We start from the raw sequence: 55841 nt of genomic DNA, 5'->3' as shown, positions 1-55841 counted from the left end.
TTGCGGTTGGTCAGCAGAGCTTGAAGCTCAGCGCGGTCGGCGGGGCCAAGGAAAAGGCAGATGTCGGAGCGTCTCATCCTCCGACTATGCCACAGCATGGCACCGGCGGGAATCCTGCGTCAGGTGTCGAACACTAGGTCTTGCGCTGCAACACGTTTCTATAGGCAAAGCGGCCCATCGGGTAATAGCTGAAGGCTATCTCGAATATCCGTCCGTTTTCCGAGGCGTATTTGCGCCGGATCAGCATCGCCGGAGTGCCCGGTTTCGTATGCAACCGCGCCGCAATTTCTTCGCTGAGCACATGGACCGAAATCTCCTGTTCAATTCGGGAAATGTGGACATCGTAAAGGCGCTCCAGTGTCTCCGCGATCGATATCTTCAGATCGTGCAACTGCGAACGAATCCGACCGAAGCTGGCATCAACATAAACCTCCACATATCCCACCGGGATCGAGCTGGTGTCGTCGTGGTCATAGCGCAAAGCGCGGATGCGAACGTAGGATTGGCCGACCCCGCCATCAATTTTTCGGGCCAGGGCGATATCGGCGAGCACATCATCAACGGCGATCGCGTGAAGTGGTGTGCCAACTGCAAATCGGGTGAGTTCCTCGATCGACGAATAGGACTGGGTATAGCCTGAAAGCCGGTGCACGCGAACAACGTAGCTGCCCTTGCCCTGACGACTTTCAATCAGCCCCAGGCTGCGCAATTCGCTCAGGGCATCGCGAACGGTATGGCGGCTGACACTGTAGCGGCGCGCCAGTTCCGCTTCGGTCGGCAGCATTGCGCCAACGGCAATCGATCCGGCCTCGATTGCATCGCCAAGTGCCAGCGCAATTTGCTTGAAAAGCGGACTTGCTCCCGCTGCCATGGTTCTGCCTTCGTCGGGCGGGCAATCGCCGCCAGTCAAATCACGATGCCGCGCCTGCGCATTGCTTCGATTTGGGGTGAACCATAGCCCGCCGCCAAAAGCAACGCCTCCGTGTCCTGACCAAGAACGGGGGCTGCGCGGCAGGGGTCGGCTTCGCCGGTGCGAAACGGCGAGCCGACGACCTTTACCCTTGCGCCATCGGCGGTTTCCACTTCGACGACCATGTTCCTTTCCTCGGTGAAGCGCGATTTCAGCGCCTCGCCCATTTTCATGACGGGTGCTGCCGGGACCACGCCGGCGAGTGTCTCAAGCCAATCCGCGGTAGTGCGCGTACCGAAGGCATCGTCGAGCAAATCGGAAAGTTCCGCGCGATGCGCAAGGCGCTCGGCAAAGCCGGTGAATCGCGCATCCGCTACCAACTCGGGCCGGTTCAGCGCCGCGCAAAGGGCTGGGAAGAATTTCTCCTTGTTCGCCATGATGTAGATCCAGCTATCCTTGGTGCGGAACAACTGGCAGGGAACCAGTGTTGGGTGGCCAGAGCGCGCAATGCGCGCAGGCTCGTAGCCTGCATTGGCGCTCCATGCCGCGAGGTAATTCAGATTGGCGAGGCCGACATCGTAAAGCGCCACATCGATATTGCGCCCGGTGCCGCTTTCACGCGCCGCCATGATGCCTGCAAGCAGCGACAGCGCCATGCAATACCCGGTCATGAAATCGACAATGGAAAGCCCGAACCGGGAAGGCGGCGAATCCGGCTCGCCATTCAGCGCAAAATACCCCGCCTCGGCCTGAATCATGTAATCATATCCGGGCCAACTGGCGCGGCTGCCCTCGCGCCCATAAGCCGTCAGGAAGGCGCAGACGATCTTCGGGTTCACCGCCGCGAGCGTCTCGTAAGTTATGCCGAGTTTCGCCGGAACGTCGCCGCGCAGGTTGCAGGCAACCGCATCGACCCCGCGCGCCAGCGCTAGGAATGCCGCATGCCCCTCGGGGGTGGCCAGATCCAGCGCGACACTGCGCTTGTTGCGGTTGATCGACTGGAAGAACAGGCTTTCGGCGGTCTCGCCCATGGCCGCGTCGAAATAAGGCCCGAGCGAGCGGGTAACATCGCCGCCCTCGCGCGGGTTTTCGATCTTGATGATCTCGGCACCCAGATCTGCCAAGGCCTGGGTCCCGAACGGACCGGCACCGTAAAGCTCGACTGCAAGCACCCTGATGCCGGTGAGCAAACCCATTTTGTCCTCCGCGTAAACTTGGGCTTGATTTTGTCCGGTTGTCCATACAAGATCAAGTGACATTCGACGACATGGCCAGAAAGGCGGCGTCGAAAGCAAAGGCGGGCTGCCGGGCAGCTGCAATCTGACACTTCTGGGAGGAAGAACGATGAAGGAATATATCTCTTACAGCCGCAGCCTCGCAGGGCTGGCGCTTACCGCCACACTCGCGCTGGCTTCGCTGACAGGCTACGCGGCGGCCGAGACGAAATACCGGATTTCGGTGGATACCGGGCCAAACCATGTGCGCAACATCACCCTGCGGGTGTTCATGGAGCGCCTGGCGGCGGCAACTTCGAACGAACTGGTTGGCGAGTTGTTCGAGGCCGGGCAACTTTATGCCGCCCGCGATGAGCCCAAGGCCGTGGCGCAGGGCGACATCGAAATGTCGGTGACCACGAATTCGTCAATCGCCGCCTTTGTCTCCAACATGAACCTACTTGATCTGCCGCTGTTTTCCGGGCGCTCGCCCGAGCAGGTGAACCAGTTGGTTGACGGCGAGCTTGGGGCGGCGCTGGCCGCCAATATCGGCGACAAGCTTGGCCTTGTGGTGCCGGGCAGATGGTTCCTGCTGGGTTTCACCAACACATTCGGCGCGGGACGCGACCTGACCAGCTTTGCCGATTTCAAGGGAGCCCGCATCCGGGTGCCGGGCGGCGCAGGCTTTATTGCGCGCTACAAGGCGCTTGGGGCTGAAGGGGTTTCGATCCCGTTTCCGGATGTGCCAATGGCGCTGTCGCAAGGGGCGATCGACGCGCTGCTTACGACCAATGAAACACTCCGCTCGGCCAAGCTGTTCGAGGCGGGGGTGAAATCGGTCTTCGTCGACCAGGTGTCGGTTCTCTACTACGTTCCGCTGGTCAACAAGAAGTTCTGGGACAGCCTGAGTGCCGAACACCAGAAGGCCTTCCGTGAGGCATGGGAAAGCGTGATTGATGAAGAGCGTGCCGAGGCGGTTCGTCGGCAAGCCGCCGCAGCCGAAGAAAACGCCGCGAATGGCGTTGTCATCCACGAGCCCGATCCGGCGGAACTGGCCGAGGTAAATGCGCGCCTTCTGGCGCTTGCGCCCGAAATCGCCGTGCAACTCGGCGTCGATCCGGCGATCGTCGCGCTTGCGCAGGCCGAGATCGCAAAGCTGAACTGAAGCCACGGGGCCCTGCCGGTGCCGAGGCAATTGGCGCGGGGCAGGGCCGCACTTGCGAGGATCGATCGATGAACCGTGCGCTTGCCGCAATCGACGCCGTTGAAAAAGCCCTGATCGCGGCGCTGGCGGCAACGGCGCTGCTGCTTGCCTGCGCGGCGATGACCGCCCGCTACCTCTTGCCAAGCGTCACGCTCGACTGGGCGTTTGATCTGACCATCTTCGTTACCATCTGGGCCACCTTTCTTGCCGGGGCGCGGACGGCAGGGCAAGGCGGCCACGTTCGCGTTGATACCGCGCTTGCCATTCTTCCGGCCCGGTTGCGGTTCTTGCTGATCGTGGCGGCGGGGGTGGCTGGAATTGCCCTGGCGCTATTTCTGCTCTGGTCCGGTGCGCTGGTTGTCGAACAGGCCCACCGCTGGGACGAGCGCACATCCTCAACGCTGCGGCTGCCGCTCTGGATTTACTATCTGTCGCTGCCGGTTGGCGCATTTCTGCTGGCTTTCCATCTTGCGGTGCGCACGACGAAGATCATTGCCGGCAAGGTCCGCGACGAATTGGGCAAGCACGAATTCTGAGGGATACGCGGCACCATGGGAATTGAGGCCATCTACGGAATTGTCGCGCTGCTGGGGCTTCTGGCACTGGGAATTCCCATCTACATCGTGCTCATGGGGCTCGGCATCGTGCTGTTGTTGCTCGATGGCGGGTCGGTTGCGGGAATTGCCCAGACCGTGCTTGACCACATGAATTCGGCAACGCTGATGGCGGTGCCGTTTTTCGTGATCGCCGCCGGGTTCATTCAGGGCGGCGGCATCGCTCGCGCCCTCATCCTGATGGCGGCAAGCTGGATCGGGCGTCTGCCCGGTGGCATTCCGTTGGCGGCGCTCGCCGCAACCGCAATGTTCTCGGCGATCAGCGGCTCGTCGGTCGCAACGGTTCTGGCGATGGGAACCATGGTCGTGCCCGAAATGCTCGAGCGCGGCTACAAGCGCCCCTTCGCGCTTGGCGTAACTGCGGCCGCGGGAACCCTTGGAATTCTCATCCCGCCCTCGATGCCGATGGTGATCTACGGATTGATGTCCGAAACCTCGATCCCGCGGCTTTTTCTTGCGGGCGTTGTTCCGGGCGCAATTCAGGTGGGGCTGTTTTCGCTTGTCATCATGGTCATGGCGCGCGGGCAGGGGGGCAAACCAATTCCGTTTCCCGGCTGGCCGGAACTGGCGCGCGCCAATCTCGCGGCACTCCCCGCGCTCGCGGTTCCGCTGATCGTTCTGGGTGGCATCTACGGCGGTTTCGTGACCGTGACCGAAGCTGCCGCGCTGTCGGCGGCGGTGGCCTTGCTGGTCAGCGTCTTTGTTTACCGGTCACTGAAACTCAGCGCGGTACCCGAGGTTTTGGTGCAGGGAATATCCCGGACCGCCGCGATCTTGCTGATCATTGCGGGGGCCAATCTGCTGTCGCTCTGGCTCACGCGGGATGGTTTGGCGGTGCGGCTTGCCGAGCTTGTGATGGGGCTCGAGCTGAGCGCGACGCAGTTTCTGTTCGTCATGGCCGGAATCCTGCTGGTGCTCGGTACCGTGCTCGAGGGTTATTCGATTATCCTGATCACGCTGCCGCTCACGGTGCCCATTCTGCACGCGTTGGGTATAGACACGGTGCAATACGCCATCGTGATGATTGTCGGCATCGAAATTGCCATGCTGACCCCGCCGGTCGGGTTGAACCTGTTCGTCATGGCCGAGGTGGCAAAGGCACCGGTCACCGAGGTGCAGCGCGGCATGCTGCCGTTTCTCGCTGCGATGATCATTCTCTGGATCACGGTCATACTGGTGCCGCAGCTGTCAACCGGGCTGCCCGACATGCTGCTAGGGGCGGCGCGATGAGCCAGCACAGCCTCGCCCACAAGTCCTGCCTGCTGTTCGTGCCCGGCAACCGCCCCGACCGCTTCGACAAGGCGGCCGCCGCCTCGCCCGATGGCATCGTCATTGATCTTGAGGATGCCGTTCCGCAATCCGAGAAACCAGCGGCCCTTCGCGCCGCTTGCGATTACCTCGCACGCGCGCGTGAAGGCGGCATGGGCCCTTCGGTCTATGTCCGGCTCAATCCCTTGGGAACGCGCGCCGCGCTCGATGATCTGGCGGCACTGGCCGACGGTCGGCTTGCAGCTTCGGGCCTGTGTCTCGCCAAGGTGGAAGCGCCGCGCGACATCGAACTGGTGCGCGCCCATGACCCCGCCGCGCGACCATTGCTGGCTGCCATCGAAACCGCGCGCGGCATCAACGCGGCGGCAGCGGTGGCGGCGGCGCTTGGCCGGGATGACGCTCTCGGTTTCGGCGGTGCCGATCTTGCGGCGGATCTGGGTGCCGCATTCGAATGGGAACCGCTTTTTGCAGCACGCGGCGCGCTGGTGATTGCAGCGGCTGCGGTTGGTATCGGCCTCTTCGATGTGCCGCAACTTGATCTGGCCGATGCCGCCGCGCTGCGGGCCGAGGCGCTTCGGGTGCGGGCCATGGGGTTCACCGGAAAGCTCGCCATTCACCCGGCGCAGGTTGCCCCCATTCTGGATGCATTCCAGCCCTCGGAAGCCGAAATCACCCGTGCAAGGCGCGTGCTGGCCGCGCTGGATGCAGCGCACGGGGGGGCCGCACAACTCGACGGAAAAATGATCGACCTGCCGGTGGCCAATGCTGCGCGACGCATCCTTGCACGCGCAGAACAGCGCCAATGAACCGCGCCCTAGCAACAGGAGGCCCGAACGTGTTCGCAGCTTTTGACCCGATTGCCGAAGGGCGCATCCGCGAGTCTGTCGGCCTGAGTTTCGAGGATTTCGCTTCCGGCCAGCTTTTCCATCACCGCCCCGGCGTGACCATCACCCAGCAGGACAATGTCAACGAAGCTCTTGCAACCTTGAATCAGGCCGCGCTGCATTATGATGAACATTACGCCGCTGCGACAGAATTCGGGCGGCCGCTTGTGGTCAGCACGCTCACCTTGCAGCGCGCCGTTGGGCTTGGCTGGAAGACCTTCGGGCGGCGCAGGCGAATTGAGGGATTCAGTTCCATTCGGCTCACCGCGCCGGTTTATGGCGGCGACACGCTTTATGCGCAAACCCTTGTGCTTGGCACCCGCGCCGACGCCGCCGACCCCGATTGCGGCATCGTCTCCTGCGAGGCGAGCCTGGTGCGCGCCGACAAGACCGTGGTCGCCATCGTGACCTATGATCAGCAGATCTATCGCCGCGACCGTGGCCCGTTTGCCGCCCTTGGCTATTGAGGAAGAAAACCAGATGCGCCTGCACCCTTCGCATATTGCCGTTGGCGACAACGAGTTTGTCGAGACCCTGGGACTGGAGTTTGATGACGTCGATCCGGGTCTGGTCATCGAGCATCGCCCCGGCTTCAGCTTTTCCTGGGCCGAAGCGCGGTACCGCGCCACGATCGCGGGTGACCATTCGCCGGTTCTGATGGACCCGACTTTTGCCGCCTGTGCGGGCGGCGGGGCCGCCGAGATTTCGCAGGCCTGGATCCTGGGCGCCTTTGCCGCCACCACGACGCGCGCCTTTGGCCGCGTCGTGGCAAACCTGGCGTGGGAAAATGTCAGCTTCGCGCATCCGATCCGCGACGGCGACATGGTTTTTGCCGAGTCAACGATATTGGGCAAACGCGAAACCAAGTCGCGGCCGGACCAGGGTATCCTGCATGTGCAGACCAGGGGCATTGTCCGCGGCGGCAGCGAAGTCTGCCGGTACGAGCGCAAGCTGCTGGTCTACCGCTCGTCGGCAGGGCCGCACCGGGCCGCCGGTTATGTCTGAAGCCACGCCCGCGCGGCGGCTCGCAGCACAGCCGCATGGGCGGCGCAAGATCCGATGCCGAATGCCCATCAGCCAAGCCGACCCTGTTTCGCAGTCGGCGCAGTGCCAAATATCTCACAATATCAATGGGTAAAGTCGTGGCGGAAGGGGTGGGATTCGAACCCACGGATGCTTGCGCATCGCTGGTTTTCAAGACCAGAGCAATCGACCACTCTGCCACCCTTCCGAAGTCGGCTTTCAAGACCAGTGCGCCAAACCGCTCCGCCAAGCCTCCGACGGATCAGGGCTTTACCGTGGTCGGGGCGATTCTGAAAGGGCTTGCTTGCCCGGCTGGTGAAGCCGCGCGGTAGGGGCGGGGAAAGCGGGCGGCGCGGGCAGCGCCGCCCTTTCGTAGGTTCAGTTGGTCCAGGTCGTGTAGCCCAACTTCATGGTGGTTCCGACATAGCCATTCAGCCGGAATTGCGAGGTGCGGCCCTCGCTGGTCTTGACACAGACATAGGTGCCAACCGGGATCGAGTTGAGCGAAATTTGTGCGCCGCTGAACGAGGCGACACGGCAACCAGCGTAGCCACGGTTCGAACCATCACCCAGCGCCAGTTGCGCGCCATTGCGCGGGGTTATGTATTTTTCGGCGGCGGTAACCGCCTGGTACCAGATGTCCGCCCCGGCGCTGCCGATCGAGCCGTTGTCGAGGTTGGCGGAAAAGGTCTGGTGCAGGTCTATCGCCCCGGTCGAATGCGTTACCGGCAGAAGCGGAAGCACCGGTGGCAGCGGCAGCGGCACCACATCAAGCCAGATGCCGGTATGCACCGCAAGCGACGAGGCCTTGTCGTTGATCGCGGCGGTGAGCAGCGCGGTATCGGAGGTGACGGCAAAGCACGGACCGCCGAGATTGGTATTGTCGCAGAGCCGCGCCCGGGCGGCACCGAAAAGCTTCACCGACGAGATCTTGTTGTTGAAGGTCGCGTTCAGCGAATTCAGGGTGCCGGTTCCGTAGCAGAATTCCTGCCCACCATAGTTCGGGTCCTGGTAGAAACAGGCCTGATCGCCAACCGGCGGTGGCGGCGGTGGCGGTGGCGGGGTGCCCGGCAAAGGCACAGTCACGCTGCCGTCACCGCAAACCAGCGAAAGCGTCGGGCCCGAGGGGCCGAGTGTCAGGCTCAGTTTGCAGTTGGGGTCGGCACTGGCACCGCCGCCGCCCGCGGCGGGTGCTGCCAGATATGTGGAACTGACCCAGCCGCTTGGCCCGGCGTGCTCGACATAGCACCAGCCGTTGTCCTGACATTCCGAGACATTGACGACCGTATTCGGTGCCAGCGTGGTGACCACGCCAAAGCCGCCGCCGGGACCAGAGCGCACGTTAAGCCAAGTCGTGGCAACCGCTTCGACTGCGGCCGCAGAAACAGCTGAAATTGCGAGCGCCGCAAGTGCGGTGCTGAAAGCCTTGAGCGCGCGAAGAATTTTCATGATGCTCCCCCCAAACGGGCCGCGCGCCCCGTGCAACGGCATGGCAGCAAACCCACGGCCCCGAACTGTGCCAAAATGCGGCGAATGCACTATACGACAAATTCTCGCTTGCAGCCATGACCAAGCTCGAAACCTTTGCCAAGCGAAGGCAAAGCACAAAACCGCCAGCCGCCGCATGCGCACTTTTCTTGAGGCGGCGAAGCGGGTAGAGTTCGGCGCAACGCAGCGCAGGGGCGGCGCGTTGCCGCCGACAGGCAGGTTCAGACAGACGCGGCAAACAGCCGCGCGAAGGGGGCACGAATGACGAGGGCGCGCATCGGCTGGATGGTCGCGGTGCTGGCAACCGGGCTGGGGCTTTCGGGCTGCGGCGAGGGCGGGCGGCCGTTCGGCGGCGGCGGGGAAGGAGCTGCGCCCGTCGCCGAAGTTTCCACCCGACTGGTGGAGCGCGATGTCGAGGCCCCCGATGTGTTTTCGCTGACCGATCAGGGTCTTTGGGATGGCAGGCCCTCGCTCGGAGGGGTTTGGGTTGCCGATGCGAGCGTAACCAGCCCCGAGCGGGTGATCATCCGCAATTCCGGCAACGGCAAATTCGTGATCGGCGCGTTGTTCCGGCGCGAGCGCGAGGCCCCCGGACCGCGGGTTCAAGTCTCTTCCGATGCCGCCGCAGCGCTTGGAATGCTCGCCGGGCAGCCCGCCGCGCTTTCGGTAATTGCGCTGCGCCGCGAGGAAGTCGCCCCCGAGGTGCCTGCCGCAGCGGCAGCGCCCGCGCCAGTTACCGGCGCGCCGGGCACCATCACCGCAACCCCGCTTGGCGATGTCACCAGCACCGCCGCAGCTGCCATTGCCGCCGCCGAAGCTGCGCCAGCCGCCGCAAGCACTGCGGCACCCGCGAGGGCGCTCACCCAAGCCTATGTGCAGATCGGCATTTTCAGCGTCGAGGCCAACGCCAACCGTGCCGCCGAGCAGATCCGCGCCGCCGGTCTCGGGGCCGTGGTCAAGAAGGAAAGCAGCCACGGCAAGACCTTCTGGCGGGTGATCGCCGGGCCCGCTGCCAGTGCCGCCGAGCGCGGGCCACTTCTGGCCAAGGTCAAGGCGCTCGGCTATGCCGACGCTTACGCCGTTTCCAACTGAGCTTGCCAATGCACCAGATGTACCTAGCCGCCCTCCGCCCTTTCCTCGCGCTGCTGATGGCGGTGCTGCTGCTGGCGTTGCCTGCGCGTGCCTATGAAACCACGGCGCGCGCAGCCTGGGTTTACGACCTCGCCACCGACACGGTTCTGCTGGAAAAAAACGCCGACCAGCCATTGCCGCCGGCTTCGATGTCGAAACTGATGACGCTCTACATGCTGTTCGAGGCGCTGCGCGATGGCCGGGTAACGCTCGACACCCGTTTTGCGGTTACCGCGCGCGCCAAGGCGATCGGCGGCTCGACGATGTTTCTCAACGAAACCGACCGCCCGACGGTGGAAGAACTGATCCACGGGATCATCATCAATTCGGGCAATGATGCCTGCATCGTGGTAGCCGAAGGGCTTGCGGGCAGCGAAGATGCCTTTGCCAAGGCAATGACCGATCGCGCCCGCGCGCTTGGCATGGAGACCGCGACATTCGCCAATGCTTCGGGCTGGCCAGACCCCAACCACCGCATGAGCATGCGCGACCTTGGCATCGTCGCGCGCCGGATCATCACCGAGTTTCCCGAGTATTATCCGGTCTTTGCGCAGACCGAATACAATTACAAGAACCGCTCCGAGGCGAACAAGAACAACCGCAACCCGCTGTTGGGAATGGGTATCGGTGCCGACGGCATGAAGACCGGGCACACCACCGAAGCGGGCTACGGTTTGGTCGGTTCGGTCGTGCAGGGGGAAAGGCGGCTGATCCTTGTCCTGTCAGGGTTTGAAAGCGAAGCCGCGCGGGCGCGCGAATCCGAACAGATCGTTGCCTGGGCATTTCGCCAGTTCCTTTTGAGAACCGTGGTGGCCAAGGGCTCGGCGCTGGTTTCGGTGCCGGTTTGGCTTGGTGCCGCGCCCGATGTGACGCTGGTCGCCGGGGCCGACCTGCGGCTTCTGGTGCCCGCCGTTGCAGGCGAGGGGCTGAAGGCCGAGGCAATCTATGCCGCCCCGGTCACCGCGCCAATTTCCGCCGGGCAGGTGCTTGGCGAGTTGGTGGTCGAGGTGCCAGGGATCGCAGGCAGCAAGCGGATACCGCTGGTCGCGGCTGCCGAGGTTGCGGCGGGCGGCATCACGGTGCGGCTCCGCGCTGCCTTCGCGCGGCTTGCGGGCAAGCTTGCTGAAGCTGCGGGCAACTGAGGCAGGCATGTTCATCAGCTTCGAGGGTATCGACGGGTCGGGCAAATCCACCCAGGCGCGACTGCTCGCCGAGGCATTGCGGGCCGAGGGCCGCGATGTGCTTGCCACCCGCGAGCCGGGGGGCAGCCCCGGAGCCGAGGAAATCCGCCGTCTGGTGCTGGAAGGTGACCCCGAGCGTTGGTCGGCGGAAACCGAGATCCTGCTGTTCACCGCCGCCCGCCGCGACCATCTGGAGCGCACCATTCGCCCTGCGCTTGCCGCCGGGCGGATTGTCATAAGTGACCGTTTCGCCGACAGCACGCGGATGTATCAGGGCCTGACGCGCGGCGATTTGCGCGCCACGGTAGATGCCCTGCACGCGATGATGATCGGCATCGAGCCTGACCTGACCTTTCTCATCGATATCGACCCCGTCGAAGGGCTTGGCCGGGCGCTGGCGCGCAAAGGGCACGAGGAGCGGTTCGAGGATTTCGGCATCGGCATGCAGCTGCGGATGCGCGTGGGCTTTCTGGCGCTTGCCGCCGAGTTTCCTGCCCGCTTCCGCGTCGTCAACGGGGCCCGGCCGCCCGAAGTGGTGGCGGCCGAGGTTGCAACACTCGCCCGCGCGGCGCTGGCATGAGCGCCGACGCCCCGGACCTGCCCGAGCCCGACTGCGCACCCGGTGCCGCCCACCCGCGCGAAACCCTGCGCCTTTACGGGCAAGGTCGCGCAGAGGGCGACTTTCTTGGTGCCTTCGCCACCGGGCGGCTGCACCACGGCTGGCTCATCACCGGCCCGCGCGGCGTCGGCAAGGCCACGCTGGCATGGCGCATTGCACGGTTCTTGCTCAGCCAGGCCGACCCCGGCGGGCTTTTTGCCGCCCCCCCGCCTGCGAGCCTCGACACCCCGCCTGACCACCCGGTGATCCGGCGCAGCATTGCGCTGGCCGAGCCACGGCTTTTCTTGCTGCGCCGTGGCCCGAACGAAAAAGGCACCGCGCTTTCCGCTGATATCCGGGTTGACGAGGCGCGCAGGCTCAAGGGGTTCTTGCAGCTTTCCGCCGTCGATGGCGGGCGGCGGGTGGTGATTGTCGATGCGGCGGACGAATTGAACGTGCAGGCCGCCAATGCGCTCTTGAAGCTGCTGGAGGAGCCGCCCGCGGCGGTCACCTTCCTTTTGATTGCGCACCAGCCGGCGCGGCTTTTGCCCACCATCCGCTCGCGTTGCCGCGAGTTGCGGGCGGCGACGCTGGAACCAGCGGACATGGCCGCGGCGCTGGCGCAGGCGGGGATCGAGGTGCAGGCACCCGAGGCGCTTGCCGCGCTTGCCTGCGGCTCGGTCGGGGCGGCCATGCGTATCACCAACCTTGACGGGCTCGACCTTTACGCGCGGCTTGTCGGGCTGATGGCCGCGCAGCCACGCTTCGACCGCGCGGCGGCGCTGGCCTTTTCCGACGCGGCGGCAGGGGCGGCCAATGCCGCGCGTTTCGATCTTGTCCTTGATCTTTTCGATCTGTTCCTGACCCGGCTTGCGCGCGCCGGTGTTGTGGGCGCGCCGTTTCCCGAGGCCGCGCCCGGCGAGGCCGCAGCCTTCGCGCGCCTCGCGCTCGACGCCTCCGATGCGCGCCGCTGGGCCGAGCTGCAACAAGAGCTTGGCGCGCGTGCCCGGCGCGGGCGGGCGGTGAACCTTGACCCTGCGGCGCTCGTCATGGATATGGTGCTGCATATCTCGGCGGCCGCCGCTGCCTGAGCACAAGGACCGGCCAATGCCTACCCCGCCCGCACTCGTTGACAGCCACTGCCATCTGGACTTCCCCGATTTTGCGGGCGAGTTGGGGCAGGTGGTCGAGCGGGCACATGCCGCGGGCGTCACCCGCATGGTGACGATCTGCACGAGGCTGCGCAATGTGGCGCAGGTGCGCGCCATTTCCGAGGCGCATCGCGGCGTGTTCTGGGCTGCGGGCACCCACCCGATGAGCGCCGCCGAGGAACCGCTTGCCACCGTTGCCGAACTGGTGGCGCTGGCGGCGCATCCAAAGTTCGTCGGCATCGGCGAAACCGGGCTGGATTACCATTACACCGCCGAAAGCGCCACGCTGCAACAGGTCAGCCTGCGGGTCCATATCGAGGCGGCGCGGGCTACCGGCTTGCCGCTCATCATCCATTCGCGTGCCGCCGATGCCGACATGGCGCGGATATTGACCGAGGAGCATCGCGCCGGTGCCTTTGGCTGCGTCATGCACTGCTATTCGTCCTCGCCAGCGCTGGCGCGGGTGGCGCTGGACCTTGGCTTTTACCTTTCGATGTCGGGCATCGCCACCTTTCCCAAGAGCCAGGAGATCCGCGATATCTTTGCCGCCGCGCCGCTTGACCGGGTGCTGGTTGAAACCGATGCGCCCTATCTCGCCCCTTCGCCGCACCGCGGCAGGCGCAACGAACCAGCCTTTACCGCCCATACCGCCGCTGTCGGTGCCTCGGTATTCGGCCTGAGCCTGGCCGAGTTCGCTGCTGCCACATCAGCCAATTTCGACCGCCTCTTTGCCAAGGCGAGGATCGCCGGATGAGCCTTCTGCGTTTCACCATTCTGGGCTGCGGGTCGTCGGGCGGGGTGCCGCGCATTGGCGGTCACTGGGGCGAATGCGACCCCTCGAACCCCCGCAACACCCGGCTGCGGTGCTCGATGCTGGTCGAGCGGGTTGGTGTTCATGGCACCACCCGGGCGCTGATCGACACCAGCCCCGACATGCGCGCGCAACTGCTTGCCACCGGTGTTTCAACGCTGGATGCGGTGGTCTATACCCACGCCCACGCCGACCATGTGAACGGGCTTGACGATATCCGCCAGCTTACCTTCAACGCCGGTGCCCGGATGCCGGTCTGGGCCGACGGCGAAACGCAGGAAGCGCTGCTTGGGCGTTTCGGCTATGCCTTCGTGCAGCCCGCCGACAGCTCCTACCCGGCGATCTGCGATCTGCACACGATCCGCGCAGCCTTCGAGGTGACAGGCGCGGGCGGGCCGATCGGGTTCACCCCGATCCCCGTTCGCCACGGCGATATCGACGCGCTCGGGTTTCGTGTTGGTCCGCTGGCCTATGTTCCCGACGTTTCGGCCATTCCCGAGGCTTCGTGGCTGCTGCTTGCGGGGCTGAAGCTCTGGGTGCTCGATGCGCTGCGCCGCAAGCCGCACCCGACGCATGTGCACCTTGAACGCGCGCTTGAATGGATCGACCGCGCAGCGCCGGAACGGGCGGTTTTGACCAACATGCACATTGACCTCGACCACGGCCAAGTTGCCGCGGAAACCCCGGCGCATGTGACCCCGGCCCATGACGGGATGGTGCTGGAGTTCGCTCTCTGATGGGGGCACTCATTGACGTCATCCTGCCGGTGTTTCTGGTGTTGGGTTTCGGCTATGTGGCGGCCTGGCAGGGGCTTTTTTCGGAAAGTGCGGTCGATGGGGTGATGCGCTTTGCGCAGAATTTCGCGGTGCCGGTGCTGCTGTTCCGCTCCATTGCCAAGCTCGATCTTGGAGCCTCCTATGACCCCGGCCTGATGCTTTCGTTCTATGCGGGGGCCTTCATTGCCTTTGGTCTTGGCCTGACCGGTGCGCGGCTGCTGTTCAAGAGGCCGGGGACCGATGCGGTTGCGATAGGGTTCTGCTGCCTCTTCTCCAACTCGTTGCTGCTGGGTATCCCGATTACCGAAAGGGCCTATGGCACCGCGGCGCTGGCGGGGAACTTTGCCATCATCTCGGTCCATTCGCCGCTGCTTTACACCTTCGGCATCACCCTGATGGAGGGGGTGCGCAGCCATGGTTCGGGTGCCACGCTGGGCCGGGTGGCGGTGAATGCGCTGAGCGGGATACTGAGAACGCCGCTGGTGCTTGGCATTCTGGCAGGGTTCGTGGTGAACCTGTCTGGCCTGGCACTGCACGGCTCGATCTGGGCGGCGGTGGACATGATGGCGTCGGCGGCGCTGCCGACCGCGCTCTTCGGCCTTGGCGGGGTGCTGTTCCGCTACCGCCCCGAGGGCGACATGAAGGCTATCGGGATGGTCACGGTGCTGTCGCTGATCGTGCACCCGGCGGTGACCTACGGGCTAGGGCGCTGGGGTTTCGGGCTCGAAACCTCGGCATTGCGATCGGCGGTAGTGACCGCTTCAATGGCACCGGGGGTAAACGCCTATCTTTTCGCCAGCATCTATGGCGTGGCCAAGCGCGTCGCGGCATCGAGCGTGCTCCTTGCCACTGCCGCGTCGATCCTTACCGTCTGGGCGTGGCTTGCAATATTGCCGTGAAGCCCGGCAGCCAGACCCGCGAGACAGCGACATTTGGCGCAAGGGCGCGCGCGGCGCTTGCCTCTGGACCTTCGCCTGTGCATGGTTCATATCGGGCGCAAGGCAGCACACGCGGAGGACTCAACGCATGAAATTCCTGCTCCGGCTTCTGACCTGGTGGAATGGCCAGACCCTCGGCACCCAGGTCTATACATGGCGCAAGGGTGTGCGGGTGGGTGAGGATGTTGAGGGCAACATCTATTACCGCACCCGCGACGACAAGCGCCGCTGGGTGATCTACAATGGCGTCTGCGAGCCGAGCCGCATTTCCGCAGACTGGAATGGCTGGCTGCACCACACCTATGCCGACGCGCCGAGCGATGTGCCAATGCCGCGCAAGGGCTGGGAGCTGCCGCATCAGGCAAACCTGTCCGGCACGCCGGGTGCCTATGCGCCTGCGGGGTCGCTGCGCCGTGCCGCGCCGGTCGAACGGCGCGACTACGAGGCCTGGCAGCCGGAATAGGGCATGGCCGAGAACCGCACCGAAGTTCTGGCAGGTGCTGCGGTCATGCTGATCGCGCTCGGGTTCTTTTTCTGGGCCGCCCAGGGGTCGAGTTTTGCGCCCAAGCGGGGTGGCTATGAGGTGCGCGCCTCGTTCCGGTCGGTTGAAGGCATCACCGTCGGCAGCGATGTGCGCCTTGCCGGGGTAAAGATCGGCACTGTCACCAACCTCGCGCTGAACCCGGTGACATTTTTTGCCGATGCGAGAATTGCGATCAACGAGGGCGTCGTGCTGCCCGCCGACAGCGGCATGCTGGTTGCCTCCGAGGGGCTCTTGGGCGGTGCCTTTGTCGAGGTGATGCCGGGCGGCGCCATCGAAAACCTCGCCCCCGGGGCCGAGATCGAAGATACGCAAGGCGCGGTCAGCCTGCTCAACCTGCTCTTGAAGTTCGTCGGCGGTGGCAGTGCGGCACCTGCCGCGGAGACCGCGCCATGATTCGCGCGGCGCTTGCCTTTTTGCTGCTGCTGCCCGCAGGAGCGTTCGCGCAAGAGGTTGCGGCGGCACCCGGCGCGGTGCTGCGCGCGCTCGACCGGATTTCCGGCATCACCACCGATCTTGAACTGGCGGCTGGCGAAACGGTGGTTTACCGGCGGCTTTCGGTGACACTTGCCGAATGTCGCTATCCGCCCGAGGACCCGGCATCAAAGGCCTTTGCGCGGCTGGTCATCATCGACACCACCACCGCGGCGGAAAAGTTCAACGGCTGGATGATTTCCGACAGCCCTGCGCTTTCGGCGATGGACGATTCCCGCTACGACGTCTGGCTGATCCGCTGCAAGATTTCCTGAGGCGAGGCGGCGGCTGGGCGCGCGAAATCTGCCTGCCTGGGCAACGCATCGGCCAGAGCTGCGTGGTATCGGGCGCGCGGGATCTCGATACCGCCAAGGCTTGCCAGATGCGGCGTCAGATATTGCGTGTCAAAGAGCGTAAAGCCGCCGCGCCGCAACCGGTCGACAAGCCAGACCATGGCGAGTTTTGACGCGTCGCGGCGGCGCGAAAACATGCTTTCGCCAAAGAACGCGCCGCCGAGGGTCACGCCAAAAATGCCGCCCACCAGTGCGTCTTCCTGCCATATTTCAAGCGAATGCGCGTGGCCGGAGGCATGCAGGCTTTGGTAAAGCCGCGCGAGTTCGGCGTTGATCCATGTCTCGGGGCGCGCGCCACAGGCAGAAACCACCTCGCAAAAGGCAGAATCGATACGCACGAGGTAATTCCAGCGCAGCACCCGGCGGCGAAGCGAGCGCGAAACGTGCAGCGCGTCAAGCGGCATCACCCCCCGCCGCGGCGGGTCGAACCAGTGCAGTTCGGCCTCGTCGCGCGTCATCGCCATTGGGAAAATACCCTGCGCATAGCCCGAAAGCAGCATTTCCGGCGAAAGCGGGGGGTCGGCTTGGCGCATCGGGTCTGCTTGTCCGGATCGCGGGGCTGGGCTGGATTTTGGCCATAGTGACGCAGATTTTGTGCGGGGGCAAACAGATGGGGCTCTTCGATTTTCCGGGCAATATCGAGCCTGTTCCGGAAAGCCCCGCCCGGTGCGGCAGCTCCGAACCTCTATTCGAAGCTCTCGGCAAGAAAGGTTTCGAGCCAATGGATCGAATAGTTTCCCGCCAGAATGTCAGGCTCGGCAAGAAGCGCGCGAAACAGCGGCACCGTGGTATCGACCCCGTCCACGATCAATTCGCCCAGGGCGCGGTTGAGCCGCGCCAGCGCTTCGGGCCGGTCGCGGCCGTGCACGATCAGCTTGCCGATCAGGCTGTCATAATACGGCGGGATCACATAGCCATCGTAAAGCGCGCTGTCCATGCGCACGCCAAGCCCGCCCGGCGCGTGGTATTGGGTGATCTTGCCGGGGCAGGGGGTAAAGTTCGGCAGTTTCTCGGCATTCAGCCGCACCTCAATGGCGTGGCCGCGAATGGTGAGGTCTTTTTGCGTGAAATCGAGCGGCAGCCCGGCCGCAACGCGGATCTGTTCGCGCACCAGATCGACGCCGAAAATTGCTTCGGTCACCGGGTGTTCGACCTGCAGGCGGGTGTTCATTTCGATGAAATAGAACTCGCCGTTTTCATAGAGGAACTCGATGGTTCCGGCACCGATGTAGTTGATGCGTGCCACCGCATCGGCGCAGATCTTGCCGATCCGGGCGCGCTGTTCGGCGGTAATGACCGGGCCTGGGGCTTCCTCCATCACCTTCTGGTGGCGGCGCTGCAACGAGCAGTCGCGTTCGCCCAGATGCACGGCACGGCCCTTGCCATCGCCAAACACCTGAATCTCGATGTGACGCGGTGTCTGGAGGTACTTTTCCATATAGACTTCGTCATTGCCGAACGCGGCCTTTGCCTCGCTGCGGGCGGTGCGGAAGGCGACCTCAAGCTCGCTCTCGTCTTTTGCCACCTTCATGCCACGACCACCGCCGCCAGCGGTGGCCTTGATGATGATCGGATAGCCGATGGCTTTGGCTTCGCGCTTGGCCGCCGCTACATCGGCCACCGCGCCGTCAGAGCCGGGCACGCAGGGCACGCCGAGCTTTTTCATCGTGTCCTTGGCGGTGATCTTGTCGCCCATGATGCGGATGTGTTCCGCAGTGGGGCCGATGAAGGTGATGCCGTGATCTTCCAGCACCTGCACGAAAGCTGCGTTTTCGCTGAGGAAGCCGTAACCGGGATGGATTGCCTGCGCGCCGGTAATTTCGCAGGCCGAAACGATCGCCGGCACGGAGAGATAGCTCAGCGTCGAGGGGTTTGGCCCGATGCAGACAGATTCGTCCGCCATCCGCACATGCATGGCGTCGGCATCGGCGGTGGAATGCACCGCAACCGAGGCGATGCCCATCTCGTGGCAGGCGCGGATCACCCGCAGCGCAATCTCGCCACGGTTCGCGATCAGGATCTTGTCGAACATTGCGGCCTCACTCGACGATCATCAGGGGCGTGCCGTATTCGGCGGGGGTGCCGTTATCGACGAGGATGCGCTTCACGGTGCCCGCACGGGGCGCACCGATGTGGTTCATGGTTTTCATGGCTTCGATGATGAGCAACGTCTGCCCTTCTTCTACCTGCGCGCCCAGGGTCACGAAGGGCTCGGCTCCCGGTTCGGCGGAAAGGTAAACCGTGCCGACCATCGGCGAGGGCACCGCGCCGGGATGGCGGGCGGGGTCATCGCTGACTGCGGCTACCGCTGCGGGTGCCGCAGCAACCGCGGCGGGGGCGGCGGCATAGGCCGCAGGCTGTGGCGCAGCGGCGACCATCTGGGCCTGTTTTACCACCCGCACTTCAAGGCTGTCATCCTCTCCGTATTCGCGCATTACCGAAAGCTCGGTCAACGCGTTCTTGTTCAGGAGTTCGGCAAGCGCCTGGATGAAAGCCACATCGTCTTCATGGGTGTGTTTGCTCATGGGGTCCTCAGAGGTCCGGTTGCGGGGCCGCTCTGCCCCTGCGGCGCGCCGCGCCGTCATCGGCTGGGTTATACGACAGCCGTCAGGGCAGGGAAAGCGATCAGTTTGCCCGGGTGTCGGGGATAGAGTGTCGCAATTTGCAGCACCTGCGCACGGCGCTGCCCATGTTGCAGGCAGCACTGGCGCTGCCGCACTGCGGCGTATTTTACCATTTGATAAAATAATGACCCTGTGGCAGCCTGAGGAAAATCGGACCAATCAGGGAGGTCGCTCGTGACCAACAGCCAACTTACCCCCGGCGTCGCGGCAGGCCGACTTGATGCGGCACATCTTGCCGCGAATTTCGCCGATGTTGCGCCGCCCTTGGGAATGTACGAGGCGCGGGTTGCCGCCGACCGATGCTATTTCTGTTTCGATGCACCCTGCGTGACTGCCTGCCCGACGAGCATCGACATTCCGCTGTTCATCCGTCAGATCGCGACTGATACCCCCGAGGCCGCCGCGCGCACCATTTTTGCGCAGAACATCCTCGGCGGCACCTGTGCCCGCGTCTGCCCGACAGAAAACCTCTGCGAAGGGGCTTGCGTGCGCGAGGCGGCCGAGGGCAAGCCGGTCGAGATCGGCGCATTGCAGCGCTTTGCCACCGACAGGTTGATGGCCGCTGGCGGCCACCCCTTCACGCGCGCCGCGCCGACCGGGCGCAAGGTGGCGGTGGTCGGTGCCGGGCCAGCGGGGCTTTCCTGCGCGCATCGTCTGGCGCTGCTGGGCCATGCGGTCACGCTTTACGATGCAAGGCCCAAGGCCGGGGGCCTGAACGAATACGGGCTTGCGGCCTACAAGGTGCCGGGCGGGTTTGCGCAGGCAGAGGTCGAATGGTTGCTGAAAATCGGTGGTATTGCCGTAGTGAGCGGCTGGGCGCTGGGGCGCGAGGGCAGCCTCGATGACCTGCGCGCAGGCCATGACGCGGTGTTTCTGGGCATTGGCCTCGGCGGGGTCAACGCGCTGGGGCTGGCGGGCGAGCAACTTGACCAGGTTCTGCCCGCGACCGACTTCATCCGCGAGTTGCGGCAGGCATCCGATCTGGCGCAACTGCCGGTCGGGCGCGACGTGGTGGTGGTTGGCGGCGGCATGACGGCGATTGATGCCGCCGTGCAGTCGAAGCTTCTCGGGGCAGAAAACGTCACCATCGTCTACCGCAGAAGTCAGGCGGAAATGCCTGCCAGCCGCCATGAACAGGACCACGCGACGGCAAGCGGTGTGAAGATCATCCCGAATGCAGCACCGGTGGCGATTTTCGGGGCGGGCGCAGTGCGCGAGGTCGAATTTGCCTACACTAGGCCCGGCCCGAAGGGGCTGGAACTGACCAGCCAGACATTTCGCCTGAAAGCCGATCAGCTGTTCACCGCGATCGGGCAGCGGCTTGCGGGAACGCCGGTGCCGCTGGCGCTCGACGGGAACAAGATCGCGGTGACCGGCGCGGGGCGCACCAGCTTGCCGAATGTCTGGGCTGGCGGAGATTGCGCGGTCGGCGGCGATGATCTGACCGTGACCGCAGTGGCCGAGGGCCGCGACGTGGCCATGGATATTCACGCAAGCCTGAAGGGGGCATGAAATGGCAGACCTGAACACCACCTTCATTGGCATCAAATCACCCAACCCGTTTTGGCTCGCCTCGGCTCCGCCCACAGATAAGGAATACAACGTTCGCCGCGCCTATCAGGCAGGCTGGGGCGGCGTTGTCTGGAAAACTCTGGGCGAGGATGGCCCGCCGGTGGTCAACGTCAATGGCCCGCGCTATGGCGCGATCTGGGGGGCCGACCGCCGCCTTCTGGGTCTCAACAACATCGAGCTTATCACCGACCGCCCGCTGGAGGTGAACCTGCGCGAGATCAAGCAGGTCAAGCGCGACTGGCGCGACCGCGCGCTGGTGGTCAGCCTGATGGTGCCCTGCACCGAGGATAGCTGGAAGGCGATCCTGAAGCGGGTCGAGGAAACCGATGCCGACGGGGTGGAGCTCAACTTCGGCTGCCCGCATGGCATGGCCGAACGCGGCATGGGCAGTGCGGTGGGGCAGGTGCCCGAATACATTGAAATGGTCACCCGCTGGTGCAAGGAAAACACCCGCATGCCGGTGATCGTGAAGCTGACCCCCAATATCGCCGACATCCGCAAGCCCGCCGAGGCGGCGTTGCGCGGCGGTGCCGATGCGGTGAGCCTGATCAACACCATCAACTCGATCACCTCGGTCGATCTCGACCTTTTCGCGCCGCAACCGACGCTTGACGGCAAGGGCACCCATGGCGGCTATTGCGGCCCGGCGGTAAAGCCGATCGCGCTCAACATGGTGGCCGAGATTGCCCGCAATCCCGCCACCCGCGGGCTGCCGATTTCGGGCATCGGCGGGGTCACGACCTGGCGCGACGCGGCGGAATTCATGGCGCTTGGCGCGGGCAATGTGCAGGTTTGCACCGCGGTGATGACCTATGGCTTCAAGATCGTGCAGGAAATGATTTCGGGGCTTTCCGACTATATGGACGCCAAGGGTTTCACCAGCACCTCCGACCTCGTGGGCCGCGCGGTGCCGAACGTGACCGACTGGCAGTATCTCAACCTCAACTATGTCACCAAGGCGGTGATCAGCCAAGCCGACTGCATCAAGTGCGGGCGTTGCTATGCCGCCTGCGAGGATACCAGCCACCAGGCCATCGCGATGAGCGCGGATCGCGTGTTCACCGTGAAGGAAGAGGAATGCGTGGCCTGCAACCTTTGCGTCGATGTTTGCCCGGTGGCGGGCTGCATTACCATGCGCGAACTTGCCCCGGGCGAGGTCGACAAGCGCACCGGGCGCGCGACGGCAGCCTATGCAAACTGGACGACGCACCCCAACAACCCGAGCGCAAGGGCGGCTGAGTAGCGGGGGCAGGCCCCCGCGCCCCCGGGGTATTTCAGGCAATGAAGAAACCGGGACGGGGTGCGGGCGATTCCGCCCTCGGTTTTGTGCTGATTGCAGGTGGAGCCAGATTTTCCTGGCTTCCTGCCATTGAACATCGTCTGTGTGCCCTTCCTTCTGTTGGTGTCTTGGGTCATGACTTCGGGCAAAGCGGGGGTGGGTGATGGGCGAGGCAGCAAAAGGGTTTTGGGCGCTCGTTGCCGCTTGCACGGTCTGGGGGCTGTCACCGCTTTACTACAAATTGCTCGCCGAAGTGCCGCCTTTGCAGGTATTGGCGCACCGCACCCTCTGGTCGCTTGCCTTCTTTGGTCTGGTGGTGGTTTCCAGCGGCAAGTTGCGCGAGGTGCGCGCGGCTTTTCTTGGGCGGGGCGCGGCAATAACCGCGCTGTCCTCGGTGCTGATCTCGGCAAACTGGCTGGTGTTCATCTGGGCGGTGCAGGTGGGGCGCACGTTCGACGCCTCGATGGGTTACTTTCTGTTTCCGCTGGTAGCGGTGGTGCTGGGGGTGGCGGTGCTGGGCGAACGGCTTGGGCCTCTGCAGTGGCTGGCGGTGGCATTGGCGGCAGCGGCGGTGGCGCTCCTGGCATTCGGGCTTGGTGCCCTGCCCTGGGTGGCGCTGACGCTCGCGGTCACTTTCGGGCTTTATGGACTGGTGAAAAAACGTCTCGCCGTCTCGCCCCTGGTCTCGGTCACCGCCGAGGTGCTTCTGCTCGCGCCTCTGGCTTTCGGCTGGCTCGGCTGGATCGCGACGAAAGGTGGCGCTGCGATGGGCGGCGACGCGCGCACCTTGGCGCTGCTGGCGTTTTCGGGGGTGTTGACCGGCGGCCCGCTGATGCTTTTCGCCTATGCCGCGCGGCGGGTGCGGATGGCGACACTGGGACTTGTTCAATACCTCAATCCGCTGTTGCAGTTTCTCTGCGCGGTCGCGGTTTTTGCCGAGCCGTTCACGCCCTGGCACCGCGCCGCATTCGCGCTGATCTGGGTTGCGCTGGCGCTTTATTCCGGTGCCGGGCTGTTTCAGCCGAAAGCGGTTGCCAGCCGCGATTCCAGTGCCGCGACATCGGGAAGCAGTTCGACATAGTCGAGCAAGCTTGCATCGGCGAAGCCCTCGGCCACCAGATGCCGCAGCAACGCCATCAGCGGTTGCCAGTAACCCTCGGTATCCAGAAGCAGAATCGGCTTCGCGTGCAGCCCGAGCTGGCGCCAGGTCAGCACCTCGAAAAGCTCATCAAGCGAGCCCGCGCCGCCCGGCAGCACCACGATCGCGCCCGAGTTCATGTACATGACCTTTTTGCGCTCGTGCATGTCTTCGGTGATGATGAAGGTGGACAGGTCGCGCTTGCCGACTTCGCGGTTGTAAAGATGCGCCGGAATGACACCAAAGCACTGGCCACCCGCTGCCATCGCGGCGCGCGCCACCTCGCCCATCAGGCCGACATCGCCTGCGCCGTAGACCAGCCGCCAGCCGCGCGCCGCAAGCATGGCACCGGTCGCCTGCGCGGTGGCGGTATAGCTGGGGCGGGTGCCCGCGCGCGCGCCGCAATAGACGCAGACCGAGGGACGGGGCAGGGGCACGGTGTTTCCTTTCAGTTGCAGCAATGCCGCGCAGCGCGAGGGTCGGGCGCGACCGCTCCGGCATTTCTTGAGCCTTGGTAACGGTCTTGCTACAGAGGCTCAAGCGGTTGCGGCGGAGTGCCGGAGCCGGGACTGGGGGAGTGCATGAGCGACGACAACACGGGCGGCGGCGAAACGCCAGTTTCAGCGGCGGCATCAGGGGCTGCGGCCAGCGGGCGCGGCGTGCTGATCGGTGCGGCGGCGGCAGTGGCGGTGGTGGTGCTCGGCCTTGGCGGCTGGATGCTCAGTAGGCCCGTCGTCGTTCCGGACGCGCCGCAACCGTCTGGGGTAGCGAGCCTGCCCGATGTGCCCACCTCTGCGCCACCGACGGCATCCACCGCGCCGGCGACCACGGAAAGCCCGGCGGCGGTTGCCGATGCGCCTGCGGCAACGCCCGAGGCTCCGGCGGCGGTCGCGGATGCGCCTGTGGCAACGCCCGAGGCTCCGGCTGTGGTTGCGGATGCGCCTGCCGTTGCCCCCGAGGCTCCGGCTGTGGTTGCCGATGCCCCGACCGCAACCCCCGAGGCTCCGACTGCAGTTGCCGATGCACCTGCCGTATCCCCCGAGGCTCCGGCGGCGGTTGCCGTATCCCCCGAGGCTCCGGCGGCGGTTGCCGATGCACCTGCCGTAGCCCCCGAGGCTCCGGCGGCGGTTGCCGTTGCCACCGAGGCTCCGGCGGTTCCCGATGCGCCGACCGCAACCCTCGAGGTTCCAGCCACCGTTGAAAGCGCCACCAGCGCCGCCCCTGCACCCGCCGCCGCACCCGCGGTGCCGCAGATGCTGGCCGAAGTTGCGCCACCGCGATTCGATACCGTGCGCGCGGCACCTGACGGCTCGGTTGTCATCGCCGGGCAGGCGCTTGCCGGGCTTGGCGTCACGGTTTTGGTTGACGGCGTCGAGGCGGCGCAGGCATTGGCCAGCGCGCGCGGCCAGTTCGTGGCGATGTTCAGCCTACCCCATTCGGAGGCTCCGCGCGCATTGACGCTGCGCATCGCGCTTGCCGACGGGCGGGTGATCGGCTCTGAGCAGACGGTCATCCTGACGCCGAGTCTCGTGGCCCCGGCCGAGGTGCCAGCGACGGTTGCAAGTGCTGCACCGGGTGCCCCCGTATCAGAAGTGGAGGCCGACACTCCGGTTCAACTGGCCACCGCCGAACCGCCCGCAGCGGTCCAGACGGCGCAAGCCGCAACCGAAGCGCCTGCTCCCGCCGCCACAACCGAGCCACCCACAACCGCCGAAGTGGCTCCCGCAGTGGTCGCGACCGGCACCGCCGAGGCCCCGGCTGCGGATAGCCCGGTTGTGGTATCCCCCGCAGCCGATACCCCTGCGCAGGTGGCGCTGGAGCCGGTCGCGCCGCGTGCGCTTCTGGCGGATGCAAGCGGCATTACCGTGCTCGAACCCGCACCCGCCGCGCCAGGTCTTCCCGAAGCACTGGTGATCGATTCGATCAGCTATGACGCGCGCGGCGCGGTCGTGGTTGCGGGTCGCGGCGCTGGGGCGGGCCATGTGCGTGCCTACCTCGACAACACCGAACGCGCCACGGCGCAGGTTGGCGCGATCGGCCACTGGCGCATCGTGCTGGATGACGTTGCTCCGGGCATCTACACGCTGCGCATCGATGCGCTCGATCCGGCGGGCAAGGTCACCTCGCGCGCCGAATCCCCGCTCAAGCGCGAAGCACCCGAAGTGCTCGCCGCCGCCAGTGCTGCCGAAGCGGCTGCCAGCGCCGATCCGAGCCTGCCTGTGGTGCGGGTGGTAACGGTGCAAAAGGGCAATACCCTCTGGGGCATTGCGACCCAGAACTACGGCGAAGGCATCCTCTATGTGAAACTGTTCGAGGCCAACCGCGACCAGATCCGCAACCCCGACCTGATCTATCCCGGTCAGGTGTTCACCATCCCGGACTGAGCGACTGCGCACGAAAAAGGGGCGCGGAGTTGCCTCCGCGCCCCTTTCATTTGCCCTATGCAGACCGGATCACATCTGCTCGGGCAGCGGACTGGCAAGCAGATCACCCTCGAACTACCATGCCCGGCCAGCTGGTCTCCGCAAAGACTGGAATTAGTCTAACCACAGTTGATTCCCGAAAATTGATCCATATCAAGTCGGCCGCCGCCAATCTGCGACAACTTGTCGCACGACAGGGGGGAAGCGTACGAGTCATTAGGGAACAAACACGGCTGGCACCGCAAAAATCGCCCTGTTGCACCAAAGAGTGACCCGCCCAGACGAGATCGAGGCCATTTTTTGGTTCCAAAATTGAGCTTTTGCCCTTAACAGTTGCTGCACCGGCGGGCCCCTGGCCTCTGCGCACCACCACAGCCAAGGATACCCTTGATGGATTATACCCAAGCACTCGAAACGGCTGTAAAACGCCTTCATGATGAAGGCCGCTACCGGACTTTCATTGATATCGAGCGCCAGAGTGGGGCGTTTCCGCATGCGGTCTGGACCCGACCCGATGGCACCACCAAGGATATCACGGTTTGGTGCGGCAACGATTATCTGGGCATGGGCCAGAACCCGACAGTGGTTGCGGCGATGCAGGCAGCAATTGCCGCGACCGGCGCAGGGTCGGGTGGCACGCGCAACATCTCGGGCACCACGGTCTATCACAAACGGCTTGAGGCAGAGCTTGCCGACCTGCACGGCAAGCAAGCGGCGCTGTTGTTTTCCTCGGCCTATATTGCCAACGACGCGACGCTGAGCACATTGGCGGTGCTGTTCCCCGGCCTCATCATCTACTCGGACGCGCTCAACCACGCGTCGATGATCGAGGGCATCCGGCGCAATGGCGGTGCGAAACGCATCTTCCGCCACAACGATGTGGCGCATCTGCGCGAACTGCTGGCCAAGGATGACCCGGCGGTGCCAAAGCTCGTGGCCTTCGAGTCTGTCTATTCGATGGATGGCGATTTCGGCCCGATCAGGGAAATCGTCGAGGCCGCCGAAGAGTTTGGCGCGCTGACCTATATCGACGAGGTGCATGCGGTGGGCATGTATGGCCCGCGCGGTGGTGGCGTTTCGGAAAAGCTGGGGCTTGCCGGGCGCATCGACATCATCAACGGCACGCTCGGCAAGGCTTTCGGCGTATTCGGCGGCTATATCGCGGCCAGTGCGCTGATCGTTGACGCTGTGCGCTCCTATGCGCCGGGATTCATCTTCACCACCTCGCTGCCGCCTGCAATTGCCGCAGGCGCTGCCGCCTCGATTGCCTATCTCAAGGGTGCCGAAGGGCAGAAGCTGCGCGACGCGCAGCAATTGCACGCGCGCATTCTGAAAACCCGGCTGAAGGCGCTTGGCATGCCGATCATCGACCACGGCACGCATATCGTGCCGGTGCATGTCGGCAACCCGGTGCACTGCAAACTGCTCTCGGACATGCTGCTTGAGGAATACGGCGTTTACGTTCAGCCGATCAACTTCCCCACAGTGCCGCGCGGTACCGAACGGCTGCGCCTGACCCCTTCGCCGGTGCACGATCCGGCGCAAATTGATGCACTCGTGCGCGCGATGGATTCGCTTTGGGCGCGCTGTGCGCTGAATCGCGCCGAAGCCAGCGCCTGAGCGCATTTCTGCGAGTGCACTTAGCGCTTGCCTGTGGTAATAAAATCGCAACAAATCGCCGCGCGTAAACGCGATTCGACAACATCTGGCTCGGGGACAGTTGCGGGGATGATCGGGCGGAAGGCCAAACCTTCAGCATTGGAAGCGGACAAGCCCAAGGGGTTTGACGACTTTGAGCTGCGGTTGGGCGATTTGATGCGCGGCGAACGTGCGACGCTCGCCAAATCCCTGCTCGATGTGCAGCGCGAATTGCGCATCAAGGCAAGTTACATCGCCGCCATCGAAAACGCCGATATTTCCGCCTTTGAAACGCCCGGATTTGTGGCGGGTTATGTGCGCTCCTATGCGCGCTATCTGGGCATGAACCAGGATTGGGCCTTTGCCAAGTTTTGCAGCGAGGCCGGATTCGCCCCCACGCATGGCATGGCCGCAGCCGCTTCCGGCCCGCGCCCGCGCCGCAGCGACCCGGTTGAACCGCTTGCCAACCCGAACGCAAGCTTCGTGCCCCGTGCCGAGGCGTTCTGGCGCAAGATCGAACCGCGTGCGGTTGGCTCGGTGCTGGTGCTGGTGGCGCTCGTCGGTGGCCTTGGCTACGGCGGTTTCTCGATTCTGCAGGAAGTGCAGCGGGTACAGGTGGCCCCGGTCGAACAGGCACCCGGAATGTTGGCACTGATCGACCCGCTCGCCGCCGCCGGGGTTGCGCTGGCTGCTGCCGATACCGCACCTGCGCTGCCTGCCGCCGAAGCGCTTGATCGCCTCTACCGCCCGCGGCCGCTGGAAACCCCGATTCTGGTGGCGCGCGACAGCCCGATTGCTGCAATCGATCCGCGGGTGGCGGGTGTGCTGGCCGAAGCGCCCTCCGTTGCGCCGCCCGCAAGCGTTGCCGAAGAGGTTGCCGAGGTTGTCGTGCATACCGTCGCGCCGGATGCACCTGCGGTCGCGCTGCTTGCTGTGCGCCCGGCCTGGGTGCGGGTGCAGGCGTCTGACGGCACCATAATTCTTGAAAAGATCCTCAACGCGGGCGAACGCTTCGTGTTGCCCAAACTGGAAGAGCCGCCGATCCTTCGCACCGGCGAATCTGGCGCGGTCTATTTCGCGGTGAACGGCACAACCTATGGGCCTGCGGGGGCTCCGGGGGCGGTAACCAAGAACATCGTGCTCTCGCCTGAATCGCTCGCTACCGCCTATGCGGTGGCCGACATGGCGCGCGACGGCGATTTGGCGCGCATGGTCGCGCTGGCCGCGGCGTCGAACTGAACCCCCGTTGCCCAAAGCCTGCGGCTGGCCTATCTCTCACAGGCGATCCTGCTTGCCCGAGGCTCCGATGACGCATAACCCGATCCGCCCATGGCGCAATATCGCGCGCCGCAAATCGCGCCAGATCATGGTCGGGCGGGTGGCGGTAGGGGGCGATGCGCCGATCTCGGTGCAGACCATGACCAATACCGACAGCTCGGATGTCAGCGCGACGCTGGCGCAGGTGATCGCCGCCGCCAATGCGGGTGCCGATATCGTGCGGATTTCGACCCCGGACGAGGCCGCGACCCGCGCGCTGCGCGAGATCGTGCGCGAAAGCCCGGTGCCGATTGTCGCCGATATCCACTTCCATTACCGCCGCGCCATCGAAGCGGCCGAGGCGGGCGCGGCCTGCCTGCGGATCAACCCCGGCAATATCGGCGATGCCCGAAGGGTGAAGGAGGTGGTCCAGGCCGCCAAGGACCACGGCTGCTCGATCCGCATCGGCGTCAACGCCGGCAGCCTGGAAAAGCACCTGCTCGAAAAATACGCCGAGCCATGCCCCGAAGCCATGGTCGAATCTGGCCTCGACCATATCAAGCTCTTGCAAGACAACGACTTTCACGAATTCAAGATCTCGGTGAAAGCCTCTGACGTCTTTCTTGCCGCTGCTGCCTACCAGCAACTCGCCGAAGCCACCGATGCGCCGATCCACCTCGGTATCACCGAGGCCGGGGGGCTCGTATCCGGCACTGTCAAATCGGCCATCGGGCTCGGCAACCTGCTCTGGTCCGGCATCGGCGACACCATCCGTGTCTCGCTTTCCGCCGACCCGGTGGAAGAGGTGCGCGTCGGCTTTGAAATTCTCAAGTCGCTCGGCCTGCGCCACCGTGGCGTCACCATCATCTCCTGCCCTTCCTGCGCGCGGCAGGGGTTCGACGTGATCAAGACCGTGGCGGCGCTGGAAGAGCGTCTCGCGCATGTCACCACGCCGATGAGCCTTTCAATCATCGGCTGCGTCGTGAATGGCCCCGGCGAGGCGCTGATGACCGACATCGGGTTCACCGGCGGCGGTGCAGGTTCGGGCATGGTCTATCTCGCGGGAAAACAGGTGCACAAACTCGGCAATGACCGGATGATCGATCACATTGTCGAACTCGTCGAAGCCCGCGCCACCGCGATTGAAGCCGAAACCAGCTGATCCGCTTCTCCTTCGTCCAAATACCCCGGGGGTCCGGGGGCAGCGCCCCCGGCCTTCAGCCGCGCGTGCCGGCCACGATCCGCCGCATGCCATCAAGCGCCAGATAGCCGCGCAACATTTCGTTGCCGATCACGAACGAGGGGGTGCCGGAAATCTGCATCTGCTGCGCCAGCGCGTGGTTCGCCTCGATGATCGCGGTCACCGAGGGGTCGCTCATCCGCGCCAGCACCGCAGCGGGGTCTTGCCCGAGGTCTTGCGCAATCCGCGTCAGCGCCTCGACGTTGACCGACCCGCGCAAGGTGATCAGCAGGTCATGGGCCTGCTTGTAAACAGCATCGCCGCCGATCTGCCGGATCGCGATCGCAAAGCGCGATGCCTGATCCGACTCCGGCCCGAGGATCGGAAATTCCTTGACGATGAAGCGGATATTGCCATCGGATTTCACCAGTTCCTCGACCTCCGGGTGGGCCTGTCGGCAGTAGCCGCAGCGATAATCCATGAACTCGACCACCGTCACATCGCCTTCCAGGTTCCCGCCCGCCCAGGAATTGCCATCATTGAAGAGCGCCTCGGCGTAGGCGGCCACCAGTTGCGCGTCGGTGGCGGCGGCAAGCGCGGCCTGGCGCGCGTCAAGTACGTTGATCGCCTCGACCAGCACTTCGGGGTGCTCCAGCAGATACCGGCGGATTTCGGCACCAAATGCCGTGCGTTCTGCCTCGGTCATGGCGGCGGGGTCAAAGGCCAGGGCTGAGCCTGCGGCAAGGGTTGCCGCAAGGGCGAGGGTGGCAAGGCGAAAAAATGGCATCGGCGGACATCCTTTTCTGGTGCCCGCTTTGGGCCGGGCGGGGCGCAGCATCGTGGCAAAGCGGCAGCTTGGCAAGGGCGGCCAAAGCACGACTGCTTGAGCAGATGCCGCGTCTGGTGCTGCCAGAAAGGTTTCGCAGCGGCGCGCCAGCGGCTATACTGCGGGCGCGAACCGGGGCCAGTGACCCCGGAGCGGGGCAGCATGGCGGGCAGATTGCGGCGGTTTGTTGGGGTTGTCGCGCTGGCGCTGCTGGCGTGGGGCGGCGCTGCGGCGGCGCAAGAGTTTCGTGCGCTGGCGCGGCTCGATGCGGCGCGCAGCGGTATTGTCGAGGCGGGCGGCGCGGTGGAAATCAGCCTTGGCATCAGCCAGCCGATCCCGTTCCGCGCCTTTTTGCTCGATGCGCCGCCGCGCCTGGTGGTGGAATTTTCGGAACTGGAATTCACCGGGCAGCCGGAGACGGTGCTTGGCCATTCGCCGCATTTCACCGGGCTTGAATGGGGCCATGCCTCGCCCGGCTGGACGCGCCTGACCGCCGAGCTTGCGGGACCGATGGCGGTGACCGAGGCTTGGGAAAGCACCGGTACCGGGCCGCAGATCCGGGTCCGGCTGGAACCTGTCGCGCTGGCCGATTTTGCCGCCCGCGCCGGGGCACCCGTGGCAACGCGCTGGCAGTTGCCTGAACCCACTTCAGTTGCCGCGCCGCGCCGCCGCCAGACCGGCGAAGTGCCGCTGCTGGTGGCGCTTGACCCCGGCCATGGTGGCCTCGACCCAGGTGCCGAGGCCGACGGCTTGGCCGAGGCCCCGTTGGTGCTGGGCTTTGCCCGCGAGTTGAAAGAAGCGCTGGCAAGGGCCGGAATGCGCGTCGTGCTGACCCGCGAAGAAGATGTGTTCGTGCCGCTTGAGGAGCGCATGTCGGTGGCGCGGGCGGCAGGTGCCGATGTGCTCTTGTCGCTGCACGCCGATGCTCTGGCCGAAGGCGAGGCAGCCGGGGCGACGGTCTATCTTCTGGCCGCCGAGGCTTCCGATACCGCCTCGGCGCGGCTTGCCGAAAGGCACGACCGCGCCGACCTGCTCGCGGGGGTGGATCTGGCCGGGCACGACGATGAGGTGGCGCAGGTGCTGATGGAAATGGCGCGCGCCGAAACCCAGCCGCGCGCCGATGGTCTGGCGGTGGCACTGCAGGCAGCAATTCTGGGTGCCGGGCTGAAGATGCACAAGAAGCCGGTGCAGGCAGCGGCATTTTCGGTGCTGAAGGCCCCCGACATCCCCTCGGTTCTGCTTGAACTCGGGTTCATGTCCTCGGCAGCCGACCGCCGCCGCCTGGCCGATCCTGCCTGGCGTGCCAACATGGTCTCGGCAATCGTGGCGGCTTTGCAGGTCTGGGCGGTTGTCGATGCCGCTGAAGCGCGTTACCTGCGGCAATAGACCGCCGCAGGACGGCAGCAGCGTCGGCAAACCCCTGCCGGGGCGCGGCGAGTTGTTTTGACGCCCCCGGGCCGACGGGGTATAGCGAGGCCACCGGCACCGGGCCGGGGGATGGAGCCGCCGTTGATCCGATTTGTGCTGTCATTCTTCGGGGCGATCTTTTCCTGGGTCGTCACCGCCGCCTTTTTTGGCGCGCTGACGCTGGGGGCGGTGTTCTGGATCTACAGCTCGAACCTTCCAAGCCATGAGCAACTGGCGCAATACACGCCGAAGACGATCAGCCGCATCTACTCCGGCGAGGGCCGTCTGATTGATGAATTCGCCGACGAGCGGCGGCTGTTTCAGCCGATCGAGGAAATTCCTGCCGTGGTGAAACACGCCTTCGTCGCGGCAGAGGACCAGAACTTCTACGTTCACCGTGGCTATGACGTGCGCGGCATGCTGGGTGCGGCGCGCGACGCGCTGACCGGCGGGCGGCTGCGCGGGGCCTCGACCATCACCCAGCAGGTGATGAAGAACTTCCTGCTTTCGTCCGACCGCTCGGTCGAGCGCAAGATCAAGGAACTGATCCTTGCTTCACGGCTGGAGCAAACGCTGAGCAAGGACAAGATCCTGGAGCTTTACCTCAACGAGATTTTCCTCGGGCAGAACAGTTTCGGGGTGGCGGCGGCGGCGCAGACCTATTTCAACAAGACGCTGAGCGAGTTGGCCCCGCACGAGGCGGCAATGCTGGCGGCGATGCCGCAGGCACCGGGCGAATACCACCCGGTGCGCGCCATGGCGCGGGTGACCGAGCGGCGCAACTATGTGCTCGGGCGGATGCTGGAAGATGGCTATATCGACAAGGCCACCCATGATGCGGAAGTGCAGCAGCCGCTGCGATCGGTACAGAACGGTGATTTTCCACCGTTCCGTGCCAGCCTGCCGCCGCGCGACTATTTCACCGACGAGATTCGCCGACAACTGTCGCGCAGCTTCGGGCAGGAAGAGTTTTTCGGCGGCGGCCTGACCATTCGCGCCACCGTTGATCCCGAGATGCAACAAGAGGCGGCGGCGGCGTTGCGCGAAGCGCTGGAGAAATTCGACCGCGAGCACGGAGTTTGGCGCGGCACGGGTCAGGTGATTGCGCCCGAAGCGCTGGCCGACTGGCGCACAGCACTGTCAGCGCTCAGCGCAGTGCCGCGCGATATCGCGGGCTGGCATGCGGCGGTGGTGCTTGAACTGGGGGCAAAAGACGCGCGGATCGGCATTGAAGGTGTCGAGGATGATGCCGATGGCCACTGGATTCCTGCCGCCGACGTAACCTGGGCGCGCAAGCTCGGGCCTGATGGCAAGGTCGCGGCGAACAAGGCCAAGGTCGCCTCGGACCTGCTCGCGGTCGGCGACGTGGTGCTGGTGCGCGCCATGACCAAGGACAGCGACGGCAGTTTCATTCGCTGGACGCTGCGCCAGGTGCCCGAAATTCAGGGCGCATTCATGGCAATGGACGTGAACACCGGCCGTGTCATCGCCATGCAGGGCGGTTTCAGCTACCAGTCGTCAGTGTTCAACCGCGCCACGCAGGCACAGCGCCAGCCCGGCTCGGCATTCAAGCCCTTTGTCTATGCGGCGGCGCTCGATTCGGGCTTCACGCCCGCCACGATCGTCGTTGATGCGCCGATCGAGGTAGAAACCGGGGCGGGCATCTGGCGGCCGAGAAATGCCTCGAACAAGTTTTACGGCCCAACCCCGGTGCGCACCGGCATCGAGCAGAGCCGAAACCTGATGACGGTGCGTATTGCGCAGGAAATCGGCATGGAAACGGTGGCGGGCTATGCCGAGCGTTTCGGTGTCTATGAGCCGATGATGCCATTTCTTGCCAATGCACTTGGCGCGCAGGAAACCACGCTTTTCCAGATGGTTGCGGCCTATGCCATGTTCGCAAACGGCGGCGAGCGGGTGGAACCGACACTGGTTGACCGGGTGCAGGACCGCTGGGGCCGCACCGTCTATCGGCACGACCAGCGCAGCTGCGTCAACTGCGGCCCCGATACTATCCCCGAAGGGCGTGCGCCGCGCATTACCACCAACCGCGAACGGGTGATTGATGCGATCACCTCCTACCAACTTACCTCGATGCTGCGAGGCGTCATCACCCATGGCACCGGGCGCGGCATCAACCTGCCGGTGCCGGTGGCGGGCAAGACCGGCACTACCAACGACGCCAAGGATGTGTGGTTCGTCGGCTTCACCTCGAACATCGTCGCGGGCTGCTACATTGGCTATGACCAGCCGGAATCACTTGGCGGCGCGTCGGGCGGCGGCATGTGCGGGCCGGTGTTTCAGGCTTTCATGCAGGAAGCGGTGAAGAAATACGGCGGCAGCGCCTTCAAGGTTCCGCCGGGCGGGTATTTCGTGAATATCAACCGCTTCACCGGCGACCGCGTCGATGAATTCTCCGAGGGGGCCGATATCGTGGCCGAATATTTCCGCGAAGGCACGGATGTGCTTTTCGGCTTTGCCTCGATGATCGACGGCGGCTTTGCGATGGGGCAGAATCTGCCGCTGTTTGCGCTGGGCGAAACCGACTATGGCGGCACGACGGTTATCAATTCTACCGGTCAGGTGCGGGTGATCCCGCCGAAGGCCGATTTTGGCACCGTCTCCTCGGGTGGGCTATATTAGCGGCCGCCTTGCCCGCGCCGCGCCAAGCCGCTATCACCGCCCGCAGTCAGATCACGAGGAACCACCCGCATGCGCGCCGAGACGCAGAATTTCATCGACGCTATCCGCACCTCGCTCAAACTGCTGGGGCAGCGGCTCGATTGGGAGACCGCGCCGCACCGGCTGGAGGAGATGAATGCGCTGATCGAGGCGGGCGACATCTGGTCCGACCCGGCGCGCGCCCAAAAGCTGATGCGCGAGCGGCAGGAACTGATCGACGCGCTTGGTGCCTATCGCGGCATCGAGCGGGAACTGGCAGACAATATCGAGTTGATCGAACTTGGCGAGGCCGAGGGTGACACCGAGATCGTGGCCGAGGCGGAAAAATCGCTTCGGGCTCTGGTTGAACACGCCGCCGCCAAGGAGCTTGAAGCGCTGCTCGATGGCGAAGCCGATGGCAACGACACCTTTCTTGAAATCAACGCGGGCGCTGGCGGCACCGAAAGCTGCGACTGGGCCAGCATGCTGGTGCGCATGTATGTGCGCTGGGCCGAGAAAAAGGGCTACAAGGTCGAGCTTCTGGCAGAAACAGCGGGCGACGAGGCGGGCATTCGCTCTGCCGCCTACAAGATTTCCGGGCATAACGCCTATGGTTGGCTGAAATCGGAATCCGGCGTGCACCGGTTGGTGCGCATTTCGCCCTATGACTCGGCAGCACGGCGGCACACCTCGTTTTCGTCGGTCTGGGTCTATCCGGTGGTCGATGACAACATCGAGATTGTCATTCCCGACAACGAGATCAGGATCGACACCTACCGCAGCTCGGGTGCCGGTGGCCAGCATGTGAACACCACTGACTCAGCGGTGCGCATTACCCACCTGCCAACCGGCATCGTGGTGACCAGTTCGGAAAAGAGCCAGCACCAGAACCGCGCGAACTGCATGGCAGCGCTGAAATCGCGGCTTTACCAGATGGAACTCGACAAGCGCAGCGCGGTCGTGAACGCGCAGCATGCCGCGAAGGGCGAAGCGGGCTGGGGCAACCAGATACGGTCCTATGTGCTGCAGCCCTACCAGATGGTGAAAGACCTGCGTACCGGGCATGAAACCTCGGATACCGGCGGCGTGCTTGATGGCGACCTTGACGCTTTCATGGCGGCGACGCTGGCAATGGAAGTCACCGGCAAAACCCGTGCCGAGGCGCAGGCCGAGGACTGAGCGCCGAAAACTGTTGCCCGCTCGCGTCCGCCAAGGTTATCTCGGCGAAGGTCCCGAGGAGAGACAGAATGTCGCAGGATATGCAGACCGAACCATCGCCGCTGCCGGGCATCGCGCGGCTCACGCTGGCTGATCTTGGCGCAAGCTTGCGCGCCGGGCTGACCGACTTTCTGCGGGCACCGGCTTTTGGCGTGCTTTTCTCGGTCTTTTATGTGGTGGGCGGCGTGGTGCTTTTCCTTGTCGCCACCGCCTCTGGGCAGGAATGGTGGCTCATTCCCTTCGTCGTCGGGTTTCCGCTTCTGGCACCCTTTGCGGCGGTCGGGCTTTACGAGGTGAGCCGCCGTATCGAGTTGGGTGAGCCGCTGATCTGGCGGCAGGTTCTGGGTGTTGTGTTCGCGCAAAAAGACCGCCAGATCCCGTCGATGGCGATGGTGATCTTGCTGATCTTCATGTTCTGGGTGTTCGTTGCGCACACGATTTTCGCGCTGTTCATGGGTTTGCAGGCGCTGACCAACATCACCTCGGCACCCACGGCGCTTCTGCAAGGCAACGGGCCGATGATGCTGGCGTTCGGCACGGCGATCGGTGCCGGGTTTTCGCTGGCGGTCTTTTCCTTCACCGTCGCCGGTTTGCCGCTGCTTTTGGAGCGGGAAGTCGATTTCATCACGGCGATCATCTATAGCGTGCGCGCGGTGCTGGCCAATTTCGCGGTCCTTGGGCTTTGGGGCCTCTGCATCGCCGCGATGTTGATGCTTGCCATGGCACCGGTTTTTCTGGGGCTGTTTGTGGCTCTGCCCGTGCTGGGCCATGCAAGCTGGCACATCTACAGGCGCATTTCCCGGGCCTGAATGAAATCGGGCGGCACCCGATGGTGCCGCCCGTGCGTTTACTCATCCGGGTTTCAGGCGCTCAGTCTTCGGGTTTTGCCGCGGGTGCCGCGGGTGCCGGGGGTGCCAGCTTCGGCGGCGCACCATTGGAAAGCGGGTCTTCCTGACGTTGCACCGAGCCTTCGAAATGCGCGCCCGACTCGATGGCGATGGTCTTGTGCACGATGTCGCCTTCAACCCGCGCGCTGGAGGTCAGGCGCACCTTGAGCCCGCGCACCCGGCCCACGACGCGGCCATTGACGACGATATCATCGGCCACGATCTCGCCCTTGATGGTGGCGCTTTCGCCAACCGTCAGCAGATGCGCACGAATGTCGCCCTCGACAATACCCTCAACCTGCACATCACCGGTGGTGCGCAGATTGCCGACAATGGTAAGGTCGGACGAAAGCACCGAAGGCGGTGCCTTTGGCCGTGGCGCGGTCGGGGGGGTATCGCCCATAGGCCGCGGCATTGGCACCTCGGGCGTCTTCGGCTTGTCGCCGTCAGCGCCGGTTTTCGGGCCAGGTTCGTTGATTCTGCTTTTAGAAAACATTGCTCGCTGCCTTGATGAAGGTCATCGGATTGACCGGTTTGCCACTTACATGCACCTCGTAGTGCAGGTGCGGACCAGATGATCTACCAGTGCTGCCCATATCACCGATCCGGTCCCCGCGCGAGACCTTTTGCCCGACCGTGATGCGGATCTTGCTCAGATGGCCGTAGCGGGTAGAGGTGCCGAACTGGTGACGGATCTCGATCATGTTGCCATAGCCGGCCTGCCATCCCGCGAACACGACCACGCCATCGCCGCTGGTGTAGATAGGTGTGCCGGTTGGCCCGGCCATGTCGATGCCTTCGTGCATGGTTCCCCAGCGCCGCCCGAAAGGCGAGGTCAGGCGGTAGGCCGCACGCACCGGCGTATCAAGCGGCAGCGATGCCGCCGCAATCCGGTAGAGATTGAGCCGGTCGAGCGTGTCGAGAATGCCGTTGGCGCGGTCGAGATCGGCGCTATATTCGGTTGCGCCGCTTGCCGACATTGCAACTGGCAACAGCGGGCCGCCAGTGCCGGAATAGCCCAGCCGCACGGTTTCAAGGATTGCGTCGGCATCCATGCCGACCGCGCGAAACATCTTGTCGAGAGGCCCGACCGATACTGAAACCGCGTTTTCGAGCGTGGCGAATATCTCGTCGTTGCGCTGGTCGAGCAGGCGTTGTTCCAACTGCATCTCGGCCAGCTTCTGCAACGCCGCCTCGGCCTCGGCGGCGGCACGGTCCCGTTCAGCGGCGGCAGATGACAGTGCGGCGGCAACGATGTCGAGCGTGGCCGCGACATCTTCGGGGGCCACCTCGGCCTTTGCTGTGGTGCCGTTCTGGCCGTTCAACTCTGCGGTGCGCAATGCAACCTCGGCAGACGCGGCATCGCGTTCCTGCATGGTGCGCCTGAGCGTGGACTGGATCACGTCGATGCCGGTTTCCAGCTCGCGCCGCCGCTCTTCCGAAGTGAGCAGGGCCGATTGCATCAGCGAGACCTGTTGCAGTGCCAGTGAAAAACGCGATTGCGCCGCAGCGGCTTCATCGGCGCGGGCGTCACGTTCATGTGAAAGCTCATCAAGCCGCCCCTCGAAGGCCGCCTGCGCCCGCGCAACCTGTTCTTCCGAGCTGCCGGCGCTGATCACATCGCTGAGCAGGATAGAGCTGACGACCACGGACCAGCCGAAAATCAGTGCCGTGCCGGTCAGCATCACCGCCTGCGTCAACGGCCGCAGGCGCACAAAGCGGGTGGCGCTGTCGGATTTCAGGAACAAGCGCTGCTCGGGCAGCCAGCGCCCGACCACGGTGTTGAGATGTTGCGCGACGCGTCTGTGCACCAGAGGGGTTCCAACCTGCCATTGCGCGGAGCGTCACCTGGGCGCGCCTTTGCAAGGGGCTTAGCAAGAGGTCATGCAAACATGCAACCAATTTCGCCATTGACCCTCGGCCGGGGCCATCGCCCGGCGGGCGGTTGGCGGATTTTGGCCTAGTTTTCAGTGCTCTGAATTGCGGCGAGAACAGCTTCGGCATGGCCCGCGACCTTGACCCCGCGCCAGATCGCGGTAATCCGCCCGGCGCGGTCGATCAGGAAGGTCGTGCGCAGAATGCCGGTATAGGTTCTTCCGTAGAGCATTTTTTGCCCCCATGCGCCGTATCGCTCGCAAGTGTCGCTGCCCGCATCGCTGGCCAGGGTCAGGCGCAGCGATTGCCTTTGCTGGAACCGCGTGTGCGCCGCGATGCTATCCTTGGAGATACCGACAAGATGCGCCCCTCTTGCTGCAAATTCGGCGGCAAGGCGGCTGAAATCCTGCGCTTCGCGGGTGCAGGTGCTGGTGGCATCGCGCGGATAAAAAAAGATCACCACGGCCTGCCCACGGAGCGACGCCAGCGCGAGTGTTGCGGGCATCGCGGCGCTGTCGATGCAGGGCAGGGTGAAGTCGGGCGCGATGTCGCCTATCTGAAGCATGGCGGGTTCCTTTGGACTGGGCGACGCGTTTGTGTTTTAAGCCCCGGTCAGCAAAGATCAACACCGCCCGGCAAGTCCAGGCGGCAGGGCGGCAGATGGAAGAGACGCAGATAGAGCGGGAGTTCGGCAGCGCCGCAGTGGCGCTGAGGCCGCGCGTGCCCCGCCGCCGTGCAGGCCGGTTTGGCCTGTGGATGCTCGTGGCGCTTCCAATTCTGGCGCTGCTGGTGACGCTCGCGGCGCTTTACGTCACCCACCAGCCTTTGCCCGCGCCGCAATGGGTGGTCGCACGGCTGGAAGCGCGCGCGAATACGGCGCTGGCGGGCGTGTTGACGCTGCACCTGCGGGGTGGCGCGGAACTGGTGGTGACCGACGGGCTGGTGCCGCGCCTGCGCTTTCTCGGGGTCGAGGTCGCGGGAAACGGCGGGCAGGTTGTGGCGCAGTTGCCTGAGGCGCGCTTCACCCTTTCGCGCGAAGCGCTGGCCGACTGGCGCATCGTGGTGGAAACGGTGCGGCTTGACGGCGCGAGCCTCGCGTTGCGCCGCCTTGCCGACGGCTCGCTTGACGTGAGCCTGGGCAGCGACAGTGCAGCGCTGCGCGCGGCGACACCGGAAACCCTCGCCCAGGCGCTGGGCGCGTTCAAGCAGGTGTTTGCCGCCCCGGCGCTGGCCGGATTGCAGAGGATCGAGGCGCAGGGCCTGCAGATCCGGCTTGATGATGCGCGGCTCGACAAGGTCTGGCAGGTGCAGGCAGGGCGGCTGACGCTGACCCAGGATGCGACGCGGCTGGCGGTGACGCTTGGCTTCGACATCGGCGAGGCGGATCGGAGGCCTTCGTCGGTGGCGCTGTCGCTCAACACCCGCAAGGGCAGCAACGAGGCCTCGTTCGGGGCGGCGATCACCGCGGTACCTGCGCGCGATCTGGCGCTGCAATCGCCTGCGCTCGCCTGGCTCGGGGTTCTGGATGTGCCGATTTCCGGCTCTTTGCGCAGCGGCATAGATGCGGCGGGTGCTGTCGGGCATCTGGATGCGCGGCTTGAAATTGGTGCCGGTGCGCTAAGCCCGGTGGCCGGGATTGCCCCGGTGGCGATCCGTGGCGGCACCGTGCATCTCACCTACGACCCCGCAGCCGAGCGGGTGGATTTTTCGGAACTGTCGATCGACAGCCGCGCACTGCGCCTGCGCGCTTCGGGGTCGGCGCAGCTCCGGGGTTTCAGTGGCGGCCTGCCCGAAGAGGTGTTGGGTCAGGTGGCGATTGCCAATCTGCGGGTCGACCCCGAGGGTCTTTTTGAAACGCCGGTGCAGTTCGTCGCAGGTGCGCTTGACCTGCGGCTCCGGCTTGACCCGTTCACGCTCGACATCGGCCAATTGCAGTTGCAGGACGGCACCGAGCGTATTGGTGCTTCGGGCCGGGTCGCGGCGCGCGCCGAGGGCTGGCAGGTGGCGCTTGATTTCAGCGCCGCGCGGATTTCGCAAGACCGCCTGCTGGCGCTCTGGCCGGTGAACGTGGTCGCCAAGACCCGGTCCTGGCTGGTGGAAAACGTGGCGACGGGGGAATTGCGCGATGTGCGCGCCGCGCTGCGGCTTGAACCGGGGGCCGAGCCGCAACTGGCGCTGGGCTACGGGTTCGAAGGTGCCGAAGTGCGGGTTATCGACAGCCTGCCGCCGCTGCTGGATGCTTCGGGCTTTGCCTCCATCGAGGGCAACCGCCATTCGCTTACGGTCGAGCGCGGCCATGTTGTGGCCCCGACCGGCGGCCGTATCGACGTGGCCGACACGGTGCTGGTGGTGCCTGACATCCGGCTTCGTCCGGCCCCTGCCGAAATCCGGCTGCGCACCTTCAGCACCTTGCCTGCGGCGATGTCGTTGCTTGATCAGGAACCCTTCGGCTTCATGGCCAAGGCGGGCATGGGCACCGATTTTGCCCAAGGCATGGCGCGTGCCGAAACCGTGATGCAGATGTTCCTGAAAAGGGGCCTGACGCCGGACGAACTGCGGTTCCGCGTTTCGGCCGATCTGACCGATGTTCGCTCCGAGGTGCTGGTTCCCGGCCGTCTGCTCAGCGCGCCGCTCCTGACACTTACCGCCGATGCGTCGGGCATGGAGATTGCAGGGCGTGGCACGCTTTCCGGCGTCGGGTTTGATGCGCGTTGGCGGCAGGAGTTCGCGACGACGCAGCGGGGCGTTTCGGCGCTTGAAGCCGATGTGCAACTCACCCCCGCGTCGCTCGCGGCTTTTGGCGTTACGCTGCCACGCGGCACGATGAGCGGCGAAGGCTGGGGCAAGCTCGTGCTCGATATCCGGCGCGGGCAGCCGATCAGCTTTGGTCTGACCAGCGATCTGGCGGGCATCGGCCTTGCCATCGCCTCGGTCGGCTGGCGCAAGCCTGCATCGGGTACTGGCACGTTTGCGGTTTCGGGCAGCCTTGGCAGCCCCCCGGAAATCGACCGGTTGAGCCTTGAGGCGGCGGGGTTGAAAGCCAGCGGCACCCTGACCCTCGCCCGCGACGGAACGCTTGATCGGGCGCAATTTGGTGACGTGACTCTCGGCGGATGGTTCGACGGGGCGGTGACCCTGCGGGCGCAGCGTGCGGGCAATCCGATGGTGATCGAGGTGACAGGTGAGCGCGCCGACCTGCGCCGCGCCACTATCGGCGCGGGCGGTGGCGGCGGCGACGCGGGCGGTCCGATCAGCATTTCGCTCGACCGCCTGCAGATCAGCGACAGTATCGCGCTGACCCGGTTTCGCGGTGATTTTTCGCAGACAACGGGCTTTTCGGGGGGCTTTTCGGCGAATGTGAATGGCGGTGCCCGCGTCGAAGGCACGGTGATGCCGGGGCAGGGCGGGCGCAGCGCTTTCCGCATCACCTCGAACGAGGCAGGCGCGGTGTTGAACTCGGCAGAGATCTTTTCGCGCGCCCGCGGCGGCACGCTTGATCTGATCTTGCAACCGGGTAGCGGCGGTCCCGGTCATTTCGAGGGTACTGCGGAAATCAAGAATCTGCGGGTGGTCGATGCGCCGATCCTCGCGGCGCTCCTCAGCGCCGCCTCGGGCATCGGGCTATTGGAGCAGTTGAACGGCGAGGGGCTGCTGTTCACCGATGTGGACGGCACCTTCACGATATCACCCGAAACCATCACCCTGACAAAGGGGGCGGCGGTGGGTGCTTCGCTTGGTGTTTCTGGCGATGGGGTTTATGCGCCGGGCAGCGGTGCGCTTGATTTTCAGGGGGTGCTTACGCCGCTTTATCTGATCAACGGCATCGGCCAGATCATCAGCCGCCGCGGCGAGGGGTTCTTTGGCATCAGCTACAGGCTGCGCGGCACCTCGGCCGATCCGCAGATTACCGTCAACCCGCTGTCGCTGCTGACGCCGGGATTTCTGCGCGACATCTTCCGCAAGCCAAGCCCCGGGGCCGGGCAATGAAGCTCAGCGATTTCGACTTTGATCTGCCGGCGCGGCTGATCGCCACGCGACCGGCGCGCCCGCGCAGCGCCGCCCGGCTGTTGCTGGCCGAGCACGGGTGCATCACCGACCGTATAGTGACCGACCTGCCCGCCATTCTGCGCCCCGGCGATCGGTTGGTGCTGAACAACACCAAGGTGATTCCAGCCCGTCTGACCGGAACCCGCACCCGGATGAGCGGGCAGGGCGAGGTAAGCGCGCGGATTGAAGTGACGCTGCTTGAGCCGGTGCCGGGGGGCGAGTGGCTGGCGCTGGCCAAGCCGCTGCGCAAGCTCCGGCTTGGCGAAACCATAGTTTTTTCACCGGGATTCGCCGCCGCAGTGCGCGGTATCGGCGCGGGCCAGCTGCGGCTGGCCTTTTCGGTTTCCGGCACCGATTTCGATGCGGCGCTTGCCGAGGCGGGGGCAATGCCGCTGCCGCCCTATATCGCCGCACTGCGCCCCCCCGACGAGGCCGACAAGACCGATTACCAGACCATTTTTGCCCGCCGTTCCGGTGCCGTCGCGGCACCGACCGCCAGCCTGCATTTCGACGCGCCGCTGCTCGCAGCCCTCTCCGCGCGTGGCGTGAGCTTTTCCGAAGTCACCCTGCATGTCGGCGCGGGAACCTTTCTGCCGGTCAAGGTCGAGGATGTGACGACCCACCGGATGCACGCCGAATGGGGCGAGGTCAGCGCCGAGGCCGCCGCCGAGATCAATGCAACCCGCGCGGCGGGCGGGCGGATCATTCCGGTCGGCACCACCGCGCTGCGCCTGATCGAGAGCGCGGCGGTCGGTGGCCGGGTCGAGCCGTTTTCGGGCAACACCGATATCTTCATCTATCCCGGCTACGGTTTCCGGGTTACCGATGCGCTGATGACCAACTTTCATCTGCCGCGCTCGACGCTTCTGATGCTGGTTTCGGCGCTGATGGGGCAGGCGCAGATTCGGGAAATCTATGGCCATGCGGTCGCGCAGGAGTATCGCTTTTTCTCTTACGGCGATGCGTCGCTTTTGATCCCCGAGTGTCGCTAATCTTCCTGAGCGACGCTGACGATCGCTGTAGAACAAGCAACTCCGACACCCGAGGCCCGCCATGCTGACAGTTCTGCGCACCACCTGGCCGCTCTTGCTGGGCGTCATGCTGCTGATGGTCGGCAACGGCATGCAGGGCACGCTTCTGGGGGTGCGCGGAGCCATCGAGGGCATCGGCACCTATCAGATGTCGGTAGTGATGTCGGCCTATTTTGCGGGCTTTCTGCTGGGCAGTCGGCTGACGCCCGAGATGATCCGCCGGGTCGGCCATGTGCGGGTGTTCGCCGCGCTTGGCAGCCTGATTTCGGCGGTGCTGGTGCTTTATGCCACCGCACCCGACTGGATGATCTGGACCGCGCTTCGGGTGCTGATCGGATTTTCCTTTTCCGGGGTCTATATCACCGCCGAAAGCTGGCTGAACGCGGCATCGACAAACGACACGCGGGGGCAGGCGCTTTCGGCCTATATGATCGTGCAGATGATCGGCATCATCGCCGGGCAGGCGCTGATGACGGTTGGCGACCCTGCCGGGTATCTGTTGTTCGTGATCCCTTCGGTGCTGGTCTCGCTCTCCTTCACGCCGATTCTGCTTTCGGTGGCACCCGCCCCGGCCTTCGATTCAGCCCGGCCGATGCGCCTTGCGCAGCTCATGCGCGCCTCGCCGCTGGGCTGTGTCGGAATGTTCCTGATGGGCGGCGTGTTTTCGGCACTGTTCGGCATGGCCTCGGTCTGGGGCATGGGGGTGGGGCTGAGCGTGCGCCAGATATCCGCCTTCATTGCGGCGGTCTATGTGGGTGGTCTGGTGTTTCAGTATCCGATCGGCTGGGTCTCCGACCGCTACGACCGGCGCGTGCTGATCCTTGGGCTGGCGGTAACGGGGGCGCTGGCGATGGGCTTGGCCGCGGCGCTGCAACCGGGGTTCACGGTGCTTTTGCTGCTGGCTTGCATTGCGGGCGGTATTGCCAACCCACTTTATTCGCTTCTTGTCGCCTATACCAATGATTTTCTTGATAAAACAGAAATGGCAGGGGCATCGGCGGGGCTTTTGGCAATCAACGGCGTCGGGGCGATCATCGGCCCGATTCTGACCGGTTGGCTGATTGAAACCGTGGGCGGCGGCGGCTTTTTCCTCTACATCGCGGTGCAGATGGCGCTACTTGCTGTCTATGCCGCTTGGCGGATGACGCGGCGGCGGCGGGCCGAGCATATCGGCAGTTTTGCCATGCTTTCGCCTTCCGCGAGCACGCTTGCAGTTGAAGCCGCGATGGAGGCAGCGCAGCCGCCCGGCGATGGATCGCGCGACTGAGGCTTGCCAGCGCGCCGCCGTGCTGCCAGCCTGCGGTAAAGTGAAGGGGCCTCGATGACACCGGCAATTGTAAATGACTTCTGGCTGCGCAAAGTCGGCCCAAAGGGCTGGTATTCGGCCACGCCCGCGCTTGATGCCGAAATTCGCGCAGGCTTTGAACCCGCATGGCTCGCGGTGCAGGCAGGTGCCTTTGCCGACTGGGGTGCCACGCCCGAAGGCGCGTTGGCGTTGCTGATCTTGACCGACCAGTTTCCGCGCAACATGTTCCGCGACGATCCGCGCAGTTTCGCCGCCGATGCGCTGGCGGTGCGGATTGCCGATGCGGCGATAGCGGCGGGGCATGATCTGGCCACGCCGCCGCCCGCGCGGCAGTTCTTCTACCTGCCCTGCATGCATGCCGAGGACAGCGCGCTGCAAGAGCGCGGCATTGCGCTTTTTGCCGAGCGGATGCCCGGCGACAATCTGCGCCACGCCCGCGCCCATGCGGCGGTGATTGCCCGTTTCGGCCGCTTTCCATGGCGCAACGCGGCGCTGGGCCGGGTGTCGAGCCATGAGGAGGAAGCTTTTCTGGCCGAGGGCGGTTACGCTGCGGCGCTGAAAGCCATCCCTGCCATTGCTGCGCCTGACAATATGGTTTAATGGCAAACTAGTTTGCAGCTGGAGGGAAACATGGTCGCCAGAGCCTTTGACATGGTGGTGATTGGTGCCGGGCCGGGCGGCTATGTGGCAGCCATCCGCGGCGCGCAACTGGGGCTTTCGGTCGCCATTGTCGAGCGCGAGCACCTTGGCGGCATCTGCCTCAACTGGGGCTGCATTCCGACCAAGGCGCTGCTGCGCAGTGCCGAGGTGTTCCACCTGATGCACCGCGCCAAAGAGTTCGGCCTGAAGGCCGATGGCATCGGTTTCGACCTTGCCGCTGTGGTCGCGCGCTCGCGCGGCGTTGCCAAGCAGCTTTCCGGCGGCATTGGCCATTTGATGAAGAAGAACAAGATCACGGTTGTCATGGGCACCGCCACGCTGGCCGGGCAGGGGCGGGTTGCGGTGAAAACCGACAAGGGCAGCGAGGAGCTTGTCGGCAAGTCCATCGTGCTTGCCACCGGCGCGCGGGCGCGCGAGTTGCCGGGGCTTGAGGCGGATGGCGAGCTTGTCTGGACCTACAAGCATGCGTTGCAGGCCAAGCGGATGCCAAAGCGGCTGCTGGTCATCGGGTCAGGTGCCATCGGCATAGAGTTTGCAAGTTTCTTCAACACCTTGGGGGCAGATACCACGGTTGTTGAAGTGCTTGACCGGGTGCTGCCGGTCGAGGACGCCGAGATCAGCGCCTTCGCCAGAAAGGCCTTCTTGAAACAGGGCATGAAGATCCTTGAGAAAACCACGGTGAAAAAGCTCGACCGCAGCCCCGGCAAGGTTGTGGCGCATCTGGAAAGCGCCAAGGGCACCGAGACGCAGGAATTCGACACGGTGATTTCAGCGGTCGGCATTGTCGGCAATGTCGAAAACCTCGGGCTGGAGGCCTTGGGGGTGAAGATCGACCGCACCCATGTGGTGACCGACGAATTCTGCCGCACCAGCGTTTCAGGGCTTTTTGCCATTGGCGATATCGCCGGGGCACCTTGGCTTGCGCACAAGGCCAGCCACGAGGGGGTGATGGTTGCGGAACTGATCGCGGGGGGGCACCCGCACGCGGTCAAGCCGGGGTCGATCGCGGGCTGCACCTACTGCCAGCCGCAGGTGGCCTCGGTCGGCTTGACCGAAGCAAAAGCCCGCGAGCAGGGCCATGAGGTCAAGGTCGGTCGTTTCCCCTTTATCGGCAACGGCAAGGCAATTGCGCTTGGCGAGGCAGAGGGACTGGTCAAGACCGTATTCGACGCGAAGACCGGTGAGCTTCTGGGGGCCCACATGATTGGTGCCGAGGTGACAGAGCTTATCCAGGGCTATGTCATCGGCCGCGCGCTGGAAACCACCGAGGAAGACCTGATGAACACCGTATTCCCGCATCCGACGCTCAGCGAAATGATGCACGAATCGGTGCTCGACGCGTACGGCCGCGCGCTGCACATCTGAGGGAAGGCGATGGAGCGCACCCGCTGGGGCGTTGTTCTGGCGCTTTGGTTCGCCGGGCTCTGTGCAGCCGGGCAGTTTGCCAAGGTCGGGGTGATATTTGCCGAACTTGCGCCGCTTTGGCCCGAGGCCGGCGCACGGCTGGGGCTGGTGGTTTCGGTCGTCGGCCTGGTCGGCATTGTCTTTGGCACCACGGCGGGGATGCTTGTCGCCCGGCTTGGCGCGCGGCGAATGATGATCGGCGCGCTTCTTGCCGGGGCGGTTCTCTCGGCGGTGCAAGTGGCGATTCTGCCGCTTGGCTGGATGATTGCAAGCCGGGTTGCCGAAGGCTTCGCGCATCTGGCGATTGTGGTGGCAGGGCCGGTGCTGATTGGCGCGGTAACGCTGCCACGCGATCAGGCGGCGACGATGACGCTCTGGTCCACCTTCTTTGGCGTGGCCTTTACCCTGACCGCGGCTTTCGGCCTGCCCTTTGCCCAAAGCCACGGGCCGGGGGCGCTGTTTGCCACGCACGCCGGGCTGATGGCCTGCGCCGCGCTGCTGTTGGCGCTGGTGCTGCCGCAGGACGGCCCGCCGCAGGGCGCGCGGCTCAGCTTGCGCGGCATCCTGAGGGATCACGGCCGCATCTACGCCTCGCCGCGCATTGCGGCACCGGCGATGGGCTTCGTATTCTATACGCTGATGTTCGTGGCAATGCTGACCCTGGTGCCGGGACTTGTGGCACCCGAACACCGGGCGCTTACCGCAGCGTTGATGCCGCTTGTCTCGATCGGCGCATCGCTCTTGCTCGGCGTGGTAATGGTGCGCTGGATCGGCGCGGTGGCGGTGGTGCAGGCGGGGTTCGGGTTGACAATCTTTGCGGCGCTGGTCTGGTGGGCGGCCTCTGGGGTCGCCCTGGTGCTTGCCGCAATGGCGCTTTCGATGGCGCTCGGGCTGGTGCAGGGGGCGAGTTTTGCCGCGATCCCGGCGCTTAATGCCAGCCGCGAAGATCGTGCCATGGCAGCGGGGGCGATAGCTCAGCTGGGCAATCTGGGCACAACGCTTGGAACCCCCGTGCTTCTGGCGATGAGCGGGGCCTGGGGCCCCGCATCGCTTGCCTGGTTCACGCTGCCGCTGGCTCTGGCCGGAATCGGCGTGCACCAATGGCAGCGTGCAAGGCGCGGTTAGCGAACCACCTTGCCGCCCGCTGACTGCCATTCATAAAAGCCGCCGAGGTTGTAAACGGCGGTATGCCCCATTTGCAGCAGCATCTGCCCGGCACCTGAACTGCGCGCGCCCGAGGCGCAATAGATGCCGATCGGCTTGCCTTGCTTGAATTCTTTCAGGCACTCCGGGCTTGACGGGTCGCACTTCATCCGCAGCGCCGCGAACGGCACATGCACAGCACCTTGTGCGCGGCCAGAAGCCCGAAGCTCCATGCCCTCGCGTACATCGACCAACACGATTTCACCCGCTGCCACCTTTGCAATGGCATCACGCGCCGCCATGCGCTCGACCCGCGCGCCACTTGAACTGCCAGAACGCAGAAAACCGAACATCCGAGAATCTCCTTGATGAGTTTAGCCGCTTATATTCACAACATAGAATGTGATGCAATACCGTTCGGTTCAAGGGGGTCGATCTTGTATTTTGTTCCTCGTTCGTTCACATATTTCGGTTGGAGACTCCGGCACGATACCCTATCTAGGGGGGACCAGTGGGGGCAGGCATGGCCGAACAGAAGTTCATCGAGGTGCGAGGCGCGCGCGAGCACAACCTCAAGGGGGTCGATCTCGACATTCCGCGCGACCAGCTTGTGGTCATCACCGGGCTTTCGGGGTCCGGCAAATCGTCGCTCGCGTTTGATACGATCTATGCGGAAGGCCAGCGGCGCTATGTCGAAAGCCTCTCGGCCTATGCCCGCCAGTTCCTCGATCAGATGGGCAAGCCCGATGTGGACCATATTTCGGGGCTGAGTCCGGCGATCTCGATCGAGCAGAAGACCACCTCGAAAAACCCGCGTTCCACAGTCGGCACCGTTACTGAAATCTACGACTATCTGCGGCTTCTTTTTGCCCGCGCCGGCACGCCCTACAGCCCCGCCACCGGCCTGCCGATCGAGGCGCAGCAGGTGCAGGACATGGTTGACCGGGTGATGGCCATGCCAGAGGGCACCCGCGCCTTTCTGCTCGCGCCGATCATCCGCGACCGCAAGGGCGAATACCGCAAGGAACTGCTCGATCTGCGCAAGCAGGGGTTTCAGCGGGTCAAGGTCAACGGCGTCTATCACGAACTGGAAAGCCCGCCGGTGCTCGACAAAAAGCTGCGCCACGACATTGACGTGGTGGTGGACCGGATCGTGGTGCGCGCCGGGCTCGAAACCCGACTTGCGGACAGTTTTCGCACCGCGCTCGATCTGGCCGATGGTATCGCGGTGCTGGAAACCGCGGTTGCCGAGGGCGAAGTGCCCGAGCGCATCACCTTCAGCGAAAACTTTGCCTGCCCGGTTTCGGGCTTCACCATTGCCGAAATCGAGCCGCGGCTGTTTTCGTTCAACGCCCCCTTTGGCGCCTGCCCGGTTTGCGACGGGCTGGGGGTTGAGCTGTTCTTTGACGAGCGCCTTGTGGTGCCCGATGTGACGCTTTCTGTCATGCAAGGGGCGCTGGCACCCTGGGCGAAATCGAAAAGCCCGTATTTCACCCAGACCATCGACGCGCTGGCCCGCCATTACGGATTTGACAAACGCACCGCGTGGAAGGCGCTCCCCGAGTCGGTGCAGAGGCTTTTTCTCTACGGATCGGGCAGTGACGAGATCAAGTTCCGTTTTGACGAGGGTGGCAGGGTCTATGAGGTTACGCGCAACTTCGAGGGGATCATTCCCAACATGGAGCGGCGCTACCGCGAAACCGAAAGCGCCTGGTCGCGCGAGGAGATGGAGCGTTACCAGAACAACCGCGCCTGTAGTGCCTGCGGCGGCTACCGGCTGAAGCCTGAACCTTTGGCGGTGAAGATCGGCGGCCTGCACATCGGCCAGGTGGTGCAGATGTCCATTCACGAGGCGCTGGCCTGGGTCGAGGGCGTGCCGGAAAGCCTTACCGCGCAGAAAAACGAAATTGCCCGCGCGATCTTGAAGGAAATCCGCGAACGCCTTGGTTTTCTTGTCAATGTCGGGCTCGATTACCTGACGCTTGCGCGTGCCGCGGGCACCTTGTCGGGCGGCGAAAGCCAGCGTATCCGGCTTGCAAGCCAGATCGGTTCCGGCTTGACCGGCGTGCTTTATGTGCTTGATGAGCCTTCGATCGGCCTGCACCAGCGCGACAATGCGCGGCTTCTGACCACGCTCAAGAACCTGCGCGACCAGGGCAATTCGGTTCTGGTCGTCGAACATGACGAAGAGGCGATCCGCGAGGCCGATTATGTCTTCGACATGGGGCCGGGGGCTGGGGTGCGTGGTGGCCATGTGGTGGCCAAGGGCACGCCGTCCGAAATTGCCGCCGACCCGGCAAGCCTGACCGGGCAGTATCTGAGCGGCACCCGTGCGATCGTGGTGCCCGGTGCCCGGCGGTCGGGCACCGGCAGGGTGGTGCGCGTGGTCGGTGCCACCGGCAACAACCTCAAGAACGTCACCGCCGAGTTTCCTCTGGGCAAATTTGTCTGTGTCACCGGGGTTTCGGGCGGCGGCAAATCGACCTTGACCATCGAGACCCTGTTCAAGACCGCCTCGATGCGGCTCAACGGTGCGCGCCAGACCCCGGCACCTTGCGAAACCGTGCAGGGGCTGGAGCATCTCGACAAGGTCATTGACATTGACCAGCGCGCGATCGGGCGCACGCCGCGCTCCAACCCCGCGACCTATACCGGGGCGTTCGGTCCGATCCGCGACTGGTTTGCGGGTCTGCCCGAGGCGGCGGCGCGCGGCTACAAGCCGGGGCGGTTTTCGTTCAACGTCAAGGGTGGGCGCTGCGAGGCCTGCCAGGGTGATGGCGTCATCAAGATCGAGATGCACTTTCTGCCCGACATCTATGTGACCTGCGAAACCTGCAAGGGCCACCGCTACAACCGCGAAACGCTCGAAGTGAAATTCAAGGGCAAGAGCATTGCCGACGTGCTCGACATGACGGTGGAGGACGCGCAGGATTTCTTCAAGGCGGTGCCGATGATCCGTGAAAAGATGGATGCGCTGGTCGAGGTCGGGCTTGGCTACATCAAGGTTGGGCAGCAGGCGACCACGCTTTCAGGCGGCGAAGCGCAAAGGGTGAAGCTCTCGAAGGAGCTGAGCCGCCGCGCCACCGGCCGCACGCTTTACATTCTGGATGAGCCGACCACCGGCCTGCACTTCGAAGATGTGAAAAAACTGCTTGAAGTGCTGCATTCTCTGGTCGATCAGGGCAACACAGTTGTGGTTATCGAACATAACCTTGATGTGGTGAAAACTGCCGACTGGGTCATCGACATCGGCCCCGAGGGCGGCGACGGCGGTGGCAAGATCATTGCCACCGGCACGCCGGAAGAGGTGGCAAAAGTTGCGGCAAGCCATACCGGGCGCTATCTCGCGCCGATGCTGCGCCGTCGCGGTATGGCGGCAGAGTGAGCCGCTGCGAGGGCCATCGAGGCCCCCGCAGCGGCGATGCCTCCGGCGGGGATATTTCCGCCAAAGCAGGTTATTTTTTCATCGGGCAGGTCGAAAGGCCGAGCACCGAATAGATCGGGCAGGATTTCACCAGCCCGGTCACCAGCGGGATGATGCCGAGCCAGTAGGCCCAGCTATACGCGCTATCGGGATTGAGGAAATAGCCCAGAATCAGCGCCAGCCCGAGCACCACGCGCACCACCCGGTCGATGGTCCCAACATTTTCCTTCAGCATGTCTTTGCCCTCATGAACGGGGCGGAAGCGCCCCTTGCCCGACAAAAATAGCTTAGTCTGCGCCATATGTATGTGACCAGATCACAAAGCGGCTGCGGCAGCAAGTCGCACCAGCGCGGCGGCATCTTGCAATACCACCGCGCCGCGTTCCTGCCGCACCCAACCAGAGCGCGCGAAGGCGTCAAGCCGGCGCGAGACGACTTCGCGCGCCGAGCCGATCTGTGCCGCCAGCTCGGCCTGGGTTGCCTCGACCCGCCCGCCGGAGGCGCGCGCCAGCAGCGCCTGGGCAAGCCTGATCTCGACGCTCTGAAACGAGACCCGCTCAAGCAGCCCGACCATGTCACCCATCCGTTGCGCGAAGGCGGCAAAGACCAGCGCGCGGAATGTGGCGGAAGCCTCCATGAGAGACAGGAACAGCGGCCGCGGGATCAGCACGAAGTGGCCCTCTTGCGCGCAGATCGCCTCGGCGCTGTAGGCCCCGCCGCCCAGTAGCCCGAGCGTCGTCTGCACGCAGCTTTGCCCCGGTTCAACCGCGTAAAGCATGAGCTCGCGCCCGCTGGTGCCGGTCAGGAACACCTCAATGCGCCCGTCAAGCACCACCGAAAAGCCGCTGGCCGTATCGCCCGGGCGAAACAGCACCGTACCGCGTGGCATCCGCTGCGGCGAAAGCGCCGCGAGGCGGGTGCGGGTGGCGGGGTCAAGACCCGCCAGGGCGGCGGCGGCGGTCCAGTCGTTCATGGCTTTTGATAGGGCGGCAAGCGGTCTGGCGCAAGGTGCCGCCCGTGCCGCCTCAACCGCGCCCGCGCGCCTCGAACCGCGGCAGCATGGCGGAAAAATCCATGCCGCGACCGCCCTCTTGCTCGACGAAGCTGGTGTAGAGCGCGGCGGCGAGCTTGCCCATCGGGGTGTCGGCATCCGCCGCTTCGGCGGCCTGCTGGCTCAACCGCAGGTCTTTCAGCATCAGTTCCGCCGCGAAGCCCGGCTTGTAGCCGTTGTCGGCGGGCGATTTCGGGCCGATGCCGGGGGCCGGGCAATAGGCATTCATCGTCCAGCTGTAGCCGGACGAGGTGGATACCACGTCGAACATCTTCTGCCGCTCGAGGCCAAGCTTGTCGGCCAGTGCAAAAGCCTCGCAGGTGGCAATCATGGTGACGCCCAGGATCATGTTGTTGCAGATCTTTGCGGCCTGCCCTGCACCCGCGCCGCCGCAATGCACCGCCTTCTGCCCCATCACCTCGAACAGCGGCTTTACCGTTGCGAAGGCTTCTTCAGACCCGCCCGCCATGAAGGTGAGCGTGCCCGCCGTGGCCCCACCGACACCGCCTGAAACCGGCGCATCAAGCGCGCCAAGGCCCGCCGCCGTCGCCTGCGCCGCCACCGCGCGCGCGCTTTCGACATCAACGGTCGAGCAATCGCAGAGCACCGCGCCGGGGTGCATCGCGGGGATCACCTCGGCGGCGACAGCGCGCAGGATCGCGCCGTTGGGCAACATGGTGATCACCACATCGGCACCTGTGGCGGCCGCTGCCGCGCTGGTGGCGCAGGTGACACCCGCCGGGCAGGGGGCGACGAGATCAAAACCCGCCACCTGATGCCCGGCTTTCGCCAGGTTGGCGGCCATCGGCGCGCCCATGTTGCCAAGGCCAATGACAGCGACTTTCATGGTCATTCCTCCCAGATTGCGGCCGCGGGGCCGAGCGGTTCCAGCATAGCGTCAACTTCGGCCTGCGGCAGGGTGGCGATCAAGTGCCGCCAGCGCGGGTTTCGGTCCTTGTCGATCAATTGCGCGCGCACGCCTTCAAGAAACTCGCCCTTTTCGGGTGCACGCCAGGTGAAGCGGTATTCCTGCGCAAGCGCGGCGCGGATCGTGCCTGCGGCGCGGGCGCGGCGCACCAGCTCCAGCGTTGCCGCCATCGACAGCGGCGAATTGCGGGCCATGGTCTTCAGCGTTTCGTGGGCAAACGCGCTGCCCGAGGCGGCAAGCCTGCTGGTGATGCCGGCAAGGTTGGCGGCGGCAAATGCCGCGTCGATCTCTGGCAGGTGCGGCACCAGCGGCGCTTCGGGCGGGTTCTGGCCCGCGAGCGCGCCGATCTCGCCCGAGGCGACAAGCTGCGCTTTCATCTCTTCCCATCCTTCTTCGGGCAGGAATATATCGGCAAAGCCTGCCAGTATCGCATCTGCCGCCCGCATTCGGGCACCTGTTAGCCCAAGATATTCACCTAGCCGCCCCGGCGCACGGGATAGAAGCAATGAGCCGCCCACGTCGGGAATGAGGCCGATGCCGCTTTCAGGCATGGCCATCTGCGTCGTCTCACCGACGATGCGCAGGCGCGCATGCCCGCCGACGCCGACCCCGCCGCCCATCACGAAGCCCTGCATGAAGGCCACAACGGGCTTGGGGTATTCGGCAATCTTCGCGTTCATGCGGTATTCGTCGCGCCAGAAGGCGCGCGAGGTGGCAAACTCGCCCGCCTTGCAGGCGTGGTACATCGCGGCAATGTCGCCACCCGCGCAAAAGGCGCGCTCACCTTCGGCGTCGATCAGCACCAGCGCCACTGCGGAATCATGCCGCCAGGCATCCAGCGCCGCCTCGATTGCCAAGGCCATCGGGTGGCTCAGCGCATTGAGCGCCGCGGGCCGGGCAAAGGTGATGCGCCCGGCGCGGCCTTCGATGCGGGTGACGATGTCGCTCATCCGCGTTCGGCCAGAAGCGCGCGTGATACGATCAACCGCATGATTTCATTGGTACCTTCAAGGATTTGATGGACCCTGAGGTCGCGCACCAGCTTTTCGACGCCGTAATCGGCAAGGTAGCCATAGCCGCCGTGCAGTTGCAGGCAGGCATTGGCCACATCAAAGGCCGCGTCGGTCACATACATCTTGGCCATGGCACAGAACTTGCTGGCATCGGGCGATTTCTGGTCGAGCTTCCATGCCGCCTGCCGCAGAAAAATGCGCGACGATTGCAGCTTGACCTCCTGCTCCGCCAGCCGGAACTGCAAGGCCTGAAACTGGTCGAGCGTGCGCCCGAAAGCCTTGCGCTCGCCCATGTAGGCCAGCGTCAGATCGAGCGCCCGTTGTGCGCCGCCCAGTGCCGAGGCGGCAATGTTCAACCGCCCGCCATCAAGCCCGGCCATTGCGTAGCTGAAACCCTTGCCTTCGGTGCCGATCAGGTTGTCAAGTGGCACCATGCAATCGTCAAACTGCACTTGCGCGGTCGGCTGCGCGCGCCAGCCCATCTTGTCTTCAAGCGCGCCGAAACTCAGGCCTTCGCTGCCCGCTTCGACGATCACCGTAGAAATCCCCTTCGGCCCTTCGGCCCCGGTGCGAACCATCACCACATAAACGTCAGAATAGCCGCCGCCCGAAATGAACGCTTTGGTGCCATTCAGCCGGTAGCCCTCGTTGGTCTTTTCCGCCCGGGTGCGCAGCGCTGCGGCATCGGAGCCCGATCCCGGCTCGGTCAAACAGTAAGAGAAGATTTTCTCCATGCTGCAAAGTGCGGGCAGGTAGCGCGCCTTGACCTCGGGGCTGGCAAATCGGTCGATCATGCCGCCGCACATGTTGTGGATGGTCAGAAAACTGCCGACTGCCGGGCAGGCCATTGCGAGCGCCTCGAATACCAGCGTCGCATCCAACCGCGTCAGCCCCGAGCCTCCGTATTCTTCCGACACATAAATGCCGCCCAATCCAAGCTCGGCCACTTTCGCCCAAAGCGCCTTGGGGATTGAACCTTGGGCCTCCCAGGTACGGGCAAACGGGGCGATGTGTTCCTGCCCGAAGGCATAGGCCATGTCGAAAATCGCCTGCTGTTCCTCGCTCAGGGCAAAATCCATAGTCGTCTCCCAAAGCCGGGTGAATTGAACGCCTGTTTATTTTCCAAACCTTGCAGGAGTTTTGCAAGAGCGTGATCGTGTCCCACAGCGTGGTGTAGCTGGCCATGAAGATCGCCGCCATTTCGGGCGTCGGCCTGCTTGATCAGCGCGCCACGACGGGCAGGCTGATCATTGGATCATCGCTTAATGGCGCCATGGTTTCCAGCGTCA

Annotated in this window: 51 protein-coding genes and 1 tRNA gene; 34 read left to right on the top strand and 18 right to left on the bottom strand. The window is 64.6% G+C overall.

The genetic code is table 11. The features are described from left to right. Positions 1–133: 133 nt before the first annotated feature. On the bottom strand, positions 134–871 hold the full coding sequence (locus tag Q8J98_RS08130; protein WP_305293923.1) for a GntR family transcriptional regulator: 738 nt from the start codon (positions 869–871) through the stop codon (positions 134–136). 35 nt (positions 872–906) lie between these two features. Beyond that, the gene (locus tag Q8J98_RS08125) at positions 907–2106 is read right to left on the bottom strand and encodes a CaiB/BaiF CoA-transferase family protein (protein ID WP_305293922.1); all 1200 of its coding nucleotides are present in this window, start codon (positions 2104–2106) and stop codon (positions 907–909) included. Between the two features lie 148 nt (positions 2107–2254). Here Q8J98_RS08125 and dctP point away from each other — a divergent pair, with 148 nt between their 5' ends. The 6 genes from dctP to Q8J98_RS08095 all read left to right on the top strand — a co-directional run bounded on the left by dctP (position 2255) and on the right by Q8J98_RS08095 (position 7100). Beyond that, the gene (gene dctP, locus Q8J98_RS08120; RefSeq protein WP_305293921.1) at positions 2255–3289 is read left to right on the top strand and encodes a TRAP transporter substrate-binding protein DctP; all 1035 of its coding nucleotides are present in this window, start codon (positions 2255–2257) and stop codon (positions 3287–3289) included. Positions 3290–3357: 68 nt separating this feature from the next. Further along, the gene (locus tag Q8J98_RS08115) at positions 3358–3864 is read left to right on the top strand and encodes a TRAP transporter small permease (protein ID WP_305293920.1); all 507 of its coding nucleotides are present in this window, start codon (positions 3358–3360) and stop codon (positions 3862–3864) included. A 15-nt stretch (positions 3865–3879) separates the two neighbouring features. Then, positions 3880–5172 (top strand): TRAP transporter large permease, encoded by a 1293-nt coding sequence (locus Q8J98_RS08110; protein WP_305293919.1) that lies wholly within the window; start codon positions 3880–3882, stop codon positions 5170–5172. Further along, positions 5169–6017 (top strand): CoA ester lyase, encoded by an 849-nt coding sequence (locus Q8J98_RS08105; RefSeq protein ID WP_305293918.1) that lies wholly within the window; start codon positions 5169–5171, stop codon positions 6015–6017. Before Q8J98_RS08110 ends, Q8J98_RS08105 begins: the two co-directional genes overlap by 4 nt. Positions 6018–6046: 29 nt before the next feature. Further along, positions 6047–6562: a MaoC family dehydratase gene (locus tag Q8J98_RS08100; protein ID WP_305293917.1), complete on the top strand. Its 516-nt coding sequence runs from the start codon at positions 6047–6049 to the stop codon at positions 6560–6562. Between the two features lie 13 nt (positions 6563–6575). After that, positions 6576–7100 carry a MaoC/PaaZ C-terminal domain-containing protein gene (locus Q8J98_RS08095; RefSeq protein WP_305293916.1) on the top strand — a complete coding sequence of 175 codons (525 nt, stop codon included), beginning with the start codon at positions 6576–6578 and terminating at the stop codon, positions 7098–7100. 138 nt (positions 7101–7238) lie between these two features. Here Q8J98_RS08095 and Q8J98_RS08090 read toward each other — a convergent pair. Together Q8J98_RS08090 and Q8J98_RS08085 are read right to left on the bottom strand one after the other, a co-directional pair. Then, positions 7239–7326 (bottom strand) — tRNA-Ser (locus Q8J98_RS08090). Positions 7327–7496: 170 nt separating this feature from the next. Beyond that, positions 7497–8567, bottom strand: a complete 1071-nt coding sequence (locus tag Q8J98_RS08085; RefSeq protein WP_305293915.1) for an SH3 domain-containing protein — start codon at positions 8565–8567, stop codon at positions 7497–7499. Between the two features lie 300 nt (positions 8568–8867). Between Q8J98_RS08085 and Q8J98_RS08080 the strand changes: the two genes are divergently transcribed. From Q8J98_RS08080 to Q8J98_RS08035, 10 genes are all read left to right on the top strand, one after another. Continuing rightward, positions 8868–9698, top strand: a complete 831-nt coding sequence (locus tag Q8J98_RS08080; protein ID WP_305293914.1) for an SPOR domain-containing protein — start codon at positions 8868–8870, stop codon at positions 9696–9698. A gap of 8 nt (positions 9699–9706) precedes the next feature. After that, entirely contained in the window at positions 9707–10879 is a 1173-nt protein-coding gene (locus Q8J98_RS08075) for a D-alanyl-D-alanine carboxypeptidase family protein (protein WP_336623091.1), read from the top strand. A 7-nt stretch (positions 10880–10886) separates the two neighbouring features. After that, entirely contained in the window at positions 10887–11498 is a 612-nt protein-coding gene (gene tmk, locus Q8J98_RS08070) for a dTMP kinase (RefSeq protein WP_305293913.1), read from the top strand. Beyond that, positions 11495–12607 carry a DNA polymerase III subunit delta' gene (locus Q8J98_RS08065; RefSeq protein WP_305293912.1) on the top strand — a complete coding sequence of 371 codons (1113 nt, stop codon included), beginning with the start codon at positions 11495–11497 and terminating at the stop codon, positions 12605–12607. The genes tmk and Q8J98_RS08065 overlap by 4 nt, the downstream gene beginning before the upstream one ends. A 16-nt stretch (positions 12608–12623) precedes the next feature. Next, positions 12624–13421 carry a TatD family hydrolase gene (locus Q8J98_RS08060; protein WP_305293911.1) on the top strand — a complete coding sequence of 266 codons (798 nt, stop codon included), beginning with the start codon at positions 12624–12626 and terminating at the stop codon, positions 13419–13421. After that, complete coding sequence (locus Q8J98_RS08055; RefSeq protein WP_305185664.1) at positions 13418–14215, top strand: MBL fold metallo-hydrolase; 798 nt, start codon at positions 13418–13420, stop codon at positions 14213–14215. Before Q8J98_RS08060 ends, Q8J98_RS08055 begins: the two co-directional genes overlap by 4 nt. After that, a complete protein-coding gene (locus Q8J98_RS08050) occupies positions 14215–15153 on the top strand; it encodes an AEC family transporter (RefSeq protein WP_305293910.1) in 939 nt (312 codons plus the stop codon). The genes Q8J98_RS08055 and Q8J98_RS08050 overlap by 1 nt, the downstream gene beginning before the upstream one ends. 127 nt (positions 15154–15280) lie before the next feature. After that, on the top strand, positions 15281–15655 hold the full coding sequence (locus tag Q8J98_RS08045; RefSeq protein WP_305293909.1) for an NADH:ubiquinone oxidoreductase subunit NDUFA12: 375 nt from the start codon (positions 15281–15283) through the stop codon (positions 15653–15655). 3 nt (positions 15656–15658) lie between these two features. Beyond that, complete coding sequence (locus Q8J98_RS08040) at positions 15659–16129, top strand: outer membrane lipid asymmetry maintenance protein MlaD (RefSeq protein ID WP_305293908.1); 471 nt, start codon at positions 15659–15661, stop codon at positions 16127–16129. After that, positions 16126–16482 carry a DUF2155 domain-containing protein gene (locus Q8J98_RS08035; protein ID WP_305185660.1) on the top strand — a complete coding sequence of 119 codons (357 nt, stop codon included), beginning with the start codon at positions 16126–16128 and terminating at the stop codon, positions 16480–16482. The genes Q8J98_RS08040 and Q8J98_RS08035 overlap by 4 nt, the downstream gene beginning before the upstream one ends. Here Q8J98_RS08035 and aat read toward each other — a convergent pair. From aat to accB, 3 genes are all read right to left on the bottom strand, one after another. Continuing rightward, the gene (gene aat / locus Q8J98_RS08030; protein ID WP_305293907.1) at positions 16446–17093 is read right to left on the bottom strand and encodes a leucyl/phenylalanyl-tRNA--protein transferase; all 648 of its coding nucleotides are present in this window, start codon (positions 17091–17093) and stop codon (positions 16446–16448) included. The two genes, Q8J98_RS08035 and aat, sit on opposite strands and share 37 nt — an antisense overlap. A 152-nt stretch (positions 17094–17245) precedes the next feature. Further along, positions 17246–18592, bottom strand: a complete 1347-nt coding sequence (accC, locus tag Q8J98_RS08025; protein ID WP_305293906.1) for an acetyl-CoA carboxylase biotin carboxylase subunit — start codon at positions 18590–18592, stop codon at positions 17246–17248. Positions 18593–18599: 7 nt separating this feature from the next. Then, a complete protein-coding gene (gene accB / locus Q8J98_RS08020; RefSeq protein WP_305293905.1) occupies positions 18600–19085 on the bottom strand; it encodes an acetyl-CoA carboxylase biotin carboxyl carrier protein in 486 nt (161 codons plus the stop codon). A gap of 273 nt (positions 19086–19358) precedes the next feature. Here accB and Q8J98_RS08015 point away from each other — a divergent pair, with 273 nt between their 5' ends. The 3 genes from Q8J98_RS08015 to rarD all read left to right on the top strand — a co-directional run bounded on the left by Q8J98_RS08015 (position 19359) and on the right by rarD (position 23116). After that, positions 19359–20696, top strand: a complete 1338-nt coding sequence (locus tag Q8J98_RS08015) for an NAD(P)-dependent oxidoreductase (RefSeq protein ID WP_305293904.1) — start codon at positions 19359–19361, stop codon at positions 20694–20696. Position 20697: 1 nt separating this feature from the next. Next, a complete protein-coding gene (preA, locus tag Q8J98_RS08010) occupies positions 20698–21999 on the top strand; it encodes an NAD-dependent dihydropyrimidine dehydrogenase subunit PreA (RefSeq protein ID WP_305293903.1) in 1302 nt (433 codons plus the stop codon). A gap of 199 nt (positions 22000–22198) precedes the next feature. Next, positions 22199–23116: an EamA family transporter RarD gene (gene rarD, locus Q8J98_RS08005; protein ID WP_305293901.1), complete on the top strand. Its 918-nt coding sequence runs from the start codon at positions 22199–22201 to the stop codon at positions 23114–23116. Here the strand turns inward: rarD and Q8J98_RS08000 are convergent. Then, a complete protein-coding gene (locus tag Q8J98_RS08000) occupies positions 23053–23604 on the bottom strand; it encodes a TIGR00730 family Rossman fold protein (RefSeq protein WP_305293924.1) in 552 nt (183 codons plus the stop codon). The two genes, rarD and Q8J98_RS08000, sit on opposite strands and share 64 nt — an antisense overlap. 150 nt (positions 23605–23754) lie before the next feature. Between Q8J98_RS08000 and Q8J98_RS07995 the strand changes: the two genes are divergently transcribed. From Q8J98_RS07995 to ispG, 4 genes are all read left to right on the top strand, one after another. Next, positions 23755–25557, top strand: coding sequence for a LysM peptidoglycan-binding domain-containing protein (locus tag Q8J98_RS07995; RefSeq protein ID WP_305293900.1), 1803 nt, complete (start codon positions 23755–23757; stop codon positions 25555–25557). A gap of 429 nt (positions 25558–25986) precedes the next feature. Beyond that, positions 25987–27216 carry a 5-aminolevulinate synthase gene (hemA, locus tag Q8J98_RS07990; RefSeq protein ID WP_305293899.1) on the top strand — a complete coding sequence of 410 codons (1230 nt, stop codon included), beginning with the start codon at positions 25987–25989 and terminating at the stop codon, positions 27214–27216. Positions 27217–27324: 108 nt separating this feature from the next. Continuing rightward, a complete protein-coding gene (locus Q8J98_RS07985; protein WP_305293898.1) occupies positions 27325–28473 on the top strand; it encodes a helix-turn-helix domain-containing protein in 1149 nt (382 codons plus the stop codon). Positions 28474–28540: 67 nt separating this feature from the next. Then, a complete protein-coding gene (ispG, locus tag Q8J98_RS07980; RefSeq protein ID WP_305185650.1) occupies positions 28541–29653 on the top strand; it encodes a flavodoxin-dependent (E)-4-hydroxy-3-methylbut-2-enyl-diphosphate synthase in 1113 nt (370 codons plus the stop codon). A gap of 55 nt (positions 29654–29708) precedes the next feature. On the opposite strand, the gene Q8J98_RS07975 is transcribed toward ispG, so the two are convergent. Continuing rightward, positions 29709–30458 carry a DsbA family protein gene (locus Q8J98_RS07975; protein ID WP_305293896.1) on the bottom strand — a complete coding sequence of 250 codons (750 nt, stop codon included), beginning with the start codon at positions 30456–30458 and terminating at the stop codon, positions 29709–29711. A gap of 201 nt (positions 30459–30659) precedes the next feature. On the opposite strand from Q8J98_RS07975, the gene Q8J98_RS07970 reads away from it, so the two are divergent. The 4 genes from Q8J98_RS07970 (at position 30660) to Q8J98_RS07955 (ending at position 36592) form a co-directional block, all read left to right on the top strand. Further along, on the top strand, positions 30660–31883 hold the full coding sequence (locus Q8J98_RS07970) for an N-acetylmuramoyl-L-alanine amidase (protein WP_305293895.1): 1224 nt from the start codon (positions 30660–30662) through the stop codon (positions 31881–31883). Positions 31884–32006: 123 nt separating this feature from the next. Continuing rightward, positions 32007–34547, top strand: coding sequence for a penicillin-binding protein 1A (locus Q8J98_RS07965; RefSeq protein WP_305293894.1), 2541 nt, complete (start codon positions 32007–32009; stop codon positions 34545–34547). A 69-nt stretch (positions 34548–34616) separates the two neighbouring features. Beyond that, the gene (gene prfB / locus Q8J98_RS07960; protein ID WP_305293893.1) at positions 34617–35744 is read left to right on the top strand and encodes a peptide chain release factor 2; all 1128 of its coding nucleotides are present in this window, start codon (positions 34617–34619) and stop codon (positions 35742–35744) included. Between the two features lie 68 nt (positions 35745–35812). Continuing rightward, a complete protein-coding gene (locus tag Q8J98_RS07955) occupies positions 35813–36592 on the top strand; it encodes a DUF2189 domain-containing protein (RefSeq protein ID WP_305293892.1) in 780 nt (259 codons plus the stop codon). 61 nt (positions 36593–36653) lie between these two features. On the opposite strand, the gene Q8J98_RS07950 is transcribed toward Q8J98_RS07955, so the two are convergent. The 3 genes from Q8J98_RS07950 to Q8J98_RS07940 form a co-directional block, all read right to left on the bottom strand. Beyond that, entirely contained in the window at positions 36654–37166 is a 513-nt protein-coding gene (locus tag Q8J98_RS07950) for a polymer-forming cytoskeletal protein (protein WP_305293891.1), read from the bottom strand. Continuing rightward, positions 37156–38481, bottom strand: a complete 1326-nt coding sequence (locus tag Q8J98_RS07945) for a M23 family metallopeptidase (protein ID WP_305293890.1) — start codon at positions 38479–38481, stop codon at positions 37156–37158. The genes Q8J98_RS07950 and Q8J98_RS07945 overlap by 11 nt, the downstream gene beginning before the upstream one ends. Before the next feature lie 149 nt (positions 38482–38630). Further along, positions 38631–39110: a peroxiredoxin gene (locus Q8J98_RS07940; protein ID WP_305293889.1), complete on the bottom strand. Its 480-nt coding sequence runs from the start codon at positions 39108–39110 to the stop codon at positions 38631–38633. A 95-nt stretch (positions 39111–39205) separates the two neighbouring features. Between Q8J98_RS07940 and Q8J98_RS07935 the strand changes: the two genes are divergently transcribed. The 6 genes from Q8J98_RS07935 to Q8J98_RS07910 all read left to right on the top strand — a co-directional run bounded on the left by Q8J98_RS07935 (position 39206) and on the right by Q8J98_RS07910 (position 48118). After that, positions 39206–42532, top strand: coding sequence for an AsmA-like C-terminal region-containing protein (locus Q8J98_RS07935; RefSeq protein ID WP_305293888.1), 3327 nt, complete (start codon positions 39206–39208; stop codon positions 42530–42532). Continuing rightward, positions 42529–43584 (top strand): tRNA preQ1(34) S-adenosylmethionine ribosyltransferase-isomerase QueA, encoded by a 1056-nt coding sequence (gene queA, locus Q8J98_RS07930; RefSeq protein WP_305293887.1) that lies wholly within the window; start codon positions 42529–42531, stop codon positions 43582–43584. Before Q8J98_RS07935 ends, queA begins: the two co-directional genes overlap by 4 nt. Positions 43585–43645: 61 nt before the next feature. Beyond that, complete coding sequence (locus Q8J98_RS07925; protein WP_305185639.1) at positions 43646–44890, top strand: MFS transporter; 1245 nt, start codon at positions 43646–43648, stop codon at positions 44888–44890. Between the two features lie 54 nt (positions 44891–44944). Continuing rightward, positions 44945–45529 (top strand): DUF924 family protein, encoded by a 585-nt coding sequence (locus Q8J98_RS07920; RefSeq protein WP_305293886.1) that lies wholly within the window; start codon positions 44945–44947, stop codon positions 45527–45529. Positions 45530–45559: 30 nt separating this feature from the next. Continuing rightward, positions 45560–46954, top strand: a complete 1395-nt coding sequence (lpdA, locus tag Q8J98_RS07915; RefSeq protein ID WP_305293885.1) for a dihydrolipoyl dehydrogenase — start codon at positions 45560–45562, stop codon at positions 46952–46954. A gap of 9 nt (positions 46955–46963) precedes the next feature. Beyond that, a complete protein-coding gene (locus Q8J98_RS07910) occupies positions 46964–48118 on the top strand; it encodes an MFS transporter (RefSeq protein ID WP_305293883.1) in 1155 nt (384 codons plus the stop codon). On the opposite strand, the gene Q8J98_RS07905 is transcribed toward Q8J98_RS07910, so the two are convergent. After that, positions 48115–48489, bottom strand: coding sequence for a rhodanese-like domain-containing protein (locus Q8J98_RS07905; protein WP_305185635.1), 375 nt, complete (start codon positions 48487–48489; stop codon positions 48115–48117). The two genes, Q8J98_RS07910 and Q8J98_RS07905, sit on opposite strands and share 4 nt — an antisense overlap. A gap of 170 nt (positions 48490–48659) precedes the next feature. On the opposite strand from Q8J98_RS07905, the gene uvrA reads away from it, so the two are divergent. Then, a complete protein-coding gene (uvrA, locus tag Q8J98_RS07900) occupies positions 48660–51521 on the top strand; it encodes an excinuclease ABC subunit UvrA (protein ID WP_305293882.1) in 2862 nt (953 codons plus the stop codon). Between the two features lie 70 nt (positions 51522–51591). Here uvrA and Q8J98_RS07895 read toward each other — a convergent pair whose 3' ends face one another. The 5 genes from Q8J98_RS07895 to Q8J98_RS07875 all read right to left on the bottom strand — a co-directional run bounded on the left by Q8J98_RS07895 (position 51592) and on the right by Q8J98_RS07875 (position 55631). Continuing rightward, a complete protein-coding gene (locus Q8J98_RS07895; RefSeq protein WP_305293881.1) occupies positions 51592–51795 on the bottom strand; it encodes a DUF2892 domain-containing protein in 204 nt (67 codons plus the stop codon). An 81-nt stretch (positions 51796–51876) separates the two neighbouring features. Further along, positions 51877–52533 (bottom strand): Crp/Fnr family transcriptional regulator, encoded by a 657-nt coding sequence (locus Q8J98_RS07890; protein ID WP_305293880.1) that lies wholly within the window; start codon positions 52531–52533, stop codon positions 51877–51879. A gap of 52 nt (positions 52534–52585) precedes the next feature. Then, positions 52586–53458 (bottom strand): 3-hydroxyisobutyrate dehydrogenase, encoded by an 873-nt coding sequence (gene mmsB, locus Q8J98_RS07885; RefSeq protein WP_305293879.1) that lies wholly within the window; start codon positions 53456–53458, stop codon positions 52586–52588. 2 nt (positions 53459–53460) lie between these two features. After that, on the bottom strand, positions 53461–54489 hold the full coding sequence (locus Q8J98_RS07880) for an enoyl-CoA hydratase/isomerase family protein (protein ID WP_305293877.1): 1029 nt from the start codon (positions 54487–54489) through the stop codon (positions 53461–53463). Then, positions 54486–55631: an acyl-CoA dehydrogenase family protein gene (locus Q8J98_RS07875; protein WP_305293876.1), complete on the bottom strand. Its 1146-nt coding sequence runs from the start codon at positions 55629–55631 to the stop codon at positions 54486–54488. Before Q8J98_RS07875 ends, Q8J98_RS07880 begins: the two co-directional genes overlap by 4 nt. Between the last annotated feature and the right edge of the window lie 210 nt (positions 55632–55841).

The organism is Phaeovulum sp., from assembly GCF_030684035.1.
GTDB lineage: Bacteria > Pseudomonadota > Alphaproteobacteria > Rhodobacterales > Rhodobacteraceae > UBA6213.
Note: the sequence above shows the minus strand (reverse complement) of the source record. Positions and strands in the feature narration are given on the sequence as shown.

Coding starts and splice junctions, on each gene's coding strand:
- Q8J98_RS08130 (WP_305293923.1), bottom strand. CDS start 871: ATGGCAGCGGGAGCAAGTCCGCTTTTCAAGCAAATTGCGCTGGCACTT.
- Q8J98_RS08125 (WP_305293922.1), bottom strand. CDS start 2,106: ATGGGTTTGCTCACCGGCATCAGGGTGCTTGCAGTCGAGCTTTACGGT.
- dctP (WP_305293921.1), top strand. CDS start 2,255: ATGAAGGAATATATCTCTTACAGCCGCAGCCTCGCAGGGCTGGCGCTT.
- Q8J98_RS08115 (WP_305293920.1), top strand. CDS start 3,358: ATGAACCGTGCGCTTGCCGCAATCGACGCCGTTGAAAAAGCCCTGATC.
- Q8J98_RS08110 (WP_305293919.1), top strand. CDS start 3,880: ATGGGAATTGAGGCCATCTACGGAATTGTCGCGCTGCTGGGGCTTCTG.
- Q8J98_RS08105 (WP_305293918.1), top strand. CDS start 5,169: ATGAGCCAGCACAGCCTCGCCCACAAGTCCTGCCTGCTGTTCGTGCCC.
- Q8J98_RS08095 (WP_305293916.1), top strand. CDS start 6,576: ATGCGCCTGCACCCTTCGCATATTGCCGTTGGCGACAACGAGTTTGTC.
- Q8J98_RS08085 (WP_305293915.1), bottom strand. CDS start 8,567: ATGAAAATTCTTCGCGCGCTCAAGGCTTTCAGCACCGCACTTGCGGCG.
- Q8J98_RS08080 (WP_305293914.1), top strand. CDS start 8,868: ATGACGAGGGCGCGCATCGGCTGGATGGTCGCGGTGCTGGCAACCGGG.
- Q8J98_RS08075 (WP_336623091.1), top strand. CDS start 9,707: ATGCACCAGATGTACCTAGCCGCCCTCCGCCCTTTCCTCGCGCTGCTG.
- tmk (WP_305293913.1), top strand. CDS start 10,887: ATGTTCATCAGCTTCGAGGGTATCGACGGGTCGGGCAAATCCACCCAG.
- Q8J98_RS08065 (WP_305293912.1), top strand. CDS start 11,495: ATGAGCGCCGACGCCCCGGACCTGCCCGAGCCCGACTGCGCACCCGGT.
- Q8J98_RS08060 (WP_305293911.1), top strand. CDS start 12,624: ATGCCTACCCCGCCCGCACTCGTTGACAGCCACTGCCATCTGGACTTC.
- Q8J98_RS08055 (WP_305185664.1), top strand. CDS start 13,418: ATGAGCCTTCTGCGTTTCACCATTCTGGGCTGCGGGTCGTCGGGCGGG.
- Q8J98_RS08050 (WP_305293910.1), top strand. CDS start 14,215: ATGGGGGCACTCATTGACGTCATCCTGCCGGTGTTTCTGGTGTTGGGT.
- Q8J98_RS08045 (WP_305293909.1), top strand. CDS start 15,281: ATGAAATTCCTGCTCCGGCTTCTGACCTGGTGGAATGGCCAGACCCTC.
- Q8J98_RS08040 (WP_305293908.1), top strand. CDS start 15,659: ATGGCCGAGAACCGCACCGAAGTTCTGGCAGGTGCTGCGGTCATGCTG.
- Q8J98_RS08035 (WP_305185660.1), top strand. CDS start 16,126: ATGATTCGCGCGGCGCTTGCCTTTTTGCTGCTGCTGCCCGCAGGAGCG.
- aat (WP_305293907.1), bottom strand. CDS start 17,093: ATGCGCCAAGCCGACCCCCCGCTTTCGCCGGAAATGCTGCTTTCGGGC.
- accC (WP_305293906.1), bottom strand. CDS start 18,592: ATGTTCGACAAGATCCTGATCGCGAACCGTGGCGAGATTGCGCTGCGG.
- accB (WP_305293905.1), bottom strand. CDS start 19,085: ATGAGCAAACACACCCATGAAGACGATGTGGCTTTCATCCAGGCGCTT.
- preA (WP_305293903.1), top strand. CDS start 20,698: ATGGCAGACCTGAACACCACCTTCATTGGCATCAAATCACCCAACCCG.
- rarD (WP_305293901.1), top strand. CDS start 22,199: ATGGGCGAGGCAGCAAAAGGGTTTTGGGCGCTCGTTGCCGCTTGCACG.
- Q8J98_RS07995 (WP_305293900.1), top strand. CDS start 23,755: ATGAGCGACGACAACACGGGCGGCGGCGAAACGCCAGTTTCAGCGGCG.
- hemA (WP_305293899.1), top strand. CDS start 25,987: ATGGATTATACCCAAGCACTCGAAACGGCTGTAAAACGCCTTCATGAT.
- Q8J98_RS07985 (WP_305293898.1), top strand. CDS start 27,325: ATGATCGGGCGGAAGGCCAAACCTTCAGCATTGGAAGCGGACAAGCCC.
- ispG (WP_305185650.1), top strand. CDS start 28,541: ATGACGCATAACCCGATCCGCCCATGGCGCAATATCGCGCGCCGCAAA.
- Q8J98_RS07975 (WP_305293896.1), bottom strand. CDS start 30,458: ATGCCATTTTTTCGCCTTGCCACCCTCGCCCTTGCGGCAACCCTTGCC.
- Q8J98_RS07970 (WP_305293895.1), top strand. CDS start 30,660: ATGGCGGGCAGATTGCGGCGGTTTGTTGGGGTTGTCGCGCTGGCGCTG.
- prfB (WP_305293893.1), top strand. CDS start 34,617: ATGCGCGCCGAGACGCAGAATTTCATCGACGCTATCCGCACCTCGCTC.
- Q8J98_RS07955 (WP_305293892.1), top strand. CDS start 35,813: ATGTCGCAGGATATGCAGACCGAACCATCGCCGCTGCCGGGCATCGCG.
- Q8J98_RS07950 (WP_305293891.1), bottom strand. CDS start 37,166: ATGTTTTCTAAAAGCAGAATCAACGAACCTGGCCCGAAAACCGGCGCT.
- Q8J98_RS07940 (WP_305293889.1), bottom strand. CDS start 39,110: ATGCTTCAGATAGGCGACATCGCGCCCGACTTCACCCTGCCCTGCATC.
- Q8J98_RS07935 (WP_305293888.1), top strand. CDS start 39,206: ATGGAAGAGACGCAGATAGAGCGGGAGTTCGGCAGCGCCGCAGTGGCG.
- queA (WP_305293887.1), top strand. CDS start 42,529: ATGAAGCTCAGCGATTTCGACTTTGATCTGCCGGCGCGGCTGATCGCC.
- Q8J98_RS07925 (WP_305185639.1), top strand. CDS start 43,646: ATGCTGACAGTTCTGCGCACCACCTGGCCGCTCTTGCTGGGCGTCATG.
- Q8J98_RS07920 (WP_305293886.1), top strand. CDS start 44,945: ATGACACCGGCAATTGTAAATGACTTCTGGCTGCGCAAAGTCGGCCCA.
- lpdA (WP_305293885.1), top strand. CDS start 45,560: ATGGTCGCCAGAGCCTTTGACATGGTGGTGATTGGTGCCGGGCCGGGC.
- Q8J98_RS07910 (WP_305293883.1), top strand. CDS start 46,964: ATGGAGCGCACCCGCTGGGGCGTTGTTCTGGCGCTTTGGTTCGCCGGG.
- Q8J98_RS07905 (WP_305185635.1), bottom strand. CDS start 48,489: ATGTTCGGTTTTCTGCGTTCTGGCAGTTCAAGTGGCGCGCGGGTCGAG.
- uvrA (WP_305293882.1), top strand. CDS start 48,660: ATGGCCGAACAGAAGTTCATCGAGGTGCGAGGCGCGCGCGAGCACAAC.
- Q8J98_RS07895 (WP_305293881.1), bottom strand. CDS start 51,795: ATGCTGAAGGAAAATGTTGGGACCATCGACCGGGTGGTGCGCGTGGTG.
- Q8J98_RS07890 (WP_305293880.1), bottom strand. CDS start 52,533: ATGAACGACTGGACCGCCGCCGCCGCCCTGGCGGGTCTTGACCCCGCC.
- mmsB (WP_305293879.1), bottom strand. CDS start 53,458: ATGAAAGTCGCTGTCATTGGCCTTGGCAACATGGGCGCGCCGATGGCC.
- Q8J98_RS07880 (WP_305293877.1), bottom strand. CDS start 54,489: ATGAGCGACATCGTCACCCGCATCGAAGGCCGCGCCGGGCGCATCACC.
- Q8J98_RS07875 (WP_305293876.1), bottom strand. CDS start 55,631: ATGGATTTTGCCCTGAGCGAGGAACAGCAGGCGATTTTCGACATGGCC.